Here is a 53,627-nt window from a genome sequence, read left to right as displayed (position 1 = left end):
CGCGGACTACACCCCACGTTCGTACTGCACGACATCCGTAGGCAGATCACCCCACAGAATCTGATCTTCACCGTCGCGCTGCCCGCCGTGCTCTACCTCGCCCTGTTTCGCGTCGTGGAACCCAGCGCCGGAGTTGATCTGCCGCACGGCAACTTTCAGGCCTGGATGATGATCGGAATCGCCGTCTACGGTGCGTCGATCGGCACCATCTCGCGGGCCGCGGGCATCTCGAACGAGAAGGCCAACGGCTGGCTGCGGACAATTCGCCTGTCGCCCTTGGGTGCCGGCGGCTACGTCGCATCGCGCATCATCGCCTGCCAGGTGTACGCGGCCATTCCGGTCATCGTGGTCGGCATCCTCGGAGCACTCACCGGGGCCCGCGCCGACGCGATCGTCTGGATCACCGGGCTCGTCGTGGCCTGGATCGGATCTGCCATCTTCTCCGCTCTCGGCCTGGTGCTGGGGATGCTGCTGCCACCCGAGGTGGTCACCCACGTTCCCGGCGTCGTCATGACCGGGCTCGCCTTCCTGGGCAACATCTTCATCCCGCTCTCGGGCGGCATGCTCGCAGTCGCACAGGTGACACCGCTCTACGGTGTGGCGACACTGGCCCGCTACGCGCTGACCGACGGCTACAACCTCGACGGATCTCACGCCTCGCTCGCAGGTGCCCTCATCAACGTCGCGGCTTGGTTCTTCGGATTCTCCTTCTCCGCCGTCCGGCGATTTGCTGGGGCGACCGGACGCCAGTGACATGCAGGTCACGGTTGCCCAGCGCGGAGGCGTCGTCCATAGTGTGGGTTCCTTACCCGGAGAAAGTGACGGCAGTGACCACGCAGACGACCGATGCCCGACGCGACGAGCGGTTCCCCAGCGCGTTGGTCGCGTTCATTGCGAGTTGGTTCGTCGTCGCGCTATTCACGTTCTTCGCTCTCACCACGGTGTTCGATCATCGGGAAAGCATCGGATACGGGCTTGCCGCACTGTCGGCGTCGATCGTCGTCTTCGTCGCTGGCGTCATGGTCCTGGCGCAGCGCATGTTCGTTCACGGACGCGTCGATCCGCGGCTGACTGTCGCGGCCTGGATCGCGATTCCGTTGGGCATGGTCGTGGTCCCGCTTTCCGAGGTGTGGGAAATGTGCGGCATGTCGGTGGCGATTTCGTCAACGCTGGTGCGTGGGCGCTGGGCGCCAGCGGTCGTCGGCGGAGTATTCGTTATCGCGACGGTCGTCACCGTCGACGTGGACCGGGCTGATCCTCTGGAAGCATTCATCATCACGCTGTTCACCCTCGGTGTGACCATTGTGCTGATCGCACTCACCGAACTTGCTCGCGCACTCGACGCGCTGCGTGCATCACGTGAACAGGTCGCACGACTGCTGGTCGACGCTGAGCGACATAGGATTTCGCGGGATTTGCATGACGTCATCGGCCGCACTCTGGTGACCGCGCAGCTACGCAATCAGGCTGCACTGCAGATGTTCGAGAATCAGCCGGAGAAGGCCCGCGAGCAGCTCGGGCATGTGCACGAGGTCCTCAACAGTGGTCAGGCCGATCTGCGGAGGATTACCAGCGGACCCATCCTCGACGACTTCATCTCGGAGCTGGCAACCGTCGAAGCGATGTGTGCCCGGCTGGGCATCGACTGCCTCACCTCGGTGGAAGCCCCGCCGGGCAGCGACGTGGACCGCATCTTCGCCGCGGTCGTACGCGAATCGTCCACCAACATGCTCAAGCATGCTCACCCACGCAGGTGCACCGTTCGAGTCTCCACGGAGGGGGGACGCGACGTCTTCGAGTTCACCAACGACGGCGTCACCCGTGAGGAGACCGACGCAGGTACGGGAACCGGGATCACTGCACTGACCCGTCAGGTGGAAGACGTCGGAGGAAGTTTCACAGCCGGTAAGACGTTAGCGGGCACCGAGTTTCGAGTCGTGGCAACAATCCCGCGGAAGGGGGCCGATGCATGACGATCACCGTGTTGCTTGCCGAGGACGTCGCTCTACTGGCCGAAGCCTTCGAGGTGTTGTTGTCCACCGACCCGGACATCGAGGTGGTCGGACGAGTGTCCCGAGGAGATGAAGTATGCGATGCCGTCTCTCGCTTGCGACCGGACCTGGTCCTGATGGACATCGACATGCCCGGGATGACAGGCATCCAGGCCACCGCCGCCCTTCGAGCATTGAATGATCGCACCCCGGTGCTGCTGCTGACTGCCCTACCCGGCAGTGGGCATGTGCACGACGCCCTCGCCGCGGGAGCGAATGGGTACCTGCTCAAGAGCACTGACGCGGTGCACCTCTTCGCCGGCATCAAGGCCGTGTTCTCCAAGCACACCGTCATTGATCCGGCCCTGGCTGCCGAGGCACTGCGCGCCGGGCCGAATCCGTTGCGTGACCGAGAACTCGACGTGCTGAGACTCGTCGACCAGGGCCTGTCCACGAAGCAGGTCGGCGAACGGCTGTTTCTCAGTCCCGGTACCGTCCGCAACTACCTCTCGAGCACCATCACCAAGTTGGGCGCAAGCAGCCGACTCGAGGCCATCCGCACCGCACGCGAAAACGGGTGGCTGTAGCGGACCTGGTCGTTCACGATCGATCTCGATGCGCGAGAAGCCGCCGATCGGATGCGATCGTGAACCTTCAGGTCCGCTGAATATTCAGCCTCCGTGCGCCTCGACGGCCACCGGCTGCCATTCGCGCCAGTTGGCCAGACGCGACTCGTAGTCCTTCGTCGCGATCTGGAGCGGTGCATCGCCGAAAAAGACTCGCAGTGGCGGCTTTTCGGCGTCGATCACCTTGAGCAGTGCCGACCGTGTAGCGCTCGGATCACCCGGAGTTGCCTGCCGGGCACTGCGCAGCTTCGCTGCCTTGTCTCGAATCGGGTCGTACGCGGCGATGTCGGTGGACTTCTTCGCGGACGGGCCGGACCAGTCGGTGGAGAACCCACCCGGCTCGATCAGCGTCACGTGGATACCGAAGTCTTCGACCTCTTGGGCCAACGCCTGACTGAAGCCCTCGAGGGCCCACTTGGAGGCGTGGTACGCACCGACATTCGGGAACGCGGAGATTCCGCCGATGGACGACACCTGCAAGATGTGGCCACTCCCCTGCTCACGCATGAACGGCAGCGCCGCCTGCGTGACCCACAGCGCTCCGAAGACGTTGGTCTCGATCTGCGCGCGGGCGTCCTCCTCGGAGATCTCCTCGATCATGCCGAACTGGCCGTAGCCGGCGTTGTTGATGACGATGTCGAGTGAGCCGAACGTGTCGTAGGCCTGCTGGACTGCCGCGAAGTCGGCGGCACGGTCGTTCACATCCAGTTCGATCGGCAGAATCGCATCGCCGTACTGCTCGACGAGATCCTTCAAGGTGTCTGTGTTGCGGGCGGTTGCCGCCACGCGGTCGCCGCGCTCGAGGGCTGCGATCACCCACTCGCGTCCGAACCCCTTGGATGTACCGGTGATGAACCAAGTCTTCGCTGCCATGAAACTCGTCCCTTCGCTACACGGACAAAAGTAGGGACGACGTCCGCTGCAAACGCCTCTCGGCGAGTGGTCGCTCGTAGCGACAAATGGGGTGAGGCCCGGGGCTTGCCAAGCGAACGCCGTCGAAAGAGTCCAACGAGGTGCCTTCGCCGACTATTCCCCGCACGTCAGCTGTGTTCGGTGATCATCACCGCCATGGTGTTCGGCTCCAGCGCCTCGAAGATGTGCGGCACATCTCCGGGGTAGGCGACGTAGTCGCCCGGAGCCAGTTCGACGGCCTCTCCCGTCGGCCCCACCAGGGCTCGTCCTGCACTGAGCACCACATGCTCGACGACATTCGGCGAGTGCGGGTCCGAGCGCCTCGGCTCGCCGACGTCCGCGCTGATCAGGTAGATGTCCCGTCGGGCGTTCGGCGGTGACGACGCCAGCAGCGTTGCTGTGTAGTCCGCTCTGTCCGACGCGAATCTCGGTCCTTCTCCCGCGCGGATCAGCCGGACCGACTGCTTCGCGGGCTCGACCAGTCTGGAGAACGGCACGCCCAGCGTGACGCTGAGCGCCCAGAGCGTTTCGAGACTGGGATTGCCGGTGCCCGATTCCAGTTGCGACAGTGTCGATTTCGCGATTCCTGCGCGGCGGGCCACCTCAGCCAGAGAGAGGCCGACGCGTCGTCGTTCCTGCTGGAGGGCTGCGGCGATAGCTGCTATCGGTGGACCGGTATCCGCCATTCGTTCACTCCATCGGTACGTACGTTTGATTTGACGAACACCCTAACATCGTCCACTATAACGATCATGCGTTCGACATGGCGAACCCTGCAGGGGGTCAACATCCGCGACATCGCGTTGGTCTGTCTGGCCGACGCCCTCGTCGGAGCCTCGTTCGGTGCGATCTCCGTGGCCGCCGACCTGCCGCTGTGGCTACCGGTGGTGATGTCACTGGTGGTCTTCGCGGGCTCCTCACAATTCATCTTCGTCGGCATACTGGCCGTCGGCGGCAACCCCGTCGCCGCAGTCGCGAGCGCTCTACTCGCCAACACTCGACTGGTTCCACTCGGCTTCTCCATCGGAGCTGTGTTCGAGAACGTGTCACCGCTGAAGCGGCTTCTGGGCACGCACCTCATCACCGACGAGGCCGTCGCCTTCACCGTCGCAGAAAAGGACGAGGGCGGCCGTCGAACAGCGTTCTGGCTGTGCGGAATCGGACTGTTCGTCACCTGGAACATCGGGGTGCTGATCGGCACGCTCGCCGGTGGCGCAATCACCGATACCGCCGCGCTCGGACTCGATGCGGCGTTCCCGGCCATCCTGCTGGGACTGATCATGCCTGCCCTCCGAGACCGAGCTACCCGCAATGCCGCCCTCGTCGGCGCAGTGATCGCCCTGGTCGCCTCGATGCTCCTGCCCAGTGGGCTGCCGGTGCTCCTCTCGTTGATCGCCGTCGTTCCGGCCATGCTCTCCACTGCTCCTGGCACACAGAAGGAACCCGCATGAACCTCACGATCCCGCTGATTGCACTGATCGTCGGCACCTACGCACTCCGCATCGCTGGGCCGGCACTGCGCACGCGAATCACCATCTCGCCGCGCATCGACAGGGTCATGAACACGTCCGTTGCCGTGGTGTTCGTCGCGTTGGTCGCCACCTCCTCCCTGCTCGTGGGCAAGGACTTCGCGGGCTTCGCTGCCCCGATCGGCGTCACCGTCGCGGGCATACTCGCCTGGCGAAAAGCACCCTTCGTCGTCATCGTGATCGCCGCAGCAGCAACCACTGCGGGGCTGCGCTGGATCGGCGTCAACTGACCATCCGCACACAAACTACATCCGCCGACGCACCCAAATCCGTCCCCCGCGCTCGCCGACACCGACACCCAAGTCCACTCGATGTGACATTGACCCCCGAAAAGGCCACCAGATGTCACATCGAGTACCGGGGAACGGGAACAATGGAAGAGGAACACGGGAAAACGACTGTCGACTTTGGGAGCAGCAATGACCGCGCTGGATGCAGTACGACGACGGTGGCCGAAGACGATGCCTCTGCAGCCGTTGCCGTCGGAGTCGTGGGCCAAGCAGGAGCCCACCTGGAAAGGCGCGAATCCCCAGGTCATCGAGTCCGCTCTCAAGCGCGCAAAGACGCGGACCTCGGGCAACTGGTTCGTGTTCGCCGCTAGTCGCGACATCAAGGCCGACAAGCCGTTCGGTCGTTACGTGGGCACCACCGAACTCGTTGCCTGGCGTGACTCGGCGGGCAAAGTGCACATCGGCCCCGGCGCGTGTCCGCATCTCGGCGCTGCGCTGGACACCGCGAAGATCGAGTGCGACGCGCTGGTCTGTCGCTGGCACGGTCTGGCGCTCGGCCCGAAGGGCAAGGCAGGTTGGCGTCCGGTTCCCGCATTCGACGATGGAGTTCTGGTCTGGGTGCGACTCGACGAGCTCGGCGGTGAGGAGCCGACACCCGTCCCCGTGGTCCCGATCCGCCCGCCCGCTTCGACCGCCATCGCCGGCGTGGTCACTCTTGTCGGCAAGTGCGAGCCCGACGACATCATCGCCAATCGCCTCGATCCTTGGCACGGCGCGTGGTTCCACCCGTACTCGTTCGCGAGATTGAAGGTGGTCAGTGCGCCCACCGAGATCGACGTGCCCGACGAGGAAGATCGCTTCCTCGTCGACGTGACCTTCAGAGTCAGTCGCGGCGTCGGAGTTCCGGTACGGGCCGAGTTCGTCTGCCCCGGTCCCCGCACCATCGTCATGCGCATCCTCGACGGCGAAGGCGCGGGCAGCGTCGTCGAAACGCATGCGACGCCACTGGCCCCAGCAGCCGACGGCACGCCGCGTACGGCCGTCATCGAGGCCACGATCGCCAGCTCCGATCGCCCGGGCTTCCAGATGGCGCGCAAGGTATCCGGACTGCTGCGACCGGCGATGAACTTCACCGCCGCACGCTTGTGGAAGGACGACCTCGACTACGCCGAACGCCGCTACGAACTGCGCTCGACGGGCCGGGCCTGAGTGCAGCTCTACCACGTGTGCTTCGCCGTGCAGGATCTCGACGCGGCGATGTCGGACCTGTCGGCGACGACCGGTGCACGGTGGCGAGCGCCTCGTACAGGCACGCTGGGCGAGTGGACCTATCGCATCGTATTCTCCATCGCCGCTCCACATTTCGAGTTGATCGAGGGCCCACCCGGTAGTCCATGGGACTGCACGACGGGCCCTCGATTCCACCACCTCGGCTTCTGGTCCGACAGCATGGACTTGGACCGCACGGCCCTGGACGGCGTCGGACAAACCGTGTTCGATGCCTGCCCACTCGGCCGGCCGTTCAGCTATCACCGGATCGACAGCATCGGAGCAAACATCGAACTGGTCGACCGCTCAGCCGAACCGGGCTTCCGCACTACGTGGGATCTTTGACCACCTGACCCTCGACGAACTCGGCCAGTTGACCGATGACGGTTCCCCAACCGTCGAAGAAACCGTACTCCTCGTGCATCTTTCGATCCTCTTCGTTGCGGTGCATCACGTGGGCGCGGTAATCCGTTCCGTGGGGATGATCAGCGAACGTGATCACCGCGGTCATGAACAACTGCGGTGCGGGCCGCCATCCCTCGACGAGTGAATTCGTGAACACGATGCGCTCACCGTCGTCGACGGCGAGGAAACAACCGTCGATATGAGGCTCGTAAGGTCCGCCGGACTCACTGATCAGTGTGCGGAATGCGCCACCGGGCTTCGGATCCCAGGCATCGACGCGGCACAGCGCGGGAGCGGGAATCCACCACTTCTCGAATTTCGACGGGTCCGTCCACGCACTCCAGACTGCTGCGCGTGGTGCCTTGATGACGCGGGAGATGGTCAGGTCCAGAGCAGGATCGATCGATGTCATTGCGTTTCACTTTCTTTCGAGGTGTCGGTGACGAAGTGTTCGAGGCGATCGGTGCGGGATTCCCAGACGGCCCGCTGTTCTTGTAGCCAGTGACCGGCGACGTCCAAGTTGGCTCGCTCGATCGTGCATGCGCGCACTCGACCGACCTTGCGCGTGCTTATCCAGCCACTGCGCTCGAGCAGACGAATATGCTTCATGAAGGACGGCAGGGTCATGTCGAACGGTTCGGCGAGCTCGCCCACAGTTGCCGGTCCCGACCCGAGCCGACCCAGAACCGCGCGCCGTGTCGGATCGGCCAAGGCTTGGAAAACGTCGTCGAGAAGTTCCGGATACTGAGCCATAAGGCACACTATCGCCGCAGTAATACTTAGCGCAAGGGCTAAGTGTCGGCGACGTCATGCAGGAACTCGACCCCTGCTGCGCCGCAACACTATTGGAGCTGAAAATTTCTCGAGAAACTGCTCGCAGACTCTTGGCACTCCAAGGGTGAGAGTGCTAATTTCTGTTCTGCACAGTTGAGGAGCGACTCGCCACAGGGGTGAGCGCATCTGCGTACAGGAGGTGGTTGCTGTGCTTCGATTCGATCCGTTCCGTGACGTCGATTCACTGGCTTCGGCGATGCTGGGTGTCTCTTCCGGTTCGGACCGCGCCCCACGATTCATGCCGATGGATCTCTACAAGGTCGATGATCACTACGTACTCAGTGCCGATCTGCCAGGCATCGACCCCGGATCCATCGACGTCGACGTCGATCGCGGCACCTTGACGCTCACCGCTCATCGTTCGGTACCGGAAAGCTCTGGTGTGCAGTGGATTTCCTCGGAGCGCTTTGCCGGAACCTATCGCCGCCAGGTCTCACTCGGTGATGGCGTGGACACCGAGCGTATCGCTGCGTCCTACGACAACGGCGTCCTGTCGGTGACGATTCCGCTCGCAGAGCGTGCGAAACCTCGAAAGATCGACATTGCTCGCACCGAGTCGACCAGCGAGCAGAAGTCCATCGAACACGAGCCGGCCTGAATCGAACCGACCACGACACGGCAGTGGGGGTGATGCGCATGGAATCCGATGCAGTGGTGTGGGCGGAATCGACAGATCGTGAGCACTGGTGGCGCACGGTGGTAGGCGTCGAGACGAGCATGAGGGAATGCTCGACGGCTGATGTGGTCGATCAGTGTCGAGCCGAGCCCCTCGACGACGATCTCTACCCGCATACGCAGCAAGCAGCGTGACGAGAGGGGGCCGGCACCGAACACTCGGTGCCGGCCCTCTTCGTCGGAACCCCTACAGCGACAACGAGTAGAACGTGCTGGACGGATCCAGCACGTAGTCCCCGAAGGGCGGACACTCGACGAATCCGTGGCGCACATACAGCCTGCGGGCCGCAGCGAAGTAGTCCTGCGTTCCCGTTTCCAGGCTCACCCGGCCGTATCCGCGTCGACGCGCATCGTCGAGCACGCGAACGAGCAGACTCGACGCCACTCCGCGACCTCGCGCCGCCGCCGACGTGCGCATCGACTTCAGCTCGCCGTGATCGGGTGAAAGCTCCTTCACAGCAACGATTCCCAGCAGTGCATCCACCGCCCAGGCAGTCCACACAGTGACGTCCGGTCCGCTCAGGCCGGACAGATCGAGGGCGTGCACACTCTCGGCAGGCGAGGTGGCGTGCATGTCCGTGAGATGCTCGGTGAGCAGTGCACGGACTTCCGGACGCGACAGATCGTCGACCTCGATCCGCATCTCCGACGTCACCGATTCATGAGCTTTTCGATGGCGTCGAACATCTTGAATCTTCCACTTGTGGGCACTGTTTCGATGTCATGTCCCGCGATACCCCAGCTCGACAGAAGGGTGTTGGCAGCTTGCAACCCTGTGGTGGCTGCGCGCTCCATCAACGCCACGGGCAGATCGATGCGGATGCCGTCGCCCGCGAGGACCAGCGCAGGTTCGGGAGTGCGGACCGTAGGCCGCTCGGCGAACGCTCCGAGTCCGAACATGGGGCAGTCGTCTCGCCATTCGGACCGCTCGGCAATCACTTCTGCCGCAGCCGTTTCCGGATAGATCTCGTGCATCCGATCCATCAGTTGCGCGCGGGTGACTTCCTCGGATTCCTCGGCGGCGTAGGCGTGCAGTTCGACGACGGAGCCGCCGGTGCGGGCAGCCCACTGCGCGGCCTCGTCCTCGAAACGTTCGAGCACACTGATGTTGTCGATCGGCGGCATTCCGCCGGTGCCGATGAAGGCTGGGCGATCTGCGTTGACCGGCTTGCTCAGCCACACTCGGTGAACCAGGAACGGCGGTGTGTTCTGCAGCGCGGCAATCTGTTCCCGCCACGCGGACGTCCCGAGTTCGGGTGACTGCGCGAGCACTCGCTGCAATCCGGCGATGTCGGTAGCGAGGACCACGGCGTCGGCGTCGATGATCCCGCCGGCATCGACGCGGAACTTGCGGAGGCCGCCGCGGGTGATCTCGCCACACGGTGTCGACGTTCTGATCTCGACACCGAGCCCGGTGAGGTACTCACCCAACGGATTCCACAGCGCCCGTGGATACGGGTCACGGGGAACGTCGAAGATCAGCCCCTCGGAAGAACCCAGGAAGTAGATGTGGAACATCATCGCCAGCTCGGCAGCCGACATCTTCTCGGGATCGGCGAAGAAGCTACGCGAGAACACCCCGAACGCCAGATGACGCGCTGCCTCGGGAAAGTTGATGTTGCGCAAAAACTCTGCGGCCGGAGTGGTGTCCAGCTCGTCGAAGGTCTTCGGCACGCTCACCGTCATCAGCGGCAGTGCCGCAATACCGTTGAGGTCGGTGAGGTCCTTCCACCGGAACGTCGGACTACGCTTGACAAACGCGAAGGCGTTGAGCGGCGGCGTATCCGGTAGCCCCTTGAATCCGTCGATCCGGCCGTCGCCGTCGATCAACGGGTAATCGTCCACCGGACGCAACCGAGCCAACCCCGGATCTGTGCGGCGCAACAGGTTTCGGAGGTTGTAGTACTGACGAAAGAATGCGTGGAAGCCGCGGCTCATTGTCGCGGGCGAGCCGTCCTCCAGCGTCGTATCCCACCCGCCGACGCGGCCACCGAGGTAGCTCTCGCGCTCGACCACGTGCACCTTCACGCCGCGCTCGGCCAGGGCGGTTGCGGCGCTCAGTCCGGCGATACCGCCGCCGACCACCACCACATGTGGAACGTCGGCCAACTGACCGGCATCGGAATACCCCTGCGGCGCAGCATGGGTGACCTTCTTGGAATCGGTCAACGCTCTTCCTCCGCGGGCCGGGAGCCGAGGAACGTGTGCACCACACCGTTCTGCCATCCGGTCATCGTCTCTCTGGCGACGCCGGTGTAACCCGCACGCTGCATTCGCCGCATGAAGGCAGAGGCACCGTCGAAGGTCACGACACTGCGCCACAGGTGCCGGTACAGGGTGGCGTCGCGCGTCGCCAGCCAACCGAGCGGAATGATGATGCCCCAACTGACCACGTTCCAGGAGATCCTGGCTCGCAGCGAATCGTGTACCGAGTACTCGTGGAATGCGATGGTCGAGCCCGGGCGGAGCAGCGACAGAAGCGATTTGAGCTCGGTGTCGGGTTCGTCGACATTCCTGATGAGATACGCGGCCAGGATTGCGTCGAACGGGCCGTCGACCCCGTTGACCGCCAGGTCCTCGACACGCGAGTGCACGAACGTCACGTTCGCCGGCCAGTCCTTGCTACGGGCCACCTCGAGCATTTCGGCAGACGCGTCGGCAGCGACGATCTCCGCGTGCGGTGCGGCTTCGAGCAGCGCGGCTGTGGATGCGCCCGTGCCGCAACCGATGTCGAGCAGACGCAGGCCCGCACCGAGATCGGGGATCCGCAGGCGCTGAGCTGACTTGAGCAGATGTTCGTGATAGCCGGGGTTCGCTCCGACCAGTCGGTCGTACGCCTTCGCACCGACGTCGAATGCTCCGGGAACTTCGTTACGCGGCAGTCCGCTCTTACCGACCTTCACAGTGCCTCTTCCTTGCTCACGCGGGCAGAGGGCCCACCTTGGACCGTTACGACATCACCGTGCTGCAACTGCCGTCCGCGCCGCACATCGACGTCGCCGTTGACGCTCACCAGACCGTCGGCGATGACGCCCTTCGCCTCGGCACCGGATTCGATGAGGTTGGCGAGCTTGAGGAACTGACCCAATCTGATCGATTCGTCGCGAATGGGGACATCGTGTGCGTCGGACATGGCTCCATCCTGTACTAGCGCGCCGTTCGCTGCTACCAACGAGTCACATCGACGAACGGAACCTCCGCAATCGCAGGCTGTTGCTCACCACGAACACCGAGGACAACGCCATCGCGGCACCGGCGAGCATGGGGTTGAGCAGGCCCGCAGCGGCCAGCGGAACGGCAGCGACGTTGTAGGCGAAGGCCCAGAACAGGTTGCCCTTGATGGTGCTCAGCGTGCGACGTGAGAGCCGGATGGCATCGCCGACGGCCCGCAGATCTCCTCGCACCAAGGTGAGATCACTGGCCTCGATCGCCACATCGGTGCCGGTCCCCATCGCGAGGCCCAGGTCGGCCGTAGCCAGCGCGGCCGCGTCGTTGATGCCGTCGCCGACCATCGCGACGACCTTGCCCGACGCCTGCAACTCTCGAACGGCATCGACCTTGCCCGACGGCAACACGCCTGCGATGACCTGGTCGATTCCCACCTCGGCAGCGATGGTCCGGGCGGCGGCCTCGTTGTCTCCGGTCAGCATCACCGGAGTCAGGCCGAGTGCCCACAGTTCGGCGACGGCCTGCTTCGAGGTCGGCTTGACCGAGTCGGAGACCACCAGCACCCCGCGGGCTTTGCCGTCCCACCCGAGCGCGACGGCTGTCCGGCCCTGGTGTTCGGCGGTCTCGAAGGCATCGGCCAACTCTGCCGGCAGGGGCATCGACCAGTCGGCCAGCAATGTGCGACGGCCGATGACGGCAGCGCGCCCATCCACGACGCCCTGCACCCCCAGGCCCTCGAGGCTGGTGAACTCCTCGACAGCCGTGGACTGGGTCGAACCCGCGATGGCCCGGGCGATGGGATGCTCCGAACCCGATTCCAACGCTGCCGCCACGGCACGGACAACGTCCTCGTCCTCACCGTCGGCCACGTGCACCGAATGCAGAGTCATCTCGCCGGTGGTGACGGTGCCGGTCTTGTCCAGTACGACGGTGTCCACGCGTCGGGTGGATTCGAGAATCTCCGGGCCCTTGATCAGAATCCCGAGTTGCGCAGCCCGGCCGGTGCCGACCATCAGTGCGGTGGGCGTGGCCAATCCGAGCGCGCAGGGGCACGCGATGATCAGCACTGCGACCGCAGCGGTGAACGCTCCGGCTGCGGAACTGCCTGCACCGAGCCAGAACCCGAGCGTGGCGACCGAGATCGCGATGACGATCGGTACGAAGATGCCGGAGATGCGATCGGCCAAGCGCTGTGCCTGAGCCTTACCCGTCTGCGCATCCTCGACTGCCTTCGCCATCTGCGCCAGCTGGGTATCCGATCCGATTCGGCTTGCGCGCACGACGATTCGGCCACCGACGTTGACCGTCGCACCGACCACGGCGTCGCCGATGCCGACCTCCACGGGCACGGATTCACCCGTCAGCATCGACCGGTCGACGGCCGAGGACCCACTCTCGACGGTGCCGTCGGTGGCTACCTTCTCACCCGGACGAACGACGAACAGATCTCCGACGGCCAACTGATCGATCGGAATCTGTTGTTCTTTATCACCTTTCAGGACGGAGACCGTCTTGGCACCGAGGTCCATGAGGGCGCGCAGCGCCGCCCCGGCCTGCCGCTTCGATCGACTCTCGAACCAGCGACCCGCCAGAATGAACGTGGTCACCCCCGCCGCGGCTTCGAGGTAGATATTGCCTGCGCCATCCGTCCGCGCGATCGTGAACTCGAACGGATGCGTCATACCAGGTGTGCCCGCGGTGCCGAAGAACAGTGTGTAGAGCGACCACCCCAGCGCCGCAAGGGTTCCCATGCTGACGAGGGTGTCCATGGTCGAGGTACCGTGCCGCAGGTTGGTCCACGCGGCACGGTGGAACGGTAGAGCCCCCCACACGACGACGGGAGCAGCGAGCGTCAGCGACAGCCACTGCCAGTTGGTGAACTGGAAGGCCGGGATCATCGCCATCGCGATGACCGGAAGGCTGAGCACGGCCGAGACGATCAACCGCTGTTTCAGCGGATCGGTAGGGAGTTCGTCCGCGGTCTCGGCGGCAGGCAGCGTGGCGGTGTAACCGGCGGCTTCGACGGCGGCGATCAGATCCTCGGTGGCCACGCCGTCACTGGTGACTCGCGCCTTCTCGGTCGCATAGTTGACCGTCGCCGATACCCCGTCGAGCTTGTTGAGCTTGCGTTCGATGCGATTGGCGCACGACGCACAGGTCATGCCGCCGAGGATCAGCTCTGTTTCCTGGCTCATGCCTGCCCCTCCTGTACCTCGATGGTGAATTCGGCTGTGTGCACGATGCCCCCGTGCTGGAAGTCCAGATAGAGCGCATATGTTCCCGCCGTGGGCGCGTCGACGGTGAAGTCGACCGTCGGGCCCGGCGGCCCTTCTTCGGGGTGTACGTGCAGGTACGCCAGGTCGTCGGCCCGCAGTGCCACCAGATGTCCGTAGGCACCGAGGTACGGCTCGAGATCGGTGACCTCGCGTCCGTTCTGCTCGATCGTCATGGAAACGGTGGAGTTCGTGCCCGCGGTGACTGCACCGGCGAGCGTCACGGTGTAACCGTCGACACTCGATGTCACATTCGGTGGACTCAGGGGCTGCGGCCGATAGTCGCCGGGAACGGTCAGCTCGGCTCCGAGGGTGATGTTCTCGCCGCCGGCCGGCGTGAAATCAGCGAACAGTCGGTACGGGCCGGGCGTGGTGAGATCGAGAGCCGTCGACCATGTTCCCGACGCGTCACGCATCGGATGTACGTGTTGGAAGTCCGTCAGATCGCGTCGCACGACAATGAGGTGCAGTTCCTTGGTGTGCATGTCGTCGTAGTCGGCCAGAGCAGCCCCGTCCGGTCCCCGGATGGTGAAGGCAACCGGTACGGCCGGGCCGGACTCGACGACGGATCGATCGAGCTCGAGGGTGTAGCCGTCCTGGGTGGCCTGGAGCCCGGCCGGAATCGATGTCTCCTCGTTGTGCTCGTCGTGACCGGTGTGTGACTCGGCCGCGGTTGCCGGGGCCGCTGGTCCGATCGTGTCGCCGACGAACAGTGCCGCGAGAAACAGAAATGCGATCCCCACGAAGAATCCGACGAGTTTGGTGGGGGCGTCGAGTTCCTGCCGTCCGAAGTTCATGGCACTACCCTACCCCCCCAGGGTATCTAAGCGGTAGTTCCGAGGTGCATCTTGTAGCCGACGTGGGAGTCGACGAAGCCGAGACGGGTGTAGAAGCGATGCGCGGCCGTGCGACGGACATCGGAGGTCAGCTGCACCAAAGCGCATCCCCGCCGCTCGGCCTCGTCTATCGCCCACGTGATCAGCGCACCGCCGAGTCCCCGGTTGCGCCACCGAGCGTCCACTCGAACCGCTTCGATCTGCGCCCGCAGCGCTCCCCCGCGCGCCAGCCCAGGAATGATCGTCAACTGCAGTGTTGCCACCACCTCGTCACCGTCCACCACCACGACCTGGAGGTTCCGTGGATCCAACGAGATGTCATCGAGAGCGGCGCGATACCCGTCCATGTCGTCGGCGGACTCCCGCGTGACACCCAGCGGGTCGTCGACCAGCAATGCCACGATCGACTCCAGGTCCGACGCAACCGCCTCACGCACGACGCACGTCGACCCGTCGGTCATGTCGAATTCCGTCGGTGTCATTCGGGGGTGAATTGTCATGCGCACGACGGTAAATCATCCGCTTTGTAACGCGAATGACCCCGAGGACGAAATGCCGGGTAACCCACTGGCAACTGCAGTCGGGAAATTCGGTGTCGGGCCGTGAGCGATGGGGATCGAAAACATGATTGTTGGCAAGTCGAAGCGAGTGCGCGTTGCCTTGAGCGCGTTCGCAATCGGAGCACTCGGTGCCGGAGTGGTCATCGCCGCACCGTGGTCCACGTCGTCGACGACTACCGAAGCGTCCATCGAACTGGTGTCGACGGCAACGTGCTACGACATGGTCAGCATCGCCATCGGCGGCCGCGGCGACACGCCCCGCGAGGGCGTCAAGTGGCTCACCACACCCGACGGCGAACGACTGCCTGCCGCGATGTCCGGCGACTACTCCAGCGACTGGATCGACCAGGCCGTGCGCGCGCCCAACAACGGCAACGTTGTTCCGGATTCGTACGCCGCGGTGTACGTCGAATACCCCGCCGATCTGTCGAGCTACGAGAACGCTGTACAGACCGGTGTCACCAACTCGCAGACCATCATGAAGTCCATCACGGCGTCCTGCCCCAAGACGCGATTCGCCATCGTCGGGTACAGCGAGGGTGCCGACGTCGCCCGCCGCACCGCCATGGAGGTCGGCAACCAGGTCGCCGCGGCCGACGGCACGTACGGAATCGTCGATCCCTCGCAGGTCGTCGGAGTCGTCATCTTCGCCGACGCCGGCCGCGTCTCGGGAGAAGGCCCCTTCCCCGGTGCCGAGAACCCGTTCAGCAACCCCGACGGCTTCGACACCAAGTACCAGAACGGCAACACCGCAATTCCCGGACAGGGCGCACTGCCCGGCACGTCCGGCGGATTCGGAGCGCTCGACGGCCGAGTGGCGTCCTTCTGCTCCGACGGCGACCTCACCTGCGCACTGCCGGAGAACACGTCACTGATTCACTTGGCCGCCAACGTCGGTCGCCAGGTCAATGCCGACGCGCTGCAGAACGAGCAGCTCACCCCCGCCACCGGTGCAGATCTCGCACTGGCCCTGGGGCGCATCGCAGTCAACGCCTTCAACGACATCGCCTCGCAGCCCAACTGGATGCAGAGCGACGAGACGTTCCTCGACGTGCTGATCAAGGTGTCCGAGCCCAACTACAAGCCCGGTACCGTCACCACTCCCGTCTCGGCCAAGGTCGACGGCGAGCAGGAGCCGATCGAAACCGGTCAGATGGTCGACCTCGTGTACCTGCCGCAGAAGATCTTCCGCGAGATCACCGGCTTCATCTCGTCCAACCAGAACACCGTTCCGGTGATCATGAACGATCCTTACGGCCTGACGTTGGGACCCGGATCGGGACACCACTTCGATTACTGGCGTGACGCCGATGCCGCCAACGGCAAGCCCTTGACCTCGGTGCAGTACGCTGCGGCATGGCTGACACAGCTGGCAGAGCAGGCCAACAAGGGCGAGCCGGTGAAGACCAAAGAGGTTCAGGAGAAGGCCGGACGGGCAGCGATCGAAACGATCGTGGCACCCACGACCACCTCGGCAACGCCGACTCCGACGGCCACGACGACCGCACCGGTCACCACCAGTCCCGTAGTGACCACCACGGTTCCGGTTGCGCCTGCACCCGCCGCAGAAGCACCGGCACCAGTACCGGCGTCCGAGCCGGTCACAACCCCCGAGTGCACCGTCCCCGTCGAGGGTGAGACCCCCGTCGAGGGAGCGCCGCCGGTCTGCGTCACCACGACCGAGACACCCGCTGCAGTAGCTCCCGAGACTGCGGTTCCGACCACGACGGCGGCGGTTCCTGCACCGTAGGTGAACGGAAACTCGTAGTCCGCTACGAAGTTCCGCTCACGACGGTGGGTCTGCGCATCAACAGCGCGCAGGCACCCGTCATCACCGCAACAACCACGAGCCCGGCCACCGACAACACCAGGTGGTCGGGCTCGCTTGTGCGCGTGGCGACTGCAACGTCCGAAGACAGGCCCGGCTGATAACTCGCGGCGTACACCACCACCGGCAGAGTCATGGTGAACAGCGCGGGCAGCGAGAGTGCCAGTGAACCCGGTGAGGTCGTCAGAGCGGACACCACCACGTACGCGGCGACGAACGGCAGAATGAATTCCGTTCCTGTCGGCACCTCGAAGTAGCCCTCGACAACTCCCGCAACAGCGATCAGGAGCAGCCCGCCCAGTCCGACATACAACTGCGGCCACCGGTAGCCGATCCCCGCACCGGCGATTAACAGTGCTGCGCTCAGACACAACTGAGCGACGTCTCCCGCGGCAAACCCGAAGGTCCCGAGGGCAGTCGCGGACACCCCGAACAGCACCAGCAGCAGACGACCGTCGCGACCAGGGAGGAGGAACGACGCCAGCATCGCGATAACTGTCATACCGAAGAGTGCGCCGAGCCACTCGACGCTCCGGCTGTAGTGACCTGCAGCAATCCAACTCAGGACTCCCGCTGCGACGGGCAGTGGAATGCCGACCAGCAGAATTCGACGGGTCTCGTACGGCTGTAGCTCCTCGCGGCGGTGCGCCAGGAACAGAGCAACAGCCGTGCCCGACGCGACGATCACCATCACTATCGCCCGCTGCGGGCTCACGTCGTCCTCGGCACCGACCACATCCCAGACGAACACGGGACCGTCGTTCGCCTCCAACAGCGCATCCAGTGCACCACCGAGCAGACCGGCACCGAGGACGGCAACTGCCAACGCGGCCTGTGCAGCGCGTTGCCGCCCGGCCAACACTGCAGCCGCGGCGAGTAATGCACCGGTGGCCAGTGCGCCGGCCCAGTGGCCGAGCATTCCGGTCACCATTCCGACGGTCTGGAACACGATGACGAGCACCGCTGCGATCGCCACGACGATCGAGGCGCGTGCGCTCGCACGCGCCAGCGCGACCGAGACCACGCAGGCAGAAATCGCAACGACGGTCAGCCCGTTGACAATTGCCCAGAACGAACGGAATTCTGCGGTGGCGCTCAACAGGGAATCGAGCGGGCCGATGTCACTGATGGCATAGCCGACGACAAAACCGGCCAGGAGCATCGACAGTACTTTCATACTGCCGATCATGCCGTCAGCCGAATTTCACTCCCTGCGCCAGGGGCAGTTCGTTGGAGTAGTTGACGGTGTTGGTCGCGCGGCGCATGTAGGCCTTCCATGCGTCGGAACCGGATTCGCGTCCGCCGCCGGTTTCCTTCTCACCACCGAAGGCACCTCCGATCTCTGCGCCGGAGGGTCCGATGTTGACGTTCGCGATGCCGCAGTCCGAACCGGCGGCAGACAGGAAGCGCTCCGCTTCACGCAGGTCGGTGGTGAAGATCGACGACGAAAGTCCCTGCGGCACATCGTTGTGCAAGGCGATCGCCTCGTCGAGGGTCTCGTACGTCATGACGTACAGGATGGGCGCGAAGGTCTCGTGCTTGACGATGTCGGTCTGCGCGGGCATCGTCACGATCGCGGGCTGAACATAGAACGAGTACTCGTCGACCACGTTCACCCGCTCGCCGCCGACCACCACGGTTCCGCCGTCGGACACTGCGGTCTCGAGGGCTTTCCGATAACCCGAGAAGGCACCAGCATCGATGAGCGGGCCCACCAAAGTGTCACTGGCCAAAGGAGATCCGATCGACAGCGTCTCGTACGCCGCAACCAGCTTGCCGACCAGTTCGTCCGCGACCGAGGCGTGCACGATGACGCGTCGAAGCGAGGTGCAGCGCTGACCTGCCGTGCCGGCGGCCGAGAACACCAGTCCGCGCGTCGTCAGATCGAGATCGGCCGACGGCGTCACGATCGCCGCGTTGTTGCCGCCGAGTTCGAGCAACACCCGGCCGAATCGTTCGGCAACCCGCGGGGCCACGGCCCGGCCCATTCTCGTCGAACCGGTAGCCGACACCAGTGCGACGCGTGAATCGTCCACCAGCGCTTCGCCGGATGCGCGGCCACCGACCACCAACTGCGCGATCTTGGGGTCCACGCCTGCCGCAGCGGCAGCACGCTCGAACAGTGCCTGCACTCCGACGGCAGTCAACGGAGTCTTCTCCGACGGCTTCCAGATGACTGTATCGCCCGCGACGAGCGCGAGAGCGGTATTCCAACTCCACACCGCAACAGGGAAATTGAAGGCGGTGATGACGCCGACGACTCCGAGCGGGTGCCACTGTTCCATCATGCGGTGCCCGGGCCGCTCGGTGGCAATGGTGTTGCCGTAGAGCTGACGTGAGAGTCCGACGGCGAAGTCGCAGATGTCGATCATCTCCTGCACCTCACCGAGGCCCTCGGAGACGATCTTTCCGGCCTCGATCGACACCAGCGCGCCCAGATCATCCTTGTGCACCCGCAGTAGTTCGCCCAGTTCGCGGATCACCTGACCCCGTACCGGGGCAGGCACCTGCGACCACGACACGAACGCGGTGTGCGCGTCGGCGATGACGCTCTCGACGTCGGCTGCGGATGCGGACGCCAGCGACGCCAGGTTTCCGCCGGTGATGGGCGAGCGCGCGACGATCGCGTCGGGTCCAGCGGGAGCGTCGAGCGCGATCGTCGCACCCAGCCGGTCGAGGATGGCGCGAGTGCGCACACTCAACTCGTCGTGGGTGATGGATGCAGACATGCGCGTACACCTTCCGTGAAGAGAACCGAACCGTCGGAGATCAGCCTACCGATGAGGGTCACAACCGTATAATTTCCTGCGTATTGGGCTTGATTACGGAATATTAACGCGTATCTTCGACGTCATGACGCAAGTATTACAGCGCACCGGAGTGACGATCGACGCCTCCAACGTTCGCGACGTGATCGGTGAACACCTACTGGCCGACGGTTTCGAGCTGGTTCTCGACCTCGATGCCTCTACCGGTTCCACCCTGGTCGACGCCAGGGACGGCACCCGCTACCTGGACCTGTTCACGTTCTTCGCGTCCAACGCCCTGGGCATGAACCATCCGGCCCTGATCGACGACCCCGAGTTCCGGGCGGATCTGATGCAGGCGGCGATGAACAAGCCCAGCAACTCCGACATCTACACCGTGCCCATGGCCCGATTCGTCGACACGTTCGCTCGTGTACTCGGTGACGATCGATTGCCACACCTGTTCTTCGTCGAAGGCGGTGCACTGGCGGTGGAGAACGCGTTGAAGGTGGCGTTCGACTGGAAGTCACGCTGGAACGAGGGGCACGGCATCGATCCTTCGCTGGGCTCGCAAGTGATGCACTTCGAGCACGCGTTCCACGGCCGCTCGGGTTACACGATGTCGCTCACCAACACCGATCCGAACAAGGTCGCTCGCTTCCCGAAGTTCGACTGGCCGCGAATCCCGTCCCCGTTCATCAGATCCGACGCCAACATGGACGAACTCGAGAACGCGTCGTTGGCGGCAGCCCGCCTGGCCTTCGAGGCCAACCCGCACGACATTGCCTGCGCCATCATCGAACCCATCCAGGGCGAGGGCGGAGATCACCACTTCCGGCCCCGCTTCCTACAGAAGTTGCGAGACCTCTGCCACGAGTTCGACGCCTTGTTCGTCATGGACGAAGTTCAGACCGGTGCCGGAATGACCGGTACAGCATGGGCTTTCCAGCAGCTCGACGTCGTTCCGGATATCGTCGCCTTCGGCAAGAAGGTGCAGGTCTGCGGCGTCATGGCCGGCGGCCGTGTCGACGACATCGACGACAACGTCTTCGCCGTCAGCTCTCGCATCAATTCGACGTGGGGTGGCAATCTCACCGACATGGTGCGGTCGCGTCGAATCCTGGAAGTGGTCGAGTCCGAGAAACTCATCGACCGCGCCGGCAAGCTCGGGGTAGTGCTGCTGACCATGCTGGAGGAGTTGGCAACACGACACACCGTGGTCTCCGAGGTCCGCGGACGCGGTCTGATGTGCGCCTTCTCCCTGCCCGACGCCGCAACTCGCGACCGAGTGATCGAGCTCTTGCGTACCGAGGAACACGTCCTCGCCCTCGGCTGCGGCGACACCGCGGTGCGATTCCGCCCCGCACTGACGATCACCGAAGCCGAGCTGACCCAGGCCGTCCAGTCCATCGATCGGGTGCTGAGCATTCTCTGACGTTGTCAGGTAAATCTTGACAAACCGACCTCCTGTTGTCAGGCTGTTCCTGACACAGGAGGTCGATCATGGATCCCATCACCCTCGCCATCGAGGCGGATATCTCTGCTGCAACGCGGGCAGTCGTGACAGCAGCGGCCATCGAGGCCGGACGGGTTGCCGACGAGATCATCGGCACAGGTCCCCTGCCTGGAACACCGGAATGGGATGCCGAGCAATCGAGCGACCTGCCCGCACGACGCAGCCTCGCGTGGCATCTGTTGAGCCTTCGTGTCCAACTGGCGGCGGGACTCGATGGCCTCGAAACCGTTGTGGTGCTGCGGGTTCAGGGTGCAACGTGGGCGACCATCGGCACTGCTGTCGGCATGTCGCGGCAGTCCGCGCACGAGCGGTGGGGTGCCCGATCGGCGGCCGTTCTCGATCCCGTCGGCGACGGACTGCCCGAGATCGTGCCGAACGACGACCCGACCTGAGCTACAGCAGCATCCTCGCAGCACCTGCTGCCACGGCGTCTGCTGCTCGCTGGAGTGCGGGCGAAGACAGCGACCACTGCTGCCAGTACAGCAGCACGTCGTCGATTCCGTTGTCGTCGAAGCACTTCAGCGAGTCACGGGCCTGAAGGTCGGGGATCATGCCCCATCCGAAGCCGAGGTCGACGGCCCGCGCGTAGTCCGCGGACGCCGGCACCAGATGACGCGGCGGCTCGTGCGGTCCGACACCGAAACGCTGTAAGTAGTTGTCCTGCAACCGGTCGTCGGCGTCGAAGACCACCACCGGGGCGGCACGTAGCGTCACGGCCGTGACCCCTGCAGAGAACCATCGTTCGACGAATTCCGGGGTGGCCGACGGCCGGTAGCGCATCGCACCGAGGCGTCGAACGGTACAGCCCCGAACCGGATCGGCCACCGATGTTATTGCGGCGGAAACGATCCCGTCGTGCAGCAGTTGAGCGGTACGATCCTGATCTTGCCGATGCAGGTCGAAGGTCGTGTGGGACGCCAGTGGCGCGAGCACAGGCAGTACCCAGGTCGCCATCGAATCCGCATTGACGGCAAGGGAGACAGGAGCGGCGATTCCGTCGTCGTTCAGTTCGGCCCGAGTCTGGTCGGTCAAGGTATCGATCTGGCGAGCCAGACGCAGTACTGCAATGCCGGATTGAGTGGCCACCACAGGTTTGCTTCGCTGCACCAATGTTCGCCCCAACGACTGCTCGAGCGACTTGATTCGCTGGCTTACCGCCGACGGCGTCACGTGCAGCGCCCGAGCCGCAGCCTCGAACGTTCCGCCGTCGACCACGGCTTTCAGGGCTCTGAGCTGCTCGATCTCCATCGTATGAAGGTACTCTAATCAATACTGAAAAACATTCGCTGGACCTAACTGTGGCTTCCTCCTAGCGTTGCAGTCATGACATCGCTTGCCGCCGCACAATCGACGCTCACCGGATTGGGCGTCGGGCTCTCGCTCATCGTCGCCATCGGCGCGCAGAACGCGTTCGTGCTGCGCAAGGGCCTGCAACGCACCCATGTGTTGCCGGTGGTGGCGGTGTGCGCCCTGTCCGACGCGGTACTGATTCTGGCCGGGGTGGCCGGCATCGGGGTACTCGTCGACCGCTTCCCCGTCGCTCTGCGCGTCGTGACCGTGCTCGGTGCCTTGTTCCTCCTCGTCTACGGACTGATGGCACTCAATCGAGCGCGCACTCCCTCGACGATGACGACCGAGACGACCGGTGGCGGTTCACTGATCGCGGCCCTCGCCACCTGCCTGGCGCTGACCTGGCTCAACCCGCACGTCTATCTCGACACCGTGGTGTTCCTCGGTTCCATCGGCAACCGTCAGCCAGGAGACCTGCGTTGGTGGTTCGCCGTCGGCGCGATGCTGGGCAGCGTGCTGTGGTTCACCGCCCTGGGATACGGATCGAGGGTGCTCAGTCCGCTGTTCGCGCGACCGTTGGCCTGGCGAATCCTCGACCTCGGGATCGGGATCATGATGCTGACCCTGGCGGCACTGTTGGTGTTCGGCTGAACCTGGACACTTGATCCGCGGTACAACGAGTGATCTGATAGTCGCGGTAGACCGACCGCACGGTCTCGAAAACCCTGGAGGACTCCCGTGCCGTACCTCGGCCTGTTGATCATGCTGATGGCAATCTTCTGTCTGATCGACGTCATCACCGCCGACGACTCCGGCATCCGCCACCTCCCCAAAATGGTGTGGCTACTACTCGTCATCGTCCTGCCGTTGGCCGGCTCGATCGCATGGCTCGTCGTGGGAAGACCCGAAGGCGGCGGCATCTGGGGTGGCAGCGGTGCACCGCGCACCGCGTCGGCATACCCCGAGTACGACGCCAAACCCGGCCGGGCCGTCGCCCAGTCGCAGGAAAGCGACGAGGAGTTCCTCCGCCGCTGCCGCGCCCGCGCCGAGGAACAGCGTCGCATCGCCCGCGAACAGCGCAAGAGCGAATGAGCCAGCGGCCCACAGTGCACGCGGAATAACACCATGGCCAAGCTGACGACGTTTCCCGAACCGAGTTCCGCCCTGTCCGATCCCGCCGACCTGTTTCGCGAGTACCTACGCTTCTATCGCAGCGAGCTGGTTCGACGAATCACTGCCCTGAGCGGCGATTCCCTGACCACCACAGCCGTTCCCTCGGAGTGGACCCCGCTGCAGATGCTGACCCATCTGGTGCACATGGAGCAGCGCTGGTTCGTCTGGGGATTTCTCGGCAGGGCGGTCGACGCGCCGTGGGGTGACGAGAAGGACGGCTCATGGCATGTGCCGGCCGACGTGGACGCCGAGACCCTGCTGACCAGGCTCGAGGTCGGTGCCTGTCTCACCGAGGAAGTACTGAGCACACACCGGATGGACGAATTGGCCACGCTCGGTGGGCGATTCACCGATGAGAGGCCGACTCTGATCTGGATCTGCTTTCATGTACTCCAGGAATACGCCCGTCATCTCGGCCACCTCGACGTCGCTGTCGAACTGGCCGGCGGGCCGAGAGGTGAGGGACCGGCATGAGAATCAACATCACCAGCGTCTTCGTCGACGATCAGAGCAAGGCGCTGACGTTCTACACCGAGGTACTGGGCTTCGTCGTCAAACACGATGTAGCCATGGGTGGCCCCGATCGTTGGCTCACGGTCGTCTCACCGCAGGATCCGGAAGGCACCGAGTTGCTGCTCGAGCCCAGCGGTCATCCTGCAACCGCACCGTTCAAGGATGCACTCTTCGCAGACGGCATCCCGTTCACGCAGTTCGCGGTGGACAGTGTTGCAGCAGAATACGATCGGCTCATCGGCCTCGGCGTTCGGTTCACTCAGCAGCCCACCGAGATGGGCCCGGTGATCACTGCGGTGTTCGACGACACCTGTGGAAACCTGATTCAGATCATCGCTCCGGCGAGCTGACAACTCAGACGTTCGCGTACAGATCGACGGTGGTGCCGTCGGGATCGTGCACGACGGCATAACGCTGCCCCCAGAACGCATCCCACGGCTGCAGGTGGCCGGTGTACCCCGCCTCGGTCACCGCTGCCCACGCCGCGTCCACTCCGGCGGCCGAACCGCAATCGAAGGCGAGCGCTACGCGATGACCGCCGCTGGGCGGCGTCCACGTCGGGTCGAAGGAGGTGATCGTGGAGGGGAGATCGAACAACAGTCGAACGCCGCCGAGGTCGACCTCCACATGTTGCTCGGCATCGGCGTCGGCCGGAATATCCAGTCCCAGAACGCGATAGAACGCCAGTGCGGCAGCCATATCGGCGACGACGATTTCGATTCCTGCCAGACGTGGTTTCACGACGCCAAGGCTAACCGCGTCAGCCCCAGTTCGCGGCTTTTGTCAGGCAGAAAGGATGGCCTGCCGGGTCCAGCAGCACGCGCCAGGTCTCACCCGGCTGGTCGTCGGGCAGCGTCGCCCCGAGTTTCACGGCGGCCGTCGCCGCGGCGTCGAGGTCATCGACTGCAAGATCGAAGTGAAACTGTTTGCTGCCGTTCGCATTGGGCCACGGCGGCGGCTGGTAGTCGTCGACGCGACCGAATCCGAGTGCACTGCTCGGACCCTGCAGCATTGCGTACTCCTGCTCCGAATGTACGACGCTCCAGCCCAACAACGACGACCAGAATGTCGCGTTGGCCGCAGGGTCTGCACAGTCCAGGGTGACCATCTTCAGCGTGGCCACGGGTGTCTCGGTCATGGTGTTCCTCCTCGACAGCGGGTGTCGGACCAGACTCCTACACTGACGCCCGTGCCGGATAGGAAAAACGCGACAGCCACCCAGTCCGGCGTCCTGCGGCCGGATCAGCTGGCACAGTACGTCGACCTGGTACGGCTGCCGTGTGCGGCGGCGTTGGAACCGTGGGTCGAGAACTACTGGCAGCTTCGGTGGAATCTGCCGTCCGGCACCTCGTACCGCAGTTCGACGCTCCCGCACCCGGCCTGCACGCTCAGCGTCGAACACGGCTGGACCAGAGAAGGCGTCGTCGAACCCGTGGTGGTGACGGGGGTGCTCACCCGCCGCTTCGACGTCGTGCTCGCCGAATCCGGTTGGGTGTTCGGCATCAAGTTCCGGCCGGGCGGCTACGCGGCCTTCACGGGAACGGTGGCTCGTACCCTGCGCGACGTCCACGTAGCTCCGCCCACCCCGTTCCGTGCCGACGCAGTCGAGGCCTTGGCGGAACTGGGCGGACATCTGGACGCCAACCACTGCCGAACCGTCGTCGATGCGGTTCTCGCGCCCTATGCACCGGACGTCGAGCCGGAGTTCGAGGTCGTTCTGGCCATCATCGGGACCATGCTGGGCGATCGGACGCTGATTCGTGTCGCCCAGGTGGAAGAGCGGTGCGGGATAGGCACTCGGCGACTCCAGCGGCTGTTCGAGCGTTATGTCGGAGCGACGCCCAAGTGGGTTCTCGGCCGGTATCGCATTCACGATGCTCTCAGTGAGCTCGACGGCGGCTACTCGGGTCCCCTGGCAGACCTTGCGGCGCGATACGGCTGGTTCGACCAGGCGCACTTCACCCGCGAGTTCACCGAACTGGTGGGAATGCCACCGAGTTCGTATCAACTGTGAGTAACGCCTTCGTCACGCATTGGGACTTTTGCCGATTCGTTTGGCACAGTATCCCGCGGTGCTCGGTAGCACTGGGCGGGAAACAGCAGCACAGAGGAAGAGTGGGCTCCAACGCATGATCAACATTCTTGTTGCCGGTGGTATCGCGTTGGCGGTCTCGATTCTGTTGACGCCGTTTCTCATCGCGCTGTTCACCCGGCAGGGCTTCGGCCAGGAGATTCGCGTCGAGGGCCCGGCAAGTCACCAAGCCAAGCGAGGGACGCCGACGATGGGCGGCGTCGCGATCATCGTCGGTCTGTGGGCCGGCTATCTCGGCTCCCACCTCGTGGCGATGGGCGGCGACGGCCCATCGGCGTCTGCCCTGTTGATCCTCGGTCTCACGACTGCTCTCGGCGTCGTCGGTTTTCTCGACGACTACATCAAGGTCCGCATGAAACGGAGCCTCGGCCTCAAGGCAACCGGCAAGTACGTCGGGCAGATCAGTGCAGCGGTGATCTTCGCAGTGTTGGCGCTGCAGTTCCGCAATGGGAACGGGCTGACGCCGGGCAACGTCGAACTCTCGCTGGTGCGCCAATCGACGTTCTTCACGATGGCCCCTATCGTTTTTGTGCTGTTCTGTGTATTCCTCATCGTCGCGTGGTCCAACGCGGTCAACCTCACCGACGGGCTCGACGGTTTGGCGGCAGGATCGATGACCCTCGTCCTCGGCGCGTACACCGTGATGACGTTCTGGCAGTACCGGCAGTCGTGCGCAACCAACTCCGTTGCCGGGTGCTACCAGGTGCGCGATCCACTCGACCTCGCCGTCGTCTGCGCCGCCGCTGCAGGTGCCTGTATCGGCTTCCTGTGGTGGAACGCCGCCCCGGCCAAGATCTTCATGGGCGACACCGGTTCGCTCGCCCTCGGTGGACTGCTCGCAGGCCTGTCGATCGTGAGCAAAACCGAGCTGATCGCCGTCGTCTTCGGAGCTCTGTTCGTAGCCGAAGCTGCGTCGGTTGTCATTCAGGTCGCCTCGTTCAAGAGCACCGGCAAGCGGCCGTTCCGAATAGCGCCGATTCACCACCACTTCGAGTTGGGCGGCTGGGCGGAGACGACGGTCATCATCCGGTTCTGGCTCTTCGCCGCGATCGCGTCGGCATTGGGGCTCGGGTTGTTCTACAGCGAATTCCTCGCGGCCGTCGGCTGACCTCTACGATTTCGATATGACCGACGAACTGTCTCCGGTGGCCAAGGTCGATGCTCTCGCCGCCGAACTCGAACAACTCGATGCTCGACGCGTCGCCATCGGGGTCGAGCTCGTCAACCTTCAATTCGGCCTCGACGGAGATGCCAAGATCCGCGCGACAGAGGTGTTTCACAGCGACTACCTGGAACGCCTCTTCTCATTGGTCGACGAACTGCGCACCGACGAATAGTTCCGGCCTCGCTACACAGCGTCGGGGTCCGAGCGCGACACCACGGTCAGCCGGAAGTCTCGCAGCGACAGAGTGAGCGCCGCCAAGGCTGCAACGAAAACGCCGCCGACCGGAAACACCAACCACGGATTGCCGATGGTGGGGGTGAAGGTCGACGGGACCTCTTCATCACCGAGATACGGCACAAACACTGCGTCTGTCTCATACGTTTCGGCCACGTAGGTGTCCGAAACTGAACTACCGATTGACGTCCAGCCGAAGTCAGCTGCAGGAGGCGAGTTGATCTCGATGCTGAACGGATGCTCCCACGACCAATTCGACGCCGCTTCGGTGGGTTGCGGCGGCCAATGCGTCCAGGCGAGTGCACTGCCGGCTCCGAGCGTCGCACCGATCACGACCAACAACGCGAACAAATCGATGCGACTGCGCTGGCGATCCTGGACGAGACGCAGACCCGTGTCGACGAGGAACGACGCCGCCACCAAGCCGATTGCCAGTCCGGCACCGACGAGATAGAAGGTGACGGGAAACCAGCTCGGGCGGATGTACTGAACACCGATACCTGGCGCACCGTCGGACGGCCCGGCGACAGCGACATGCCATACGACCGCCGCCGAAGCTCCGACCGCCGCGCCGACGGCGGCAAGCACCGCGACGAGCGCTTTACCGGATGGCCTGTCCACGATCGGGACTCTACCCACGACGGAAACTCGGTGGCATCGAGCACGAGGGCGCGCTACCGTGAGGCCGTGAGTTCACCCGAGGCATCCAGATTCGAGCTACCGGCACCCCGGTAGCTCGACAAACCGAAGCACTCGATCACGACACGTTCGGTGAGCACCCGTGTGCCGGTCCATTTTGTCCTGGACCCGTCTCACATTCGGAGAACCTTCCATGCCACCGCTCGTATTCTTGCTGTCCACAGCTGTTTTCGCTCAGGGAACGTCCGAGTTCATGCTGGCCGGACTGCTGACCGACATCGCCACCGATCTCCACACAACGGTCCCCCGCGCTGGATTGCTGACCTCGGCATTCGCCATCGGCATGATTGTCGGGGCGCCGGTCATGGCCGTAGCGACACGGCAGTGTCCACCGCGCCTGGCCCTGTGCTCATTCCTGGCGACCTTCATCGCGATGCACGTACTCGGCGCATCGACCAACAGCTACGCGCTCCTGTTCGTCTCGCGGGTAGTGGCCGCATTCGCCAACGCCGGTTTCCTGGCACTCACCTTGGCCATGGTCTCGGCGTTGGTCACACCCGATCGCCTCTCTCGCGCCGTCGCCACGATCCTTGCCGGCACCACTCTCGCACTCGTTGTCGGCGTTCCGTTGGGCACACTCGCGGGAACACTTCTGAGTTGGCGTGCGGCACTGTGGGCTGTGGCGTTGCTGTCGGTTCCTGCGCTCGTCGCCGTGGCATTGGCTGCACCCGCCACCCAGGACGTGCGAGCCATGGGTTCGCTGATCACCGAATTGGCTGTCCTGCAACGATGCTCAGTGCTCCGGGTCCTCGTTCTCTGCGTTCTCGTCAACGGTGCCACCTTCTGTTCGTTCACCTACTTGGCTCCCGTCGTCACGGAACGAGCGGAATTGCAGACAGCGATGGTGCCGGTAGTGCTTGCGTTGTTCGGGCTCGGCGCTCTGGGTGGAGTCTGGACCGCAGGCAGGTGCGGTGACCGGCACGCGAGGAGAGTCGTGTCGTTCGGTGGCACAGCGCTTCTCGTCGGTTGGTGTCTGTTCGCGTTGGCGTCGCAGTGTCCGGCTACTGTGCTGTTCTTCAGCTTCGTGCAGGGAGGGCTGTCGTTCGCCCTCGGCAGCACACTGGTGAGCCGAGTGATGCGCAACGCGGTCGGTGCGCCGACGATGGCGGGCTCGTTCGCAACAGCGAGCTTGAACATCGGTGCTGCCGCCGGGCCTGCTCTCGGCGGAGTGGTCTACAGCTCGGCACTCGGACCGATCGGGCCACCAGCCGCCAGCGCAGTCTTGGTGGGTACAGCTCTTGTGGCATCTGTCCTGTTGACCTGAAGCGTGGTTGAGGTTCTACTGTCGTTTTCATGAACTCACAAGCACACCGACAACCACGACCGATGCAGCCACCCGAGCGACAGCCGATCGGATTCTGGACCGCCCGCGCCGGCGAGGCCATCCGAGCACGTACCCGCGGCGCCCTCCACGACATCGGTATCACTCAACCCGAATGGTGGCTCCTGCATCAGATCTCGCTGCACCCCACAGGGGCCGACAGGGAAGCGACGATCGAGAAGATCGGCCACAACGATACTCCGGAGGCAATCGTCGAGGCACTCGACTCCGCACGTGCGAAGGGCTGGATCACGGAGTCCAATTCACGCGTGACATTCACCCCGGACGGCAAGGAACAATTCCGACGTGGGGCGGACGTTCAGCAGATGCTGCAGGACGAACGTATGCAGGGCATCGGTCAGGACGAGTTCGTCACCGCAATTCAGGTGTTGCAGAGAACAATCCAGAACGTCGGGGGCGACGCCTGGCATTGGTGAGATCAGCTGCGTCGAATGCGGCCGACCGATACCGCAATCGCCAGTCCCAGAAGTGCGCCGAGAACAGGCAGGCCGAATACCAGGAGCATCCAATCGGGCGCACCCTGGTACTGCTCGTCGCCGACGAATGCGTAGTTCACCCGCTGCGGCTGGGGCTCCCACAACAGATAGCCGACCGCACCGACGAGACCGACCGAAAAACCGATCAGCGTGAACAACTTACGCATCCGGGTGCGCCTCTCGGGCAGCTGTTGCGAATGCGGCCATACTCGGGAACCTCATGTCGAAGCTGTATTCCTCGGACGGTTCCGGCGTCGCACCCCATCCGGGGCGATCGTGCCGCCGATCGATCCACACCGACGCGAGGCCATGACGTTTCGCCGGTACGTGATCGTGGAACAGACTTTGCGCAACGTGCAGTAGACGCGACCGGGGCACGCCCAGGCGATCGAGAACTCCATCGATTGCGTCGAAGTGGTTGTCGGCAGGCTTGTACGCCCCGACATCCTCGGCCGTGACGATGGCGTCGAACTGAACGCCGAGACGGCGGTTGCTACCCGCAAAACCGTCGCGGTGAACGTTGGACAGTATGACCAGCTTGTACCGCTGGGCGAGCGACGCCAGCGCGTCGGCCGAGTCCGCGAAAGCCGGCCAATCCGGGACGGATGCTCCGAGCTTGTCCGCCCAGTCGGCCGAGACAGAAATCCCCAGTGTGTCACCGGTCCTCACGAAGGCCTCGGCGAGAATTCGGGGATAGAGGGCGGCGGGAGAATCTCGCTGCGCCCCAGCTTCGTTGGGGCCATAGGCCGTGAGCAACTCGTCGTCCGACAGCTCCGAGCCGGCCTCCTGCGCCCACGCTCTGAGCACCTCGAGAATGCCGGCTTCCCAGTCGATCAGCGTCCCGTAACAGTCGAAGCTCAGTACGTCGAAGTCATCGAGGTTCATCTAGCGGGCACTCCTCATGAAATTCGGGGGCTACCGACTACTCGTGCCGATACCGTCTGCAGGTCATGAGCATCGTACTGCCCTTCATCTGTTCTCGACCGTCCGACTGGCGCTGCTATCGCCAGATCGGACACTGACCGATCTGGACGCAAACCTGTTGCGCTACAGCATATATGACTCGCAGTGCCGTAGTTCTATCCGAGAATACGACAAACGGACAGTCTCGCAGCGATTGCGTCGGGCCGGCGGCCACGAACCTAGTAGAGTTTCACCGAGCCGACTCGACGGACAACGAAGGCAGCCCATGAGCATCGACAGCGGCAGTACCGGCAACCACAAGCGCAACGTCGACGACGCCCTGAGCAAGATCGACAAGCCCTGGCAACCGCACCGACTCGCCAGCATCAACGACTACGACGTCAAGGTGGTCAAACTTCTCGGCGAATTCGTCTGGCACACGCACCCGGACACCGACGAGATGTTCTTCGTCCACAGCGGAGAACTCACCATCCAACTGCGTGACCGCGACGTTGTACTCGGGCCCGGTGATGTATTTGTTGTCCCGGCAGGCGTCGAGCACTGCCCCATGGCAGCCGAAGAGGTGTCGGCTCTGCTGTTCGAGCGATCGGGCACCGTCAATACCGGCGATGCAGGCGGCGACAGGACCTCGCAGGTCAAAGAGTTGTGACGGCAGTTCTGCTGCGTCCGGCTGTTCGGTCCGACGCCGAGTTTCTGTTCTCCATGGCGTCGGACGTCGAGGTAGTTCGATGGGTTGGCGACGGAAACCCATGGAGTAGAGAGTATTTCGGCCATCGACTTGCGCTGGCACTGAACGCGACGGGCAGCCACGAGCCGGACGTGCAGAAGTGGTTCATCGGGACTACCGAGGAGCCGGCGCGTGTTGGGTTGCTCAGCACCATTCGTCGATCCGACCACCTGGAGGTCGGCTATTGGGTACATCCGGACCATTGGGGTCTCGGCTACGCAGGCAAGCTTCTCGTTCACGCGCAGGAGCATGCGTCCGGTCTACCGTTGGCAGCGCAGGTGTATCGGGAGAACGGAGCATCTCGTCGGGTTCTCGAGCGGGCCGGGTTCGCACTCGTCGACGATGGAGATCCCCTCACCTACCGGCGTAATCCGGTGCCCTGACTCACCACGTCCTGACAGGCCGGGGACGAACGGTGGTGCGGCCGGTCGTGACGCCACGCACCATCGGGCGCATCAGAAATTCGTGGGGAAACCCGGGATCGACAGCGCTGACTGCATGCAGTTGGTCGAGTTGCGATCGGTCGAATACGACATCGAGAGCAGAGATGTTCTGCTGCAACTGTTCCAACGTCCGCGCCCCGATCAGCGAACTGACGACCGACGGATGCCGAAGGGTCCATGCCAACGCCACCTGAGCAGCGGTGACTCCGAGTTCGTTCGCGACGTCGACGACGGTATCCGCAATCTCGAGCCCGCGCGAGGTCAACGTTCCGTTGGCCTTCGCGTGATCGCGACGAGTCCCTGCTGGACTCGCGGAACCGACCGCCACAAGGTCTGCGGCAGTGTATTTCCCCGTCAGCACCCCACCGCCCAGTGGGGCCCACGGAACGACGCCGATGCCCAGACTCGCTGCCATCGGCAACAATTCCCGCTCGGTCGTCCGTTCGATCAAGCTGTACTCCACCTGGAGTGCCGCAAACGACGGCCAACCGCGTAGCTCCGCTGTGGTCTGCATGCGCGCGACTTCCCATGCCGGTGTATCCGAAATGCCGATGTACAGAACCTTTCCCGAACGGACCAGCTCACCGAGCGAGGCGATGATCTCGTCACCGGGCGTCATGCCGTCCCAGGCGTGCAGGTACAGCAGGTCTATGTAGTCGGTGCCGAGATTCCGCAGGCTTGCTTCGACGGACCCGCGCAGGCTCTTCCTACTGCCCCCACCCGCATTCGGATCCGACGGATCACGCGTCGCGGCATATTTCGTGGCGACGACGACCGAATCACGGCGGCCCCGGAGAAATCGGCCCAGGTACTGCTCGGACTGGCCGTCGGTGTAGATATTGGCGGTGTCGACCATGTTTCCGCCGGCATCGAGGTAGGCGTCGAATACTCTTCTCGAGTCGACCTCGTCTGCACCCCAGCCCCAGGCGGTTCCGAATGTCATCGCTCCCAGCGAGAGTGGTGATACTCGAAGACCGGAGCGGCCCAGCAATCTGTACTCGTCCATGCGTGTCATCGATCATGTCTCCTTCGTGTGCGGTCCTACTCACCGTCCTTGCCCCGTCGGGAAACGGGAAGGACAAGATCATCCTGGGAAGGGCGATACCAGGCTGATCGCACCGAAGTGGCCTACCGTGGATCGGGTGAGTACTCGGTTGGGTCGAAACGAACTGGCAGCATTTCTGCGTGCCAGGCGTGAGGCGCTCAACCCGTCGGATGTCGGTCTACCACCACGGATAGGGGCCTCCCGGACACCCGGTTTGCGGCGTGAGGAGGTCGCTGCGTTGGCTGGAGTGAGCGTGGACTACCTCGTTCGGCTCGAACAGGCGCGGGATGTTCGGCCATCCGCCCAGGTGGTTCAGTCCCTGTCGAAGGCGCTCAAGCTGTCTCCCGATCAGACCGGCTACCTGTTCTCGCTCGCCGGCCATCGCGCACCGGAGCGGGCCTCTGCCCACGAGGTGCCCGACGGCATTCGGCAGCTGATCGACGACGTCGCCCCGTTGCCGGCGATGGTGCTCGATCACCGGCTCGACATCCTGGCCACGAACGACATGATGGCCGCATTGCTGCTCGACATCGACCGACGACCCGTCGTGGACCGCAATGTTCTTCGAATGTGTTTCCTGGACAAACGATTCGATGGATTCTACGAGGCTCGTGACGATGTCGTTCGGGGTGCAGTGGCCGACCTTCGCGCTGCCTGGGTGAACCACTCACACGACGCGAAGTTGGCAGCGTTGATCGAGGAGCTCGAACGAGGGAGCACGGAATTCTCCCGCTACTGGCAGTCCCGGGAAGTGTCCGTGCGGAACCGAGGTGACAAACCGATGCGGCATCCACTTGTCGGGCAGATCACCGTGACATTCGATGTCCTCACCCCACTCGGCGACCCGGACCTGCGGCTCATCGTCTACCGTCCGGCAGACGCGCAATCCCGTTCTGCGTTGGACGAACTCGGGCGTCTGCGCACGCAGCGATCGCAGCGACACCTGCACACCATCTGAATCCGACTGTGCCGGGCACAGAAAGTCGGGTGTGCGCTCCCGTTTTTCCCTATCGTTTCCCTCAGAACGAGGGAAGGTCTGGCGGCACATGCTCGAACGATGGAACGCAGCACTCGACTACATCGAAGACAATCTCGACCACGAGATCGAAACGACCGAGCTCGCCCGCATCGCGCTGACATCGGAATACCACTTCCGGCGCGTGTTCTCGGCTCTCGCCGGGATCCCGCTGTCGCTGTACATCCGACAACGCCGAATGACATTGGCAGCAGCGGAGATCCTCGACGGACAGGGCGTACTCGACGTTGCGACCAAATACGGTTACTCGGCAGATGCATTCACCCGAGCCTTCCGAGATCTGCACGGCGTCACACCGTCTCAGGCACGCCGACCCGGAACCATCCTTCGTTCCCGACAAGCAGTGGCATTCCACCTGACCATCGAAGGACGAAGCACCATGCGATACCGCATCACCGACCTGCCGCCATTCCACATCGTCGGCAAAAGCACCCGAATCCCACTTCGGTTCAGCGGCGAGAACACCGCAATGACCGAATTCCACCGAAGCCTGGCCCCGGGAACCGGCGACCGACTGCGTGAACTCGCCGACCTGCCCGAACTCCCCCAGATCCTGTTCGTCAGCGACGGCTTCGAACCCCACCGCGAGGACGGCAGTCTCTTCGACTACTACTTCGCCGTCGCCACCACATCGCCCGCACCACCCGAATGGAACACCCTCACCGTCCCCGCATCGACCTGGGCGGTATTCGAAACACGCAGCGATACCGCACTCGCCCCCGCCCTCCAACAACTCTGGGCCGACGCCTTCGGCGAATGGTTCCCCTCCAACCCCTACGAAGCAATCCCTGGACCGGAAATTCTCACGGTCACCGAAAACTCCCCCGACTGGTCCTCCGGAACGGGAGAACTGTGGATCCCGATTCAACGAAGCCTCTAGCCATTGCGTCCGTTCTTCTCGCACACCCCATTCCCCCGGCAGTCAATGTGACCTTCGGTGGCCTTTTCGGGGGTCAATGGCACATCGAGTGGACTGCACGATCCCGGCCGTTGAAATCAAGAAGGCCGGCGAGCCAAGATCGTCGTCAGGTCGGCCAGGGCTGAAGTTGCCGCAGACAGTGCTCGACGGCCGTCCGGGGTCAGTTCGTCGAGCGCATCGGAGAGCACCTGAGAGCTGACCGCGTCGTATTCGGCCAAGAGGTGCACCGCTTTCGGTGACGCCGTGAGGGCCGCTCCGCGCAGGTCATCCGACGAGACGGATCTTTCGACGAGTTCGGCGTCAACCATTGCCTTGATCAAATTGCTCACGGTGGATCGAGCCAGGTTCAGGTGTGCGGCGAGGCTCCCCGGGCTCATATACGGCTCAGCGGCGAGGGCTCTCATGACCTCGATGTGCGAATCGGGGATGTCGGGTAGTTGGGCAGCTTCTCGCGTCGCACGAAGCAGCGACCGTCGCAGCGGTCCCAGTTGTCGACCGAGTTCGATCGCGGTGGAGTGCATCGTTCGATACTCCCACATATAGTTTTGCCACAAACATAGTTTTGTGACAAAATGGATACATGAGCGCAGACACCACCGTCCACAACCCTGTTCCGACTCAAGACCTCAGCGGCATAGTCGGACACCGCTTCATCTACACCTACGCGAACAACTGGCAGTACGAGATGTACGTCAAGAACGCGACCACCATCGACTACCGCATCCACACCGGCATGGTCGGCGGACGATGGGTCAAGAACCAGGAGGTCGATCTCGTCCAACTCGACGACGATGTCTACAAGATCTCCTGGAACGAACCCACGGGAACATCCGTCGTCGTCAACGTCATACCCGGTAAGCGTCGTCTGCACGGCACGATCTTCTTCCCTCAGTGGATCGAGCTGGACGGTACGAAAACCGTTCTGTACCAGAATGATCATCTCGACGAGATGCGCGCCTACCGTGATGCCGGACCGACCTACCCCATTTACGTGGTCCCCGAATTCGCCCGAATCACTCTGTTCGAGCACGTCGGCATCGACGACGAGACGATCGTCTCGGTCGCGCCCAGCGATCTGCCCGACGGATTCGCCGACCGAACGAACTGACGTGGGCCCCGAGCTGATCTTCGTCGCACATCTGTCGGTCACCGTGGGCGAACCGATCGACGTGGGCGAGGTGGTCGACGGTCACCGTCGCCTCGTGCCGATCCTCGGCGGTACTGTCGAGGGCCCTCTACTGCGCGGCCGAGTCCTGCCCGGCGGAGCGGATCACCAGATTCTCCGCACCCCCACACTCACAGAACTGGACGCCCGATACGCGCTCGAGACCGAAACGGGCGAACGAATCGCCGTACACAACATCGGCATGCGAAGTGGTGCCGAAGAGGACATCGATGCACTTGTCCGCGGTGAACATGTGCCCCCCCGAGCGCATCTACTTCCGAAGCCAACCACGCCTGTCCACCGCCGCGAGCCGCCTCGGATGGATGAACGAACGACTGTTTATCGGATCCGGCCAGCGATTGCCGAACTCCGTGGAGCTGGACGTGTATCAGGTCACCTGAGCGGTGCGGTGGGGTGCACTCGATGTCACCTTCGGTGGCCTTTTCGACGGTCGATGTCACATCCAGTGGACTCGAGGGCGGTCAGGTGAGGGACTGCCCGTAGACGTGGGTCACGGAGATCGTCACCAACACTCGTCGGTCGGCGACCATGACTGCTCGGTATTCGTTCCAGTCGGGATGCTCGCCGGCCGCGGCGCGGTAGTAGTCGACCAGAGCCTCGATTTCGGGGCTGTTCGGTGACGTACCCGGGCCGGTGAGGGTGACGGTTCCTTCCGCCGTTGCCCATGCCGTGCCGTCGGCGTTCGTCACTTCGAGAGCGGCACGTGGATCTCGGCGCAAGTTGGCCGTCTTCGCTCGTCCTTCGGTCACCGAGATCCGGATGGTGTCGGCGGCGCGATCGTAGAACGGCGTCACCGGCGACAGCTGCGGAAGTCCGCTCGACTTGATGGTGGCCAGCACGCCGATTCGGCTCTGCTCGAGAAGGTCGTGTGGATCGAATGCGCTGTCGGTCATTGATTCCCCTCAGGTCGTGTGGACAACTCGGCCGCGTATGCCCCGATTGCTCGACGATATTTCCCCGTCGCAGGGTTCGCGGCCTGAAGTGCACTTCGTAGCGCCTGCGCCGCATCCCCGATATCCCAGAGGGTCAGCGCCACGAATGCGTCACGTGCAGAGATGTATTCGTTCGAAAACTCGAAATCTCGCAGCACCTGCAGCGCTTCGTGCAATCGCCCCACGTTGCGCAATGAGCTCGCCAATTGGATCCGGGCTTGATTCTCCCGGTCGCCGTCGAGCCCAGCTGACAGGGAGGCTTCGTACAACGGGACCGCACCCGCTTCGTCGCCCAAGAAGTCTGCGAGCGATGCACGCTCGAACAGCACTCGAGCATCCGAATACGCTGTGGCCGAGAACAAGTGCTCCATCTCGACTCGCATCCGGACGGGGTCGGCGTCGTCCGCGTCGCGCCAGAACGCCGCTACCGGGTCCACGTTGTCTCCTCCTGTCGTCACGCGCTCCATCGTCGCAGACACCGCCTAGTCTCGACAGATGGATGTGGAACTGTCCCTTCTCAAGTTGCTGGTGGAAATCGACCGCAGTGGGTCGATGACGGCCGCTGCCGAACGGCTCATGTTCACCCCTTCAGCGGTGTCGCAGCAGGTCAAGAGGCTCGAAGCCGTCGTCGGAACCCCCGTCCTCGAGCGACACGCGCGCGGAGTGCGCCTCACCGAGGCCGGTCGGCTCGTAGCAGGGAGAGCGTCCGCGATCGACACGCAACTGTCTGCCCTGCGCGCCGACCTCGACGATCTGCTCGACGCCCGCAGCGGCCACGTCACCCTGGGCGTCTTCCCTTCCTTCGCTGCATCTCTTCTGCCTGATGTCATGGGCGCATTTCGCTCGGCGCACCCGGGGATCGAACTGGGCATACGGTCGTCACGACTGCGCGACCTGCACGCCATGCTGCTGGGACGTGAAGTAGATCTGTCCTTGGCATGGGACTACCCGGAATTGCCGATGGTGGTCGACGACGTCGAGACCGAAGTCATCGCCGACGACGCCACGGTCCTTCTCGTTCCAGCGGGTTGGTCGCGCGGAGGTCCGGTTCTGCTCGAATCGCTCGCAGACGAGCAGTGGATCGTCCGCGCATCGCAGCACCCCATCACCTCGATATTTCGATCATCCTGTCGCAAAGCGGGTTTCGAGCCGAGGGTCCTGGTCGAGTCCAACGACTACATGGAGTCTCAGGCAATGGTGGCCGCCGGGCTGGGACTCACCGTGGCACCCGCCATGACCACTCGCTATCTGCGCGACGGCGTCGACTCCATCGCCCTGGACGACCTGTCGAGGCGTCGAATCCTGCTGTGCCGGCTCGATCAACGAACGCCGTCACCCGCCGCACAGGCCATGCGATCGGTTTTGGTCACATTGTTCCAAGCTATGAATTCGGCTTAAGTCAGATGTAAGAAACAGTCTCTGGTCTTCACGCTCGCGGCCCGGCAAGGTATGCCACAGGTCACAACGATGACCGAGTCCGCAACGGTGCGGACGTGAACACCTGGAGACATCGTGACATCCGGACATTCCGCAGACACCGCTACCAACACCGTCGACCTGGTGATACTCGCCGGGGACGGCATCGGTCCCGAGATCAGCGTCTCGACGGTCTCGGTCGTCGAGGCCGCGCTCGCACGCAACGGCATCAGCGCTACGTTCACCGACGGCACCATCGGATTCGACGCACTTCGCGCATCAGGGACGACGATGCCCGACGCAATCGTCGACCTCGCACGCGCAGCCGACGGCGTCGTCCTGGGCCCGGTGTCCCATCTGGACTATCCCCCGACCTCGGAGGGTGGCGTCAACCCGTCGGGAATTCTGCGGCGAAAGTTGGACCTGTACGCCAACATCCGTCCGGCCAGGACCGTTTCGGCTCTGCCGAATCCGCTCAACAAGAGTTTCGACCTCGTGATCGCCCGAGAGAACACCGAGGGCTTCTACGCCGATCGCACCATGTTCGCAGGTGGAGGCGAATTCATGCCGACAGAGGACCTTGCCCTCGCCATCCGAAAAGTGACTCGACACGGTTCCGAACGGATCGTTCGCCGCGCCTTCGAGCTTGCACAGACGCGTCGATCGAAGGTCACAGTGGTACACAAGGCCAACGTTCTCAGGCTGAGCGACGGGCTCTTCCTCAAGGCGGCCAGGGCCGTCCGGAAGGACTTTCCCGACGTCGACTACGAGGAGCTGTTGGTGGACGCAGCCGCCGCATTGCTCATCCGTCGACCGGAGTCGTTCGACGTCATCGCCACCACCAACATGTTCGGGGACATCCTGTCCGACGAGGCGACCGAACTCTCGGGCAGCTTGGGGCTGGCAGCGTCGCTCAATGTCGGCGACAGTCATGCCGTTGCGCAAGCCCAGCACGGATCGGCGCCCGATATCGCCGGGCGAGGAATCGCCAACCCGGCATCCTTGATCGGTTCTGCAGCCATGCTCCTGGACTGGATCGGTCAGCAGCGGGGCGACGAAAGACTCTCTGCAGCCGGACGATCGATTCATCGTGCCATCGACGCAGGCGTGGGCAGGCCCGAGACGCGCACCGCGGACCTCCACGGAACCGCGACCACCGAGCACTTCACGCGCGCGGTGATCGAGCATCTCGATTCGGAGAACTGAATCATGTTGGCAGTACTCGGATTCTTGTCTCTTGCATCCTTCATGCTGGTCGTCATCAAGAAATGGGCGACGGCGCTCGTAGCCGTCGTCACCATCCCCATCGCCGTTCTGCTGATCAGCGGTCAGGGCGCAGCGCTGCCCGACATGGTGGCGGAGGGTATCGAAACCGTCGCCCCCACAGCAATTCTTCTTCTCTTTGCCGTTCTGTACTTCGGAATCATGATGGACGCCAAACTCTTCGACCCCATCTCACGTGGCATCATCCGATTATCCGGCGGCGACCCCGTCAAAATCTGCGTCGGCACAGCGGTTCTGGCACTATTGGTCGCACTCGACGGTGACGGCACGACGTCGTACATGATCATTTGCTCCGCATTTCTCCCCATCTATCGCAAGCTCGGAATCAACCCCCTGGTGATTGCCACAATCGCCACGATGGCTCTCGGGACGATATCCGGCACCACACCGTGGGGTGGGGCAGCGACCCGAGCGATCAGTGTGCTGCAGATCGACGCCACCGACTACTTCGTGCACATGCTGCCGGCCATGCTGCTGATGTCTGCGGCGATCATCGGACTCGCATACCTGTTGGGCCGCAGTGCACGAAAGAAGATTTCCCCGGAACGCATTGCCGAAGCCACCGCACACGTGTCTTCCGGTAGGCACGAAAGAGGCCCGGGGGGAACACTTCTGACGAAGGCAACCTGGCGAACGTGGGTGAACGCAGCACTCACGGTCACACTGCTGGTACTGCTGGTACTGGGAGTTGCAGACCTACTGGTGCTGTTCATGCTCGGGTTCATCATCGTACTGATCGTGAATCACCCCAAGCCCTCCGATCAGGGCGACGTGATCCGATCGCATGCTGCCAACGCCGTCCCCGTCGTCATATTGGTCCTCGGTGCCGGCGTGTTCACAGGAATCCTCACCGAGACCGGTATGACCACCGCCATGGCCGACGCGCTGATCTCGCTGATTCCTGACGGTGCCGAGGGCATGATCCCTGCCGCCGCCGCACTGATCGGCATACCGTTGAGCTTCTTCATGGCCAACGACGCCTACTTCTTCGGGATCGTGCCGGTCCTCGCGGAATCGGCTGCGCAGTACGCCATCCCACCCGAAGAGATGGCGCGCGCCGCAGTGATCGGACAGATGGCTCACTCGATCGGGCCCGCGTCGGCACCGTTGTGGGTTCTGCTCGGCCTGGTCCGCGCGTCATTGGGCGACTTCCAGCGCTTCGCATTCCTGTGGGTTCTGGCCGCGTCGCTGATGTACATCGTCTTCGCGATACTGACCGGAGCCATCTCGGTGGGTCTGTGATCTATTGTGCTGCTACGAATTCGATGCGATTGCCTACCCCGTCGCTGGTATGGAACCGTCTTCGCCCCTGGATCTCGTCCGAGTCGGCCCAGTCCACCGGATAGCCGGCAGACAACAACGCCGTAGCAGTCGCATCGACATCGACGACGAAGGCCGGATGAGCCTTCCGTGCCGGCCGGAAGTCGTCCTCGATGCCGACATGGACCTCACCGTCTGGACCGCCCACCCCAGGCACACGAAACCAACAGCCCCCGCGAACAGCCAACAGCGGCGGCTTCGCGATCTCCTGCCAGCCCAGAGCGCCCACGTAGAACTCACGCTCGCGGTCCTCGCCGCCCGCCGGACATGCGACCTGCACATGGTGAATCATCGAACGAACGTACCGCCATCTCGATTGACACGTCGGTGAACGGTAGGCAAACGTATGGGTATGCAACTGAGATTTCTGGCCGGCGTCTCTACGGCCTTTGCAGTCAAGCTCCTGGTGATGCGAGCGCTGACACTCAAGCTGCAGCGAGACATCGCGGCACTCAACAACGGCGACTACCGACCCCTGCTGTCGTCGTTCCACCGAGATGCGGTACTCAAATTCGCCGACGGTGACAGCCGCTGGTCTGGTACCCACCGCGGCCGCCCGGCCATCGAAAAATTCTTCCAGGACTTCGTCGCCGCCGGCATCAAGGGGCAGATCACCGAAATCTACAGCGGTGGCGCACCTTGGCGAATGACCCTGCTCGTGCGCTTCGACGACCACGCCCACACAGCCGAAGGTGCCGAGCTCTACAGCAACCGCACGGTGCTACTGGTCCGTACGAGCTGGGGAAAAATCATCTCGCAGGAAGACTTCTTCGAGGACACCACACGCATAGACGCATTCGAAAAGAAACTCCGCCAACTCTGAAATCGCCCGCCGATTCTTCCGGTGCACCATTTCCGCCTGCACTCGATGTGACATTTGGTGGCCCTTTCGGGGGTCAATGGCACATCGAGTGGACTCATGGGGCCCGGTAGCGGGAGGAATCAGGGACGTCGATAGGTCACCTGTGGATAGTTGTCGGCATTCGTGACGCTGGCGTGCACGTTGTATACCGTCCGGACCAGGTGCTCGGTGATCACATTTTCCGGGGTTCCCGACGCCACGATGGTGCCGTTGTTCAGGACGACGATGCGGTCGCAGAACATCGCGGCGAGGTTGAGGTCGTGCAGGGCGATGTAACTGCTCAGAGGTAGGCCGGCGACGAGGGTGAGGATGTCGAGTTGATGTTGGATGTCGAGGTGATTGGTCGGCTCGTCGAGCAGTAGTTCGGTGGGCTGTTGAGCCAGGGCGCGCGCGATCTGGACGCGTTGGCGCTCGCCGCCGGAGAGTGTGTGCCAGCGCCGGGTGGCTTTCGACGCCATGGCGGTGTCGGTCAGTGCTCGGGCTATCGCGATGTCGTCGTCCGCCGCGTCTCCACCGAGGATTCCGTGGTGCGGTATTCGCCCGAGACGCACGACATCGCGAACGCTGATGTCGACGTCGGTGTCGGAGTGTTGGTCGACCATCGCCACGCGCCGGGCCACGCGCCGTCGACGCAACGTACGGAGGCTGTCTCCGTCGAGCAGCACGTCGCCACTGTCGGGGGCGACGATGCCCGCAAGGATTCGTAGCAGGGACGACTTGCCCGATCCGTTGGGGCCGATCAGACCGATGGTCTCCCCTGGCTCCGGCTCGAAGCTGATTCCGTCGAGAATGGGGTGTCCGCTGCGTGTCCAGCGAATATCTCTGGCGTGCAGTGTCATCGGGATCTCCTGAGCCGGAACAGAATGAGGGCGAAGGCAGGCACTCCGATCAGTGCAGTGACCACTCCCACGGGAATTTCCTGGGGTGCGAACACTGTTCGGGCAATGGTGTCGACCCAGACCATGAAGATGGCGCCCATGACCACCGTCGTCGGCAATAGTCGACGGTGCCGCGCCCCGACGAGAAATCGGGCGGCATGCGGCAGGACCAGCCCCACGAAACCGATTGCCCCTGCCGCGCTGACGAGCGCAGCGGTGATCAATGCAGTGATGACCAGCAACAGGATTCGCACCCATTTCACCGGAACGCCGAGAGATGCGGCCGCGTCGTGCCCGAACGTGAAGGCGTCGAGGGCAGAGGTGTTGAACAGGCACACCGTCATTCCCAACAGCGTGACCGCACCGCACAGTGCCACGTCCGTCCAGTCGGCACCGCTCAGGGAGCCGAGCAGCCAGAACAGCACCCCACGGGTTTGCTCGGCATCGGCCGAGGAGATGACGATGAACGACGTCAGTGCCGAGAACAGTTGCGTACCAGCCACTCCCGCCAGTACGACCCGGTCGTTCCCGCCGCCCGCTCCGACGGCGAGCAGCATCACCAGGACGAAGGACAGCAGCGCACCCGCGAACGCTCCGGTCGACAGCGACAGTGCGCCGCCGCCGACTCCGAGCACAGCTACGACGACGGCGCCGGTGGATGCTCCCGACGAAATTCCCAAGACGAACGGGTCGGCCAGGGGATTGCGCAGCAGCGACTGCATGATTGCGCCGCACAGCGCCAGCCCGGCACCACACACGGCGGCGAGCAACGTCCTGGGCAGCCGCAGCTCCCAGACGATACCGTCCTCGATGCGACTGACCTCTGCCGTCCCGATCCCGATGTGCCCCAGTATCACTCGATACACATCGGATACCGACACCGACGCCGGGCCGATCGTCACGGCCACCCCGATCGACAGCACCAACACCGCACAACCACCGAGCAGAAGCGGGATCAACAACCCGCGATCGGTTCGGGTCATCGGGTGGTCAGTCCCCAATTCTTCAGAGCAGCAGCCACTTTCTCGACTCCGTCGACGGTACGAATCGACGGGTTGAGGTCGGCACCGTTGACGACGATGTAGCGCTTGTTCTCGACGGCCGTCAGACGGCTCGTGACGGCATTCGACTCGAGGAACTCGATCTTGCTGTCGAGGGCATCTCCAGCGATGCTGCGACGGCTCAGATCCGCGAGAACGAGCGCCGTCGGATTTCGGTCGAGAACACTCTCCCAATTGACCTGGGGCCATTCGTCGGTGGTGTCGGCGTAGATGTTCTCGGCGCCGACAGAATTGGTGATGATGCCCGACGACCCGCAGCACCCCGCCATGTAGGGGGTATCGGTGTCGGCGAACCAGTACGCCAACGTCGTACCCGAGGCGTCGACCGCACCGGAAGCCTTCGCGAAGCGGTCCTGCAGCTCGCTGACAAAGCGCTCACCGCGGTCGCGCACGTCGAAGATCGCCGCCAGGTCTCGGATCTCCTGATAGACGGTCTCGATCTCGAGCGGCTGCGTGCGAGCACCGTCGGAATTGACGCTCTCGTCGGTCTTTCCGTTGCAGTCGGTCGGTGAGAGGTAGTTCGGTACACCGAGTTGATCGAACTGGCTTCGGTCGGCGACACCCCCTGGACCGAGGTTCCCGCCGAACGACGCCGACACGAAATCGGGCTCGGTGTCCAGCACGACCTCGAGTGACGGCTTGTTGTCGGCCAGCCTCGGAACCTTGGCGTTGTCTGCTTCGAGATCGGAGCGAACCGGGTCCGTCCACGTGGCGGTGCCCACCATTCGGTCGGCCAGTCCCAGGGAGAGGAGGATTTCCGTCGAGCTCTGATTCAGCGACACTGCACGTTGTGGCGGCGCGTCGACGACGACCTCGCGGCCGCAATTCTCGATGGTCAGCGGATAACTGCCGGTCGGGTCGGTGGACGCTTCGGGCGTCGGTGCCGTCGAACAGGCAGAAACGAGGAGGATGGAGACAGCGCCGAATGCGGCGAGAGTGGTGCGCATCGAAGGGCTTCCTGCTTGGGGCTCGTGTCGCGGAGCCGCGGGTGGGGTTGAATCACGACGTCCGAGCATTCGGACTTCGAGCTCTCACCCGTCACCGTTGCGCGCCAGCTCCGGAATTGCACCGGATTCCCTCGTTCGTCGCGTACTGACCCTATCGTGCGGGGTACCACAACGGTCAGCGTGCCGCAGCTCTCACCGGCTCCTGTGCGTGGGTTCGCGGGAAAGTGTTGCGCGCCAGTAGAACCACCGCGAGGGCACCAGCAACCAGAACCGTTGCAGCAGCGGTGACGGCCACGATGCCACTGGCATCGACGACGACACCGCCCACCAGGGCGCCTGTGGCGATCGCCAGTTGGAACGCGACCACGTAGATCGCCGACGCCTTGTCCGCGTCGCCCGGTGCCGCCCGCACAACCGCAGATTGAATGCACACCGGGAGCGTGGTGAATGCCAGCCCCCACAACGCGATGGCCACGACGGCGAACACGGCGAAGCTCCCCGGTGCTCCACTGAGCGTGCACCACAGAATCGCCACCGCGACGGCAACTGCACCGAGGGCCGCGATGGTGGAGTGACGGGGCCAACGGTCGTACGTTCTGCCGATCACCCAGATCCCGACCACTCCGAACAGGCCGTACAGCATCAACATCAGCGTCAGTGTGGTTCCGGCCGAACCGATTGCTCGATCGACGATCAGAGCGAAATAGGTGTACGCGGCGAAATGACCGAGGACGGCCAGAAACGTCACACCACACAGAATCGCCAGGGTGCCGTCGAGCACCCGCGGTGTCGTTTTCTTGTCCGAAACAGTTCGACTGACCGGTAGGGAGGGAAGTACGAAATGCAGCGCCACCGCGATGGCAGCCGCGACTATTCCGAGAATTGTTGCAGCGATGCGCCATCCGAGCCATTGCCCCAGTGCAGCAGTGAGCGGATTGCCGGCAACCAATGCCAACGAGGTTCCCGCGTATACGGTGGCAATGGCCTTGCCCTGCTTGCCGGGCAACGCCAGTGACGCCGCAACGGGCGCAACGACGGCCCAGAATATGCCGTGCGTTGCGGCACAGAGCATTCGCGAGATCACCAACATCGGATAGCCGACGGACACTGCGGAGAGCAGTTGCGAGAGTGCCAGCGCGGCAACGGTGATCACGACGACTCGGCGACGTGGCCACTCGCGCACGAACCTGATCAGCGGCATCGTCATCACAGCGACGCCGTAGGCGTAGAAGGTCAGCAGGAGCCCGACGGCCGCTTCGCTGACACCGAGATCGCCGGATATCTCCGGGAGCAAGCCCACGGGCAGGGTTTCCGCCGTGACGTAGATGAAGGCGGCCGCGGCGAGCACGAGAAGCTTCGGTAGTGGTGACGACATGCTGTGTATCGTTACACAACACGGCGGTATCGCGCTACAGTTGCCCGGTGAACACTCGGGTGACCATGGCGGACGTCGCCGCGGCGGCAGGCGTCTCCACCATGAGCGTGTCGTATACCTACAACCAACCGAACCGCGTTTCGGAGACCACCAAGGACCGCGTCCACGCAGCAGCGGCGCATCTCGGTTACACCGGTCCCAACCGCGCGGCCCGCTCGTTGCGGAGCGGCAAGCACAACAGCATCGGCGTCGTACTCGGAGAAAAGCTGACCTATGCCTTCGAGGATCCGCAGGCTCGACGCTTCCTGTCGGGTATCGCCGACGCGTGTCTCGACGCCGACACCGCGCTCGTGATGCTTCCGAACCTGCATCGCGACAACGACATTGATCGAATCCGTGACGCCCAGGTCGACGGATACGTGGTGTGGACCACCGAGATCGCCGACCCCCTCCTCGACGTACTCGTCGACACCGGCCGTCCGACGTGCATCCAGGGTGGGCCCGACCATCCGGGTCTGGAGTGGATCACCATCGACGACCGCACAGCGGCCGACGCCGTGGCCACTGTTGCGCTGAAGGACCGACTACACCCGGCGATCGTGGCCCTTCGACCCGATTCGCTACGCACGTCGACCGTGGTGCGCGGCGCGGACCCGTCGGACGTCTCGATGCCGGTGACGCGCGCTCGATTGGACGGTTATCGCGACGCATGCCTGCGCGTGGGTATCGACTGGTCGACGGTGCCGACTCTGTTCACTACCCACAACGCGCGCGCAGAGGGCGATCGCGCTGTGCGACTGTTGCTGCAGGAGAACGTGATCGACACCTTGCTCGTGATGAGCGACGAACTCGCTCTCGGAGCTCTCGACGCTGCAGCGGCGTCCGGTGTCGAGATTCCATCACGGCTGGCCGTCACTGGATGGGACGACTCCACCGCTGCAGCGGCTGCGGGGTTGACCACGGTGGCGCAGTCCTTGTTCGACCAGGGACGCTCGGCGGCTCGGTGGGTACTCGGGCTCGACGACTCCGTGGACCCCGCGGCCTGGAGGGTCGAAGAACGAGGCTCGACAGGAGCCGAAACGGGCCACAAACCGTGAACAGCGTGATCTAATAGGTCATAAAAAGGGGATGTCCCCGGTTTATAGCGTTAAAGCAAACTCTCAGCTAGTATCCGTTGTGGCTATCCGGCCATGAGGGGGAACAGTGAGCCGAGAGCACGACGCGCCGCCCCGTCATGTCGGCGCCCGCCACGATGCGCTGACCGGACTTGCGAGCCGTGACGAGATTCTTGCCCTCATCACCGCAGAATTCGATTGCCAGAGCTCGGACCGACACTTCAGCGTCCTGCTGGTCGACATCGACGGATTCCGCGAATTCAACGACGCACTCGGGCCGGCCAAGGGTGACGAACTGCTGTGTATGATCGCCGACCGACTCACCGCGTCTCTGCGCCCCGGCGACACAATCGGCCGACTCGCCGGCGACGAATTCGTCGTCATCGCACGCCGATGCCACTCCATCGCCGCCCGGGCAATGGCCGCAGGATTCGCGAGCATCTTCGAACCCGCCTTCGAGCTCGGCAATCGGCAACTGACCCTCACGGCCAGCGTCGGAGTCGCCTCCAGCACCGACACAGACATCAGCGCAACGCAATTGGTTCACAATGCCACCGCAGCGATGCACGCCGCGAAGGCCGTCGGGCGGAACAAGCATCACGTCTTCACCGACGAGTTGCACAACACCAACCGCACCCGACTGGAACTCATCGAACGGCTCCGCGGCGTCGCCATGGTCGAGCGTGAACTGACGATGGCCTATCAGCCCATCGTCGAACTGGCGACGGGAACCGTTGTGGGCGCGGAAGCGCTCATCCGATGGAACCACCCCGAACTCGGCCTGCTGATGCCCGATACCTTCATACCCCTCGCCGAAGACGCCGACCTCATCGTCCCACTGAGCATATGGATCATCACCGAGGTCGCAGGCACGATCGCCGATTGGCAGGCCCGCGACATCCACCTCCAGATCGGGGTGAACGTCAGCCCCGCACACTTCGCCACCGGAACCCTCGCCACGGACGTCATCGACATCGTCGACACCTACCGCATCGAACCCGGACGGCTTGCACTCGAACTCGCCGAATCGCAGACACTGCACGACCTCGATGCCGTGCACTACCAACTTCGCGACGTTCAACGCCACGGCGTTCTCATCGCCATCGACGATTTCGGCAGCGGCTTCTCCTCCCTCGAGCGACTCGCCACCCTTCCCGTCGACATCCTCAAGATCGACAAATCCCTCACCCAACACCTCGACAGCAACAACCTGCACCGGCGCCGCGCCATGACCACGCTGTGTACCGCCCTCGTCGACGTCACTTCCACCCTCGGCAAAGACACCGTCATCGAGGGAATCGAGACCGCGGAACAACTCCAGATCTGCACCGACATGGGCGTAACGTTCGGCCAAGGACACCTGCTCGGGCGCCCCATGTCCAGTGCGGCACTCGAACAATTCATCGCCCGACACAGCACCCACAGCGAATCCGCATAACCCGAGGAACCGAACGTGAAGATCGACAACGAAGTTCAACGCTTCACCGACGCACCCCGAGCTCAGCTCTCCACCATCAACCCCGACGGCACACCACACCTGGTACCGATCGTCTTCGCCGTCGCGGACACCGGCGACCGCATCGTCACCGCCATCGACTGGAAACCCAAAACCACCCAGAAACTCCAGCGACTCGACAACATCCGCGCCGACTCCGCCGTCAGCCTCATAGTCGACCACTACACCGACGACTGGTCCCAGCTCTGGTGGATCCGCGCCGACGGAAACGCCCACATCGCCGAGTCCTCCAGCACCGACGGCACAGCGGCCATAGACGCCCTGGTCGCGAAATACAGCCAATACAAGAACAACAGACCTGAGGGCCCGGTGATCATCATCGAAAAACTGTCCTGGCGATCCTGGTCCGCTTCCTGACATGCGATCGGCTCGTCCACTCAATGTGACATCCGGTGGCCTTTTCGACCGTCGATGACACATCGAGTGGACATGACAGCGGGCGAAAGTCCAACAAAAATCGTTCGCCGATATGCCTCACAGTCGTCAGACTGATCACTATGGCCGTCGCACCTCCCGATTGGATCGAGACCGAACGCCTTGTGATTCGTCGTGAGTCGGCGCACGATTCCGTCATCGTTGCCGATGCGATCGCTCGCAATCACACGCGGCTACTTCCGTGGATGGGGTGGGTGACGGATGAATCCGCCGAGGTCACTACGCAAGATGCTCGTATCGCAGACGCGCGTGAGCAATGGGACGCCCGCGAGATGTTCGACTACGGGATCTTCGACCTGGTCGACGGGTCCTTCATGGGCAAGATCGGTATGCATCGCAGAATCGGCCCGCACGGAATCGAATTGGGGTACTGGCTCGAAGCCGACGCCGAAGGACGTGGGGTGATGACGGAGGCGACCGCGGCGCTCGTGCGGGAGGCACTCGAACTCGACGGCATCACACGTGTCGAAATCCATTGCGATGCAGCAAATTCGAGGAGCCAGGCCGTACCCGAGAGGCTCGGCTTCGCCCTGGACCGCATCGAGCATCGATCGATCGCGGCGGCGTCCGAAACCGGCCGACACATGGTGTGGGTGTATCAGCCGGATCGTCGGTAGGTCCGGTCCGGTGTCGGGCGCGCCCTGACGTCGGGACGCTCCCGTGCTTTGGCCTGCTCGTAACGTGACCGCAGGTCCGACAGCACCCGTTCCGGATCGTCGCGTATGTCGCTCGGAAGGTGTGTCACCACGATGAGGCCGGCGTTCTGCGCTCGCTCGCGTCTCTCCACAGTCGCTCTGTGGGCCACTGGCGACAGGTGGTACTCGAGCGAGTCGATCTCCCAGTCCAATGCAACGTCATCGAGCCAATTGTCAGCGATCAGGAGGAACTTTCCCTGCGCGTCGTACACAGCCACGTTGTGTTGCATCGCCGGAAGTCCGCTGCGTCGATACAGCTTCTGGGCTTGGGCTTCGGCCACAGAATGTGCGCCCGCAGCCAATTCCCGCAACACTCGCCGAGGCATCGCAGTCCCTCGGGTGCTGCCGGCGTCGAGTTCCTTCATGATCGCGTCCACGGTGGCTGCTCCCCGCTGAACGACGCTCGCAATCAGACCCATGCACTGTTCGGTATTCCTCATCCGCCGTACCGCATCGCACAGGCACCGAACAACCGGTGCGACGCGCAGCCCCGACTTGATCTCCGGGGTCGGCATCCGCCACGTACGCTCCACCGCTGCGAAACCCACGGACTTACGATGCTGCGACTCGGGAATGAGTGCAAACGTTTCTTCGAACGACCCGGCCGACCCCAATCCATGCAACGCCAACCCCGCCCGACCGCTGATCACGGCATCGCGGCCGCAGTAGATCGACACCGCAGTCGCTCGTTCCATCGGCGTCAACGACCGGTTCTTCAAGAACACCAGTCCGGGCAGCGCCCGAGACCAGATGCCGTCGGGCAGGGTGCGTCGAACAATTGTCTTCGACGCCACCCCGAGCTCCAGCAGATGCGCCGTCCGCACCAATCCACGGTCCGACGCAGCCGCGATCACCTTCGCATCGATCTTTGCGCCGCCCCGCTTCATACCCCTGATGGTGCTCTGCCCGCACGGGCGCAATCTCACAAAACGACGGTGAACGTGCTGGGCTGTGGATAACTCACACCCTGTGGACAAACGCCTGACCCTCCGATGCCGCACCGGGCGATGGTGATCCCACAATCGGCGTCCAGTCGGGAGTCAGGGGCCACTCGATGTGACATTGACCGTCGAAAAGGCCACAGTCGGTCACATTGAGTGGCGAGCGGGGTGGGAATCCGTCGCCTGACTCGGGGCTGACGGGGATACCGTCTACCTTGCATAGGTGCATTCTGACTTCGGGAGTGAGATATGACGGCGACAGCAGTTCCCTCGGAGCGGTCCGGATCCTCGGTTCCCCGGTCGTTTTCGCCACCCGAGCGCGGTCGTTTGCGCGAGGTTCCGCACATCGCGGGGCTGGTGCTCGGGGTGTTCGCGGCGGCGTTGTTTCTGTGGAGTCTGTCGCCGACTCTTCGCTATCTCGTTCATGCCCCTCGCGAATACGTCGACAGGTACTACTTCGATGCGCCGGATACGAGTTTGTCCTGGGCGCTCGTCGTCGGGCTGCTGGCGGCGGCGTTGTCGAGCCGCAAGAGAATTGCGTGGTGGTTGCTGACCATCTATCTGGTGTTGTTGGCGCTCACCAATGTCGTCGAAGGTACCCAGGACAAGGACATCAATTCGTGGATCGCGCTGGCGGTCCATGTGGTAGCGGCAGGGTTGCTGATTGCTGCGCGTAAGGAGTTCTACACCCGTGTCCGTCGCGGTGCGGTGTGGAAGGCGCTCGGCGTACTCGTTCTCGGGGCGACCGTCGGAACCGTCATCGGGTGGGCGTTGGTGGCGCTGTTCCCTGGATCGCTGCCGGAAAGCCAGACATTTCTGTGGGCCTTCAACCGTGTCACCGCGTTGGCGACCGTGGACAACGAACAGTTCGACGGCAGGCCCAACGGCTTCGTCAACACGGCGTTGGGATTGTTCGGCGCATTGGCGCTGTTGGGGGCCGTGGTCACGCTGTTCCGATCGCAGCGGTCCAGCAACGCGCTCACCGGTCGCGACGAATCGGCGCTGCGCGGCCTGCTCGACAAATGGGGTGCCGACGATTCCCTCGGCTACTTCGCGACGCGCCGCGACAAGGGCGTCATCTTCGCCACCAGCGGCAAGGCGGCGGTGACGTATCGCGTCGAGGTGGGAGTGTGTCTGGCGAGCGGTGACCCGATCGGCAACCCCGAGGCCTGGCCGCATGCCATTTCGGAATGGCTCGACCTGGCCGAGAAGTACGGCTGGACCCCAGCTGTCATGGGGGCCAGCGAGATCGGAGCTACCGCCTACAAGCGCGCCGGGCTCAGCGTCCTCGAACTCGGCGACGAAGCAATCCTGAAAACCAAGGATTTCAACCTCAATGGACGCGAGATGCGCCCCGTGCGTCAGGCGGTCAACCGGGCTCGCAAGGCGGGTGTCGTGGTCACGGTGCGTCGTCATCGCGATATCTCCTCGCAGGAGATGGCAGAGATCATTTCCTGCGCGGATGCGTGGCGCGATACCGAGACCGAGCGCGGATTTTCGATGGCGTTGGGCCGGTTGGGTGATCCGCTCGACGGCGATTGTCTTCTGGTGCAGGCGGTTCAGGGCGAGAAGGTGGTGGGTGTTCTCTCCCTGGTGCCGTGGGGTCGAACCGGCGCGTCGTTGGATCTGATGCGCCGCGATCCAGCGTCACCGAACGGAGTGATCGAACTGATGGTGACCGAATTGGCCACCGGTGCAGATCATTTCGGCGTCAGCAAGATTTCGCTGAACTTCGCGGTGTTCCGCGCTGCATTCGAGGAGGGCAGCCGAATCGGTGCCGGTCCGGTTCTGCGGATCTGGCGCAGCATGCTGGTCTTCTTCTCTCGGTGGTGGCAGCTCGAGGCGCTGTACCGATCGAACGTGAAGTATCTGCCGGAGTGGGAGCCGCGCTACCTGTGCTTCGCCGACAATCGAGTGTTGCCCAAGGTCGGCATCGCGTCGGCCATCGCCGAGGGCTTCCTCACGCTCCCGACGTTCCGGCGTGCATCGAAGCACACCGGGTCCCATGTCGCGGTGCCCGCCGCTCTGGCCGACGCCGAGGACATCCATCCCGACGGCAGCGGACCGAACACTCTCACAGACGAACCCGTGCCAGGCCGCAAACGTCCGGACCAGGTGCGCGTCCGCATGTCGAAACTCGAACGCCTCCGAAGCGAGGGCATCGAGGGCTATCCCGTCGCTTATCCC

Annotated in this window: 65 protein-coding genes, 1 pseudogene and 1 riboswitch (2 of these 67 running past the window's edge); of the genes and pseudogenes, 37 read left to right on the top strand and 29 right to left on the bottom strand. The window is 63.6% G+C overall.

Annotated features, from left to right (window positions below):
• The 3 genes from CH294_RS10145 to CH294_RS10135 form a co-directional block, all read left to right on the top strand.
• On the top strand, positions 1–753 hold the 3' portion of the coding sequence (locus tag CH294_RS10145) for an ABC transporter permease (RefSeq protein ID WP_094737815.1). The gene continues 30 nt to the left of window position 1, outside the view; only the last 753 of its 783 coding nucleotides appear in the window; its start codon lies off the left edge, out of view; it ends in the stop codon at positions 751–753.
• A gap of 74 nt (positions 754–827) precedes the next feature.
• Positions 828–1,973 (top strand): histidine kinase, encoded by a 1,146-nt coding sequence (locus tag CH294_RS10140; protein WP_141216480.1) that lies wholly within the window; start codon positions 828–830, stop codon positions 1,971–1,973.
• Positions 1,970–2,578, top strand: coding sequence for a response regulator transcription factor (locus CH294_RS10135; RefSeq protein WP_094737813.1), 609 nt, complete (start codon positions 1,970–1,972; stop codon positions 2,576–2,578). The genes CH294_RS10140 and CH294_RS10135 overlap by 4 nt, the downstream gene beginning before the upstream one ends.
• Positions 2,579–2,662: 84 nt before the next feature.
• On the opposite strand, the gene CH294_RS10130 is transcribed toward CH294_RS10135, so the two are convergent.
• A complete protein-coding gene (locus CH294_RS10130; protein WP_094737812.1) occupies positions 2,663–3,490 on the bottom strand; it encodes an SDR family oxidoreductase in 828 nt (275 codons plus the stop codon).
• A gap of 167 nt (positions 3,491–3,657) precedes the next feature.
• Positions 3,658–4,215, bottom strand: coding sequence for an XRE family transcriptional regulator (locus CH294_RS10125; protein WP_032378835.1), 558 nt, complete (start codon positions 4,213–4,215; stop codon positions 3,658–3,660).
• 66 nt (positions 4,216–4,281) lie between these two features.
• Between CH294_RS10125 and CH294_RS10120 the strand changes: the two genes are divergently transcribed.
• The 4 genes from CH294_RS10120 to CH294_RS10105 all read left to right on the top strand — a co-directional run bounded on the left by CH294_RS10120 (position 4,282) and on the right by CH294_RS10105 (position 6,902).
• A complete protein-coding gene (locus CH294_RS10120; RefSeq protein ID WP_094737811.1) occupies positions 4,282–4,980 on the top strand; it encodes an AzlC family ABC transporter permease in 699 nt (232 codons plus the stop codon).
• Complete coding sequence (locus tag CH294_RS10115; RefSeq protein ID WP_094737810.1) at positions 4,977–5,288, top strand: AzlD domain-containing protein; 312 nt, start codon at positions 4,977–4,979, stop codon at positions 5,286–5,288. Before CH294_RS10120 ends, CH294_RS10115 begins: the two co-directional genes overlap by 4 nt.
• 189 nt (positions 5,289–5,477) lie before the next feature.
• The gene (locus CH294_RS10110) at positions 5,478–6,497 is read left to right on the top strand and encodes a DUF5914 domain-containing protein (RefSeq protein ID WP_032401598.1); all 1,020 of its coding nucleotides are present in this window, start codon (positions 5,478–5,480) and stop codon (positions 6,495–6,497) included.
• Entirely contained in the window at positions 6,498–6,902 is a 405-nt protein-coding gene (locus CH294_RS10105; protein WP_212709781.1) for a VOC family protein, read from the top strand.
• Here CH294_RS10105 and CH294_RS10100 read toward each other — a convergent pair.
• A complete protein-coding gene (locus CH294_RS10100; RefSeq protein WP_094737809.1) occupies positions 6,886–7,374 on the bottom strand; it encodes an SRPBCC family protein in 489 nt (162 codons plus the stop codon). The genes CH294_RS10105 and CH294_RS10100 overlap by 17 nt on opposite strands.
• Positions 7,371–7,715, bottom strand: a complete 345-nt coding sequence (locus tag CH294_RS10095; RefSeq protein ID WP_094737808.1) for a metalloregulator ArsR/SmtB family transcription factor — start codon at positions 7,713–7,715, stop codon at positions 7,371–7,373. Before CH294_RS10095 ends, CH294_RS10100 begins: the two co-directional genes overlap by 4 nt.
• 229 nt (positions 7,716–7,944) lie before the next feature.
• Here CH294_RS10095 and CH294_RS10090 point away from each other — a divergent pair, with 229 nt between their 5' ends.
• Entirely contained in the window at positions 7,945–8,394 is a 450-nt protein-coding gene (locus CH294_RS10090) for an Hsp20/alpha crystallin family protein (RefSeq protein WP_170944665.1), read from the top strand.
• Between the two features lie 38 nt (positions 8,395–8,432).
• Positions 8,433–8,606: a hypothetical protein gene (locus tag CH294_RS27455; RefSeq protein WP_170944664.1), complete on the top strand. Its 174-nt coding sequence runs from the start codon at positions 8,433–8,435 to the stop codon at positions 8,604–8,606.
• Positions 8,607–8,658: 52 nt separating this feature from the next.
• On the opposite strand, the gene CH294_RS10080 is transcribed toward CH294_RS27455, so the two are convergent.
• Genes CH294_RS10080 through CH294_RS10050 form a run of 7 tightly spaced genes read right to left on the bottom strand, consistent with a single transcriptional unit; the run spans position 8,659 to position 15,248 of the window.
• Positions 8,659–9,126, bottom strand: coding sequence for a GNAT family N-acetyltransferase (locus CH294_RS10080; RefSeq protein ID WP_349290430.1), 468 nt, complete (start codon positions 9,124–9,126; stop codon positions 8,659–8,661).
• Positions 9,123–10,640 carry an NAD(P)/FAD-dependent oxidoreductase gene (locus CH294_RS10075; RefSeq protein ID WP_094737806.1) on the bottom strand — a complete coding sequence of 506 codons (1,518 nt, stop codon included), beginning with the start codon at positions 10,638–10,640 and terminating at the stop codon, positions 9,123–9,125. The genes CH294_RS10080 and CH294_RS10075 overlap by 4 nt, the downstream gene beginning before the upstream one ends.
• Entirely contained in the window at positions 10,637–11,374 is a 738-nt protein-coding gene (locus CH294_RS10070) for a class I SAM-dependent methyltransferase (protein WP_037174905.1), read from the bottom strand. Before CH294_RS10070 ends, CH294_RS10075 begins: the two co-directional genes overlap by 4 nt.
• Complete coding sequence (locus CH294_RS10065) at positions 11,371–11,604, bottom strand: RNA-binding S4 domain-containing protein (RefSeq protein ID WP_032401604.1); 234 nt, start codon at positions 11,602–11,604, stop codon at positions 11,371–11,373. Before CH294_RS10065 ends, CH294_RS10070 begins: the two co-directional genes overlap by 4 nt.
• Positions 11,605–11,647: 43 nt before the next feature.
• Positions 11,648–13,834, bottom strand: coding sequence for a heavy metal translocating P-type ATPase (locus tag CH294_RS10060; RefSeq protein WP_094737805.1), 2,187 nt, complete (start codon positions 13,832–13,834; stop codon positions 11,648–11,650).
• Entirely contained in the window at positions 13,831–14,709 is an 879-nt protein-coding gene (locus CH294_RS10055) for a hypothetical protein (RefSeq protein ID WP_094737804.1), read from the bottom strand. The genes CH294_RS10060 and CH294_RS10055 overlap by 4 nt, the downstream gene beginning before the upstream one ends.
• Before the next feature lie 26 nt (positions 14,710–14,735).
• Positions 14,736–15,248, bottom strand: coding sequence for a GNAT family N-acetyltransferase (locus CH294_RS10050; protein WP_249305202.1), 513 nt, complete (start codon positions 15,246–15,248; stop codon positions 14,736–14,738).
• 124 nt (positions 15,249–15,372) lie between these two features.
• Between CH294_RS10050 and CH294_RS10045 the strand changes: the two genes are divergently transcribed.
• Positions 15,373–17,058, top strand: coding sequence for a cutinase family protein (locus CH294_RS10045; RefSeq protein ID WP_249305200.1), 1,686 nt, complete (start codon positions 15,373–15,375; stop codon positions 17,056–17,058).
• 22 nt (positions 17,059–17,080) lie between these two features.
• On the opposite strand, the gene CH294_RS10040 is transcribed toward CH294_RS10045, so the two are convergent.
• Both CH294_RS10040 and CH294_RS10035 read right to left on the bottom strand, forming a co-directional pair.
• Positions 17,081–18,313, bottom strand: a complete 1,233-nt coding sequence (locus CH294_RS10040) for a hypothetical protein (RefSeq protein ID WP_141216479.1) — start codon at positions 18,311–18,313, stop codon at positions 17,081–17,083.
• A 16-nt stretch (positions 18,314–18,329) separates the two neighbouring features.
• Positions 18,330–19,865: an aldehyde dehydrogenase family protein gene (locus tag CH294_RS10035; protein ID WP_094737801.1), complete on the bottom strand. Its 1,536-nt coding sequence runs from the start codon at positions 19,863–19,865 to the stop codon at positions 18,330–18,332.
• 124 nt (positions 19,866–19,989) lie between these two features.
• Between CH294_RS10035 and lat the strand changes: the two genes are divergently transcribed.
• Both lat and CH294_RS10025 read left to right on the top strand, forming a co-directional pair.
• Positions 19,990–21,318 (top strand): L-lysine 6-transaminase, encoded by a 1,329-nt coding sequence (lat, locus tag CH294_RS10030; RefSeq protein WP_037152237.1) that lies wholly within the window; start codon positions 19,990–19,992, stop codon positions 21,316–21,318.
• A 68-nt stretch (positions 21,319–21,386) separates the two neighbouring features.
• The gene (locus tag CH294_RS10025; protein WP_094737800.1) at positions 21,387–21,791 is read left to right on the top strand and encodes a hypothetical protein; all 405 of its coding nucleotides are present in this window, start codon (positions 21,387–21,389) and stop codon (positions 21,789–21,791) included.
• A gap of 1 nt (position 21,792) precedes the next feature.
• On the opposite strand, the gene CH294_RS10020 is transcribed toward CH294_RS10025, so the two are convergent.
• On the bottom strand, positions 21,793–22,647 hold the full coding sequence (locus tag CH294_RS10020; RefSeq protein WP_094737799.1) for a LysR family transcriptional regulator ArgP: 855 nt from the start codon (positions 22,645–22,647) through the stop codon (positions 21,793–21,795).
• Between the two features lie 75 nt (positions 22,648–22,722).
• On the opposite strand from CH294_RS10020, the gene CH294_RS10015 reads away from it, so the two are divergent.
• The 4 genes from CH294_RS10015 (at position 22,723) to CH294_RS10000 (ending at position 24,725) form a co-directional block, all read left to right on the top strand.
• The gene (locus CH294_RS10015; protein WP_094703407.1) at positions 22,723–23,340 is read left to right on the top strand and encodes a LysE/ArgO family amino acid transporter; all 618 of its coding nucleotides are present in this window, start codon (positions 22,723–22,725) and stop codon (positions 23,338–23,340) included.
• A gap of 87 nt (positions 23,341–23,427) precedes the next feature.
• Positions 23,428–23,781, top strand: a complete 354-nt coding sequence (locus tag CH294_RS10010; RefSeq protein ID WP_032401614.1) for a PLD nuclease N-terminal domain-containing protein — start codon at positions 23,428–23,430, stop codon at positions 23,779–23,781.
• Between the two features lie 33 nt (positions 23,782–23,814).
• Complete coding sequence (locus tag CH294_RS10005) at positions 23,815–24,336, top strand: DUF664 domain-containing protein (RefSeq protein WP_094737798.1); 522 nt, start codon at positions 23,815–23,817, stop codon at positions 24,334–24,336.
• Complete coding sequence (locus tag CH294_RS10000) at positions 24,333–24,725, top strand: VOC family protein (protein WP_032401616.1); 393 nt, start codon at positions 24,333–24,335, stop codon at positions 24,723–24,725. The genes CH294_RS10005 and CH294_RS10000 overlap by 4 nt, the downstream gene beginning before the upstream one ends.
• A gap of 4 nt (positions 24,726–24,729) precedes the next feature.
• On the opposite strand, the gene CH294_RS09995 is transcribed toward CH294_RS10000, so the two are convergent.
• On the bottom strand, positions 24,730–25,116 hold the full coding sequence (locus CH294_RS09995; protein ID WP_032401617.1) for a VOC family protein: 387 nt from the start codon (positions 25,114–25,116) through the stop codon (positions 24,730–24,732).
• A 19-nt stretch (positions 25,117–25,135) separates the two neighbouring features.
• Complete coding sequence (locus tag CH294_RS09990; RefSeq protein WP_037152224.1) at positions 25,136–25,513, bottom strand: VOC family protein; 378 nt, start codon at positions 25,511–25,513, stop codon at positions 25,136–25,138.
• Positions 25,514–25,564: 51 nt separating this feature from the next.
• On the opposite strand from CH294_RS09990, the gene CH294_RS09985 reads away from it, so the two are divergent.
• The 3 genes from CH294_RS09985 to CH294_RS09975 all read left to right on the top strand — a co-directional run bounded on the left by CH294_RS09985 (position 25,565) and on the right by CH294_RS09975 (position 27,804).
• Positions 25,565–26,389: a helix-turn-helix transcriptional regulator gene (locus tag CH294_RS09985; RefSeq protein ID WP_249305198.1), complete on the top strand. Its 825-nt coding sequence runs from the start codon at positions 25,565–25,567 to the stop codon at positions 26,387–26,389.
• A 115-nt stretch (positions 26,390–26,504) separates the two neighbouring features.
• A complete protein-coding gene (gene mraY, locus CH294_RS09980; RefSeq protein WP_032379473.1) occupies positions 26,505–27,575 on the top strand; it encodes a phospho-N-acetylmuramoyl-pentapeptide-transferase in 1,071 nt (356 codons plus the stop codon).
• 16 nt (positions 27,576–27,591) lie between these two features.
• Positions 27,592–27,804, top strand: coding sequence for a hypothetical protein (locus CH294_RS09975; RefSeq protein ID WP_032378810.1), 213 nt, complete (start codon positions 27,592–27,594; stop codon positions 27,802–27,804).
• A gap of 11 nt (positions 27,805–27,815) precedes the next feature.
• Here CH294_RS09975 and CH294_RS09970 read toward each other — a convergent pair whose 3' ends face one another.
• Complete coding sequence (locus CH294_RS09970) at positions 27,816–28,487, bottom strand: hypothetical protein (RefSeq protein ID WP_141216478.1); 672 nt, start codon at positions 28,485–28,487, stop codon at positions 27,816–27,818.
• Positions 28,488–28,698: 211 nt separating this feature from the next.
• On the opposite strand from CH294_RS09970, the gene CH294_RS09965 reads away from it, so the two are divergent.
• Both CH294_RS09965 and CH294_RS09960 read left to right on the top strand, forming a co-directional pair.
• Positions 28,699–29,829, top strand: a complete 1,131-nt coding sequence (locus CH294_RS09965) for a Cmx/CmrA family chloramphenicol efflux MFS transporter (protein WP_094737796.1) — start codon at positions 28,699–28,701, stop codon at positions 29,827–29,829.
• 29 nt (positions 29,830–29,858) lie between these two features.
• Positions 29,859–30,323: a MarR family winged helix-turn-helix transcriptional regulator gene (locus tag CH294_RS09960; RefSeq protein WP_094737795.1), complete on the top strand. Its 465-nt coding sequence runs from the start codon at positions 29,859–29,861 to the stop codon at positions 30,321–30,323.
• A 2-nt stretch (positions 30,324–30,325) separates the two neighbouring features.
• Here CH294_RS09960 and CH294_RS09955 read toward each other — a convergent pair whose 3' ends face one another.
• Both CH294_RS09955 and CH294_RS09950 read right to left on the bottom strand, forming a co-directional pair.
• A complete protein-coding gene (locus CH294_RS09955) occupies positions 30,326–30,550 on the bottom strand; it encodes a hypothetical protein (protein ID WP_032401622.1) in 225 nt (74 codons plus the stop codon).
• Positions 30,543–31,268, bottom strand: a complete 726-nt coding sequence (locus tag CH294_RS09950; protein WP_094737794.1) for a haloacid dehalogenase type II — start codon at positions 31,266–31,268, stop codon at positions 30,543–30,545. The genes CH294_RS09955 and CH294_RS09950 overlap by 8 nt, the downstream gene beginning before the upstream one ends.
• A gap of 304 nt (positions 31,269–31,572) precedes the next feature.
• Here CH294_RS09950 and CH294_RS09945 point away from each other — a divergent pair, with 304 nt between their 5' ends.
• Together CH294_RS09945 and CH294_RS09940 are read left to right on the top strand one after the other, a co-directional pair.
• Positions 31,573–31,956 carry a cupin domain-containing protein gene (locus CH294_RS09945; protein WP_094737793.1) on the top strand — a complete coding sequence of 128 codons (384 nt, stop codon included), beginning with the start codon at positions 31,573–31,575 and terminating at the stop codon, positions 31,954–31,956.
• A complete protein-coding gene (locus tag CH294_RS09940) occupies positions 31,953–32,417 on the top strand; it encodes a GNAT family N-acetyltransferase (RefSeq protein ID WP_170944663.1) in 465 nt (154 codons plus the stop codon). Before CH294_RS09945 ends, CH294_RS09940 begins: the two co-directional genes overlap by 4 nt.
• Position 32,418: 1 nt before the next feature.
• Here CH294_RS09940 and CH294_RS09935 read toward each other — a convergent pair whose 3' ends face one another.
• Positions 32,419–33,492, bottom strand: coding sequence for an aldo/keto reductase (locus CH294_RS09935; protein WP_094737791.1), 1,074 nt, complete (start codon positions 33,490–33,492; stop codon positions 32,419–32,421).
• 127 nt (positions 33,493–33,619) lie between these two features.
• On the opposite strand from CH294_RS09935, the gene CH294_RS09930 reads away from it, so the two are divergent.
• Both CH294_RS09930 and CH294_RS09925 read left to right on the top strand, forming a co-directional pair.
• Positions 33,620–34,480 carry a helix-turn-helix transcriptional regulator gene (locus CH294_RS09930; RefSeq protein ID WP_212709780.1) on the top strand — a complete coding sequence of 287 codons (861 nt, stop codon included), beginning with the start codon at positions 33,620–33,622 and terminating at the stop codon, positions 34,478–34,480.
• Between the two features lie 88 nt (positions 34,481–34,568).
• Positions 34,569–35,438, top strand: coding sequence for an AraC family transcriptional regulator (locus tag CH294_RS09925; protein ID WP_094737790.1), 870 nt, complete (start codon positions 34,569–34,571; stop codon positions 35,436–35,438).
• 116 nt (positions 35,439–35,554) lie between these two features.
• On the opposite strand, the gene CH294_RS09920 is transcribed toward CH294_RS09925, so the two are convergent.
• A complete protein-coding gene (locus tag CH294_RS09920; protein ID WP_094737789.1) occupies positions 35,555–35,998 on the bottom strand; it encodes a MarR family transcriptional regulator in 444 nt (147 codons plus the stop codon).
• Positions 35,999–36,057: 59 nt separating this feature from the next.
• On the opposite strand from CH294_RS09920, the gene CH294_RS09915 reads away from it, so the two are divergent.
• The 3 genes and pseudogenes from CH294_RS09915 (at position 36,058) to CH294_RS27980 (ending at position 37,043) form a co-directional block, all read left to right on the top strand.
• The gene (locus CH294_RS09915) at positions 36,058–36,585 is read left to right on the top strand and encodes a phenolic acid decarboxylase (RefSeq protein WP_037152197.1); all 528 of its coding nucleotides are present in this window, start codon (positions 36,058–36,060) and stop codon (positions 36,583–36,585) included.
• Between the two features lies 1 nt (position 36,586).
• Positions 36,587–36,832, top strand: a pseudogene (locus tag CH294_RS27985) (DUF3237 family protein); the annotation flags it as partial.
• 40 nt (positions 36,833–36,872) lie between these two features.
• Positions 36,873–37,043 carry a DUF3237 family protein gene (locus CH294_RS27980; protein ID WP_349290429.1) on the top strand — a complete coding sequence of 57 codons (171 nt, stop codon included), beginning with the start codon at positions 36,873–36,875 and terminating at the stop codon, positions 37,041–37,043.
• Positions 37,044–37,124: 81 nt separating this feature from the next.
• Here the strand turns inward: CH294_RS27980 and CH294_RS09905 are convergent, their stop codons facing one another.
• Both CH294_RS09905 and CH294_RS09900 read right to left on the bottom strand, forming a co-directional pair.
• A complete protein-coding gene (locus CH294_RS09905; RefSeq protein WP_032401631.1) occupies positions 37,125–37,556 on the bottom strand; it encodes a PPOX class F420-dependent oxidoreductase in 432 nt (143 codons plus the stop codon).
• Positions 37,553–38,053 carry a tetratricopeptide repeat protein gene (locus CH294_RS09900; protein ID WP_212709779.1) on the bottom strand — a complete coding sequence of 167 codons (501 nt, stop codon included), beginning with the start codon at positions 38,051–38,053 and terminating at the stop codon, positions 37,553–37,555. Before CH294_RS09900 ends, CH294_RS09905 begins: the two co-directional genes overlap by 4 nt.
• 37 nt (positions 38,054–38,090) lie before the next feature.
• Between CH294_RS09900 and CH294_RS09895 the strand changes: the two genes are divergently transcribed.
• The 3 genes from CH294_RS09895 (at position 38,091) to CH294_RS09885 (ending at position 41,537) form a co-directional block, all read left to right on the top strand.
• Complete coding sequence (locus CH294_RS09895) at positions 38,091–38,993, top strand: LysR family transcriptional regulator (protein WP_094737788.1); 903 nt, start codon at positions 38,091–38,093, stop codon at positions 38,991–38,993.
• Between the two features lie 114 nt (positions 38,994–39,107).
• Positions 39,108–40,217, top strand: a complete 1,110-nt coding sequence (locus tag CH294_RS09890) for an isocitrate/isopropylmalate family dehydrogenase (RefSeq protein ID WP_094737787.1) — start codon at positions 39,108–39,110, stop codon at positions 40,215–40,217.
• A 3-nt stretch (positions 40,218–40,220) separates the two neighbouring features.
• Positions 40,221–41,537 carry a citrate:proton symporter gene (locus tag CH294_RS09885; RefSeq protein ID WP_094737786.1) on the top strand — a complete coding sequence of 439 codons (1,317 nt, stop codon included), beginning with the start codon at positions 40,221–40,223 and terminating at the stop codon, positions 41,535–41,537.
• 1 nt (position 41,538) lies between these two features.
• On the opposite strand, the gene CH294_RS09880 is transcribed toward CH294_RS09885, so the two are convergent.
• A complete protein-coding gene (locus CH294_RS09880) occupies positions 41,539–41,907 on the bottom strand; it encodes a glyoxalase (RefSeq protein WP_032401633.1) in 369 nt (122 codons plus the stop codon).
• A gap of 60 nt (positions 41,908–41,967) precedes the next feature.
• Between CH294_RS09880 and CH294_RS09875 the strand changes: the two genes are divergently transcribed.
• A complete protein-coding gene (locus CH294_RS09875) occupies positions 41,968–42,438 on the top strand; it encodes a nuclear transport factor 2 family protein (protein ID WP_170944662.1) in 471 nt (156 codons plus the stop codon).
• A gap of 119 nt (positions 42,439–42,557) precedes the next feature.
• On the opposite strand, the gene CH294_RS09870 is transcribed toward CH294_RS09875, so the two are convergent.
• The 4 genes from CH294_RS09870 to CH294_RS09855 all read right to left on the bottom strand — a co-directional run bounded on the left by CH294_RS09870 (position 42,558) and on the right by CH294_RS09855 (position 46,738).
• On the bottom strand, positions 42,558–43,316 hold the full coding sequence (locus tag CH294_RS09870; RefSeq protein ID WP_032378793.1) for an ABC transporter ATP-binding protein: 759 nt from the start codon (positions 43,314–43,316) through the stop codon (positions 42,558–42,560).
• Positions 43,313–44,338, bottom strand: coding sequence for an iron chelate uptake ABC transporter family permease subunit (locus CH294_RS09865; protein WP_094737784.1), 1,026 nt, complete (start codon positions 44,336–44,338; stop codon positions 43,313–43,315). The genes CH294_RS09870 and CH294_RS09865 overlap by 4 nt, the downstream gene beginning before the upstream one ends.
• The gene (locus tag CH294_RS09860; RefSeq protein ID WP_094737783.1) at positions 44,335–45,363 is read right to left on the bottom strand and encodes an ABC transporter substrate-binding protein; all 1,029 of its coding nucleotides are present in this window, start codon (positions 45,361–45,363) and stop codon (positions 44,335–44,337) included. The genes CH294_RS09865 and CH294_RS09860 overlap by 4 nt, the downstream gene beginning before the upstream one ends.
• 65 nt (positions 45,364–45,428) lie before the next feature.
• Positions 45,429–45,493: riboswitch (cobalamin riboswitch) on the bottom strand.
• 45 nt (positions 45,494–45,538) lie between these two features.
• Positions 45,539–46,738 carry an MFS transporter gene (locus CH294_RS09855; RefSeq protein WP_094737782.1) on the bottom strand — a complete coding sequence of 400 codons (1,200 nt, stop codon included), beginning with the start codon at positions 46,736–46,738 and terminating at the stop codon, positions 45,539–45,541.
• A gap of 47 nt (positions 46,739–46,785) precedes the next feature.
• Between CH294_RS09855 and CH294_RS09850 the strand changes: the two genes are divergently transcribed.
• The 4 genes from CH294_RS09850 (at position 46,786) to CH294_RS09835 (ending at position 50,421) form a co-directional block, all read left to right on the top strand.
• Positions 46,786–47,835: a LacI family DNA-binding transcriptional regulator gene (locus tag CH294_RS09850; RefSeq protein WP_032401638.1), complete on the top strand. Its 1,050-nt coding sequence runs from the start codon at positions 46,786–46,788 to the stop codon at positions 47,833–47,835.
• Positions 47,836–47,941: 106 nt separating this feature from the next.
• Positions 47,942–49,291, top strand: coding sequence for a bifunctional diguanylate cyclase/phosphodiesterase (locus CH294_RS09845; RefSeq protein ID WP_094737781.1), 1,350 nt, complete (start codon positions 47,942–47,944; stop codon positions 49,289–49,291).
• A gap of 15 nt (positions 49,292–49,306) precedes the next feature.
• Entirely contained in the window at positions 49,307–49,726 is a 420-nt protein-coding gene (locus CH294_RS09840) for a TIGR03668 family PPOX class F420-dependent oxidoreductase (RefSeq protein ID WP_032401639.1), read from the top strand.
• A 140-nt stretch (positions 49,727–49,866) separates the two neighbouring features.
• The gene (locus CH294_RS09835; RefSeq protein ID WP_094737780.1) at positions 49,867–50,421 is read left to right on the top strand and encodes a GNAT family N-acetyltransferase; all 555 of its coding nucleotides are present in this window, start codon (positions 49,867–49,869) and stop codon (positions 50,419–50,421) included.
• Here the strand turns inward: CH294_RS09835 and CH294_RS09830 are convergent.
• On the bottom strand, positions 50,403–51,386 hold the full coding sequence (locus tag CH294_RS09830) for a hypothetical protein (protein WP_094608947.1): 984 nt from the start codon (positions 51,384–51,386) through the stop codon (positions 50,403–50,405). The two genes, CH294_RS09835 and CH294_RS09830, sit on opposite strands and share 19 nt — an antisense overlap.
• Before the next feature lie 303 nt (positions 51,387–51,689).
• Here CH294_RS09830 and lysX point away from each other — a divergent pair, with 303 nt between their 5' ends.
• Positions 51,690–53,627: the 5' portion of a bifunctional lysylphosphatidylglycerol synthetase/lysine--tRNA ligase LysX gene (lysX, locus tag CH294_RS09825; protein ID WP_094737779.1), read on the top strand. Its footprint extends 1,374 nt past the window's final position; only the first 1,938 of its 3,312 coding nucleotides appear in the window; it begins with the start codon at positions 51,690–51,692; the stop codon falls past the right edge of the window.

This window comes from Rhodococcus sp. 14-2483-1-1 (genome assembly GCF_002259335.1).
GTDB lineage: Bacteria > Actinomycetota > Actinomycetes > Mycobacteriales > Mycobacteriaceae > Rhodococcoides.
This window is presented reverse-complemented; position numbering and strand designations above follow the sequence as displayed.

Excerpts from the sequence above, each read along its gene's own strand:
- CH294_RS10135 (WP_094737813.1), top strand. The coding sequence starts at position 1,970 with ATGACGATCACCGTGTTGCTTGCCGAGGACGTCGCTCTACTGGCCGAA.
- CH294_RS10130 (WP_094737812.1), bottom strand. The coding sequence starts at position 3,490 with ATGGCAGCGAAGACTTGGTTCATCACCGGTACATCCAAGGGGTTCGGA.
- CH294_RS10125 (WP_032378835.1), bottom strand. The coding sequence starts at position 4,215 with ATGGCGGATACCGGTCCACCGATAGCAGCTATCGCCGCAGCCCTCCAG.
- CH294_RS10120 (WP_094737811.1), top strand. The coding sequence starts at position 4,282 with ATGCGTTCGACATGGCGAACCCTGCAGGGGGTCAACATCCGCGACATC.
- CH294_RS10115 (WP_094737810.1), top strand. The coding sequence starts at position 4,977 with ATGAACCTCACGATCCCGCTGATTGCACTGATCGTCGGCACCTACGCA.
- CH294_RS10110 (WP_032401598.1), top strand. The coding sequence starts at position 5,478 with ATGACCGCGCTGGATGCAGTACGACGACGGTGGCCGAAGACGATGCCT.
- CH294_RS10100 (WP_094737809.1), bottom strand. The coding sequence starts at position 7,374 with ATGACATCGATCGATCCTGCTCTGGACCTGACCATCTCCCGCGTCATC.
- CH294_RS10095 (WP_094737808.1), bottom strand. The coding sequence starts at position 7,715 with ATGGCTCAGTATCCGGAACTTCTCGACGACGTTTTCCAAGCCTTGGCC.
- CH294_RS27455 (WP_170944664.1), top strand. The coding sequence starts at position 8,433 with ATGGAATCCGATGCAGTGGTGTGGGCGGAATCGACAGATCGTGAGCAC.
- CH294_RS10065 (WP_032401604.1), bottom strand. The coding sequence starts at position 11,604 with ATGTCCGACGCACACGATGTCCCCATTCGCGACGAATCGATCAGATTG.
- CH294_RS10060 (WP_094737805.1), bottom strand. The coding sequence starts at position 13,834 with ATGAGCCAGGAAACAGAGCTGATCCTCGGCGGCATGACCTGTGCGTCG.
- CH294_RS10055 (WP_094737804.1), bottom strand. The coding sequence starts at position 14,709 with ATGAACTTCGGACGGCAGGAACTCGACGCCCCCACCAAACTCGTCGGA.
- CH294_RS10050 (WP_249305202.1), bottom strand. The coding sequence starts at position 15,248 with ATGACAATTCACCCCCGAATGACACCGACGGAATTCGACATGACCGAC.
- CH294_RS10045 (WP_249305200.1), top strand. The coding sequence starts at position 15,373 with ATGATTGTTGGCAAGTCGAAGCGAGTGCGCGTTGCCTTGAGCGCGTTC.
- CH294_RS10040 (WP_141216479.1), bottom strand. The coding sequence starts at position 18,313 with ATGAAAGTACTGTCGATGCTCCTGGCCGGTTTTGTCGTCGGCTATGCC.
- CH294_RS10035 (WP_094737801.1), bottom strand. The coding sequence starts at position 19,865 with ATGTCTGCATCCATCACCCACGACGAGTTGAGTGTGCGCACTCGCGCC.
- lat (WP_037152237.1), top strand. The coding sequence starts at position 19,990 with ATGACGCAAGTATTACAGCGCACCGGAGTGACGATCGACGCCTCCAAC.
- CH294_RS10025 (WP_094737800.1), top strand. The coding sequence starts at position 21,387 with ATGGATCCCATCACCCTCGCCATCGAGGCGGATATCTCTGCTGCAACG.
- CH294_RS10020 (WP_094737799.1), bottom strand. The coding sequence starts at position 22,647 with ATGGAGATCGAGCAGCTCAGAGCCCTGAAAGCCGTGGTCGACGGCGGA.
- CH294_RS10015 (WP_094703407.1), top strand. The coding sequence starts at position 22,723 with ATGACATCGCTTGCCGCCGCACAATCGACGCTCACCGGATTGGGCGTC.
- CH294_RS10005 (WP_094737798.1), top strand. The coding sequence starts at position 23,815 with ATGGCCAAGCTGACGACGTTTCCCGAACCGAGTTCCGCCCTGTCCGAT.
- CH294_RS10000 (WP_032401616.1), top strand. The coding sequence starts at position 24,333 with ATGAGAATCAACATCACCAGCGTCTTCGTCGACGATCAGAGCAAGGCG.
- CH294_RS09990 (WP_037152224.1), bottom strand. The coding sequence starts at position 25,513 with ATGACCGAGACACCCGTGGCCACGCTGAAGATGGTCACCCTGGACTGT.
- mraY (WP_032379473.1), top strand. The coding sequence starts at position 26,505 with ATGATCAACATTCTTGTTGCCGGTGGTATCGCGTTGGCGGTCTCGATT.
- CH294_RS09975 (WP_032378810.1), top strand. The coding sequence starts at position 27,592 with ATGACCGACGAACTGTCTCCGGTGGCCAAGGTCGATGCTCTCGCCGCC.
- CH294_RS09965 (WP_094737796.1), top strand. The coding sequence starts at position 28,699 with ATGCCACCGCTCGTATTCTTGCTGTCCACAGCTGTTTTCGCTCAGGGA.
- CH294_RS09960 (WP_094737795.1), top strand. The coding sequence starts at position 29,859 with ATGAACTCACAAGCACACCGACAACCACGACCGATGCAGCCACCCGAG.
- CH294_RS09955 (WP_032401622.1), bottom strand. The coding sequence starts at position 30,550 with ATGCGTAAGTTGTTCACGCTGATCGGTTTTTCGGTCGGTCTCGTCGGT.
- CH294_RS09950 (WP_094737794.1), bottom strand. The coding sequence starts at position 31,268 with ATGAACCTCGATGACTTCGACGTACTGAGCTTCGACTGTTACGGGACG.
- CH294_RS09945 (WP_094737793.1), top strand. The coding sequence starts at position 31,573 with ATGAGCATCGACAGCGGCAGTACCGGCAACCACAAGCGCAACGTCGAC.
- CH294_RS09935 (WP_094737791.1), bottom strand. The coding sequence starts at position 33,492 with ATGACACGCATGGACGAGTACAGATTGCTGGGCCGCTCCGGTCTTCGA.
- CH294_RS09925 (WP_094737790.1), top strand. The coding sequence starts at position 34,569 with ATGCTCGAACGATGGAACGCAGCACTCGACTACATCGAAGACAATCTC.
- CH294_RS09920 (WP_094737789.1), bottom strand. The coding sequence starts at position 35,998 with ATGCACTCCACCGCGATCGAACTCGGTCGACAACTGGGACCGCTGCGA.
- CH294_RS09915 (WP_037152197.1), top strand. The coding sequence starts at position 36,058 with ATGAGCGCAGACACCACCGTCCACAACCCTGTTCCGACTCAAGACCTC.
- CH294_RS27980 (WP_349290429.1), top strand. The coding sequence starts at position 36,873 with ATGCACTTGTCCGCGGTGAACATGTGCCCCCCCGAGCGCATCTACTTC.
- CH294_RS09905 (WP_032401631.1), bottom strand. The coding sequence starts at position 37,556 with ATGACCGACAGCGCATTCGATCCACACGACCTTCTCGAGCAGAGCCGA.
- CH294_RS09895 (WP_094737788.1), top strand. The coding sequence starts at position 38,091 with ATGGATGTGGAACTGTCCCTTCTCAAGTTGCTGGTGGAAATCGACCGC.
- CH294_RS09885 (WP_094737786.1), top strand. The coding sequence starts at position 40,221 with ATGTTGGCAGTACTCGGATTCTTGTCTCTTGCATCCTTCATGCTGGTC.
- CH294_RS09880 (WP_032401633.1), bottom strand. The coding sequence starts at position 41,907 with ATGATTCACCATGTGCAGGTCGCATGTCCGGCGGGCGGCGAGGACCGC.
- CH294_RS09875 (WP_170944662.1), top strand. The coding sequence starts at position 41,968 with ATGCAACTGAGATTTCTGGCCGGCGTCTCTACGGCCTTTGCAGTCAAG.
- CH294_RS09870 (WP_032378793.1), bottom strand. The coding sequence starts at position 43,316 with ATGACACTGCACGCCAGAGATATTCGCTGGACACGCAGCGGACACCCC.
- CH294_RS09865 (WP_094737784.1), bottom strand. The coding sequence starts at position 44,338 with ATGACCCGAACCGATCGCGGGTTGTTGATCCCGCTTCTGCTCGGTGGT.
- CH294_RS09860 (WP_094737783.1), bottom strand. The coding sequence starts at position 45,363 with ATGCGCACCACTCTCGCCGCATTCGGCGCTGTCTCCATCCTCCTCGTT.
- CH294_RS09855 (WP_094737782.1), bottom strand. The coding sequence starts at position 46,738 with ATGTCGTCACCACTACCGAAGCTTCTCGTGCTCGCCGCGGCCGCCTTC.
- CH294_RS09835 (WP_094737780.1), top strand. The coding sequence starts at position 49,867 with ATGGCCGTCGCACCTCCCGATTGGATCGAGACCGAACGCCTTGTGATT.
- CH294_RS09830 (WP_094608947.1), bottom strand. The coding sequence starts at position 51,386 with ATGAAGCGGGGCGGCGCAAAGATCGATGCGAAGGTGATCGCGGCTGCG.